Raw genomic sequence first — 57,124 nt, forward strand, 5'->3', positions numbered from 1 at the left:
GGACGTTTGCTCCGATTGTTTCGGTACTGGAAAACAAGTACGGCATGGACACGCTGTGGATCGACGGCTTCGCCGGCGGCAGCGTCAAGCTGGGCAAGGTGGCGCGCTGGATCGACACGAACATCGTCGATGGCACCGTCAACCTGGTCGCACGTGGGGCGGACGTAGCAGCCAATGTGCTGCGTCGTACCCAATCCGGTTTCCTCTATCACTACGCCTTCGCGATGATCATCGGCCTGATTGCCCTTCTGGGCCTGCTGATGCATTACCTGCGTTGATGACCTGTACGGAATAAGAAAACGTGTCGAACTGGCCCCTACTTAGTGTCCTCATCTGGCTGCCGATCATCGGTGGCGCCCTGGTCCTTGCCATCCGTGATGCGCAGACCGCCCGCTGGGCGTCGCTGGGTGTCGCGCTGCTGACCTTCGCCCTGAGCATCCCGTTGCTCACCGGTTATGACCCGGGTATCGACGCGCTCCAGTTCGTCGAAACCCGCGCCTGGATCCCGGCGTACGACATCGGCTACAACCTCGGCGTCGACGGCATCGCCATCGCGCTGATCGCGCTGACCACGCTGGTCAGCGTGTTGGCCTTGATCGGCGCATGGAGTGCCATCGACAAGCGCGTGAACCAGTACGTTGCCGCCTTCCTGATCCTGGAAGGCGTCACGGTCGGCATCTTCGCCGCCACCGATGCGATGCTGTTCTACGTGTTCTTCGAAGCGATGCTGATCCCGATGTTCCTGATCATCGGTGTCTGGGGCGGCCCGCGCCGCATCTATGCCGCGCTGAAGTTCTTCCTCTATACCTTCCTCGGCTCGGTGCTGATGCTGGTGGCGCTGGTCTACCTGTACCTGAAGGGCGGCAGCTTCCAGCTGGCCGACCTGTACGCACTGCAGCTCACCGCGACCGAGCAGACCTGGATCTTCTTCGCCTTCCTGATCGCCTTCGCGGTCAAGGTGCCGATGTTCCCGGTGCACACCTGGCTGCCCGATGCGCACGTGGAAGCGCCGACCGCCGGTTCGGTGATCCTGGCGGCCATCGCGCTGAAGATCGGTGGCTACGGCTTCCTGCGCTTCAACCTGCCGATCGTCCCGGACGCGTCGCAGGAATGGGCGTGGCTGGTCATCGCCCTGTCGCTGATCGCGGTGATCTACGTGGGTCTGGTCGCGCTGGTCCAGGACGACATGAAGAAGCTGATCGCCTATTCGTCGGTCGCCCACATGGGCTTCGTCACCTTGGGTACCTTCATCGCCCTGTGGCTGGTGCGTGAGGCCGGCAATGCCGACGCCGCCCGCCTGGGCCTGCAGGGTGCGATGGTGCAGATGATTTCGCACGGCTTCGTGTCCGGCGCGATGTTCTCGTGCGTGGGCGTGCTGTACGACCGCATGCACAGCCGCCGCATCGCCGATTACGGCGGCGTGGTGAACGTGATGCCGTGGTTCGCGACCTTCGCCATGCTGTTCTTCATGGCCAACGCCGGCCTGCCGGGTACCTCCGGGTTTGTCGGTGAATTCATGGTCATCCTGGCCGCCTTCCAGCGTAATCCGTGGATCGCACTGGGCGCTGCCACCACCCTGATCATCGGCGCGGCCTACACGCTGTGGCTGTACAAGCGCATCTTCTTCGGCGAAGTGGCCAATGCGCACGTCGCCGAACTGAAGGACATCAACGGCCGCGAATGGCTGGTGCTGGGGGTGTTCGCCATCGGCGTACTGGCCCTGGGCATCTACCCCAAGCCGCTGACCGACCTGATGGAGCCGTCGATCGCCAAGCTGGCGATGCAGATTGCTTCCAGCAAATTGCTCTGATCGGCCTGCCGAGCGAACTGATTCCAGGATTTGATAATGACCACCTCGCCGTTGCTGCCACTGACCGCCGCTGACCTGCCCCCGCTCGCTCCCGAGCTGGTGCTGGTTGCGAGCGCCTTCGCCCTGATGATCCTCGATCTGTTCGTCAGCAAGCAGAACAAGCTGATCACCCATCTGTTCTCGCTCGCCGCCCTGGCGGTGGTGCTGGTCATGCTGGCCACCGGAACGGGCGGGCAGGGCGAGGTCTTCCACGGCATGTTCGTGCGCGATACCGCGGCCGACGTGATGAAGGTGGTGATCGTGCTGTGCAGCGGGCTGAGCCTGGTGTACGGCTGGAGCTACCTGCGCGAGCGCAATCTGTTCCAGGGGGAGATCCCGGTGCTGGTGCTGTTCGCCACGGCCGGCATGATGATCCTGGTGTCCGCCGGCAGCCTGCTGATGGTCTACCTGGGCCTGGAACTGCTTGCGCTGTGCTCGTACGCACTGGTGGCCAGCAACCGTGACAACGGCCTGGCGTCCGAAGCGGCGATGAAGTACATCGTGCTGGGTTCGCTGGCATCGGGCCTGCTGCTGTACGGCATGTCGCTGATCTACGGCGCAACGGGCTCGCTGCACCTTGATGCGATCAATGCGGCCATCCCGCATTCCGACGAGAAGATGCTGCTGCTCACCGGTGCGGTCTTCATGATCGCCGGTGTGGCGTTCAAGCTGGGCGCGGCGCCGTTCCACATGTGGCTGCCTGACGTGTACCAGGGCGCTCCGGCGCCGGTCGCGCTGTTCATCAGTTCGGCCCCGAAGCTGGCGGCGTTCGGCATGGCCTACCGCCTGCTGGAAGTGGGCGTCGGTCCGCTCTCGGATGAGTGGAAGATCCTGATCGGTGGCTTGGCGGCCTTGTCGCTGGTGATCGGCAACCTGATGGCGGTCGCCCAGCACAACCTGAAGCGCATGCTGGCGTTCTCCACCGTGTCGCACATCGGTTTCCTGCTGATGGGCATCGCCGGTGGCGGCTCGCAGGGCTACGCGGCCGCGCTGTTCTATGCGCTCAGCTACGCGATCATGTCTACCGCCGCGTTCGGCGCGATCATCGCGATGTCCCGCAATGGCTTCGAGGCCGAGAACATCAACGATTACAAGGGTCTCAATGCCCGTAATCCGTGGATGGCGGCGCTGATCCTGTGCATCATGGCGTCGATGGCCGGTATTCCCCCGTTCCTCGGTTTCTGGACCAAGCTCGCGGTGCTGGGCGCGGCGGTCAACGGCGGCATGCTGTGGCTGGCGATCCTGGGTGTGCTGTGTGCCGTGATCGGTGCGTTCTACTACCTGCGGGTCATCAAGGTCATGTACTTCGATGAGCCGGTGGGCGAGCCGCTGCCGCGCAACACCGACCGCGTACTGGGTGTGGTGCTGGGCGTGAATGCGTTGGCACTGCTGGCATTGGGCCTGGCCTGGAACCCGATCATGGTGTGGTGCCAGCAGGCATTTGCACATATTTCTTAAAAAACGATACAAAACTGCGTTAATCGTGTAATATTCATCTCCTGAGTTGTGACTGCAGCGGTTCTGCCAGAACATCGTTGCAAGAGGCCTCCTTAGCGGGGCAGCAATTCAACCACTTCTGATGCGGGGTGGAGCAGTCTGGCAGCTCGTCGGGCTCATAACCCGAAGGTCGCAGGTTCAAATCCTGCCCCCGCTACCAAGACGAACAAGCGACTCCGGAAACGGGGTCGCTTTTTTCGTTATGGGGGGTTGGATGCGCTGGCCGCGCAGGCAGAAGCCAGGGCAACGGCAACGGCAACGGCAACGGCAAAAGCTGCAGGGCTGCTGGTTGGGCGGGACGGGGTGGGTTGGCGGGGGACGGCAAAAGCCGCTCCTGCGGGCCTCGTTTCGCGCCATCCATGGCGCGGGTCCACGTCATCGCATTCGCGCTGCCGCTCCCACGCTTTGCTTCGCAAACCGCGGGCCCCGTCTTACCAGCACCCACACCCCGCCGCTTCGCGGCCGCCCCTGACTCAGGGGCTCCCTCCACCCGACGGGTCAACGACGCCTGTGGTAGCGCCGACCCATGGTCGGTGGAATGTGTCCGCCAACGGCCCGCTGCGCTCGCCGACCATGGGTCGGCGCTACCGCTTTTCTCTTTTAGTACGCGGCGGGCGGCCACGGAACCTGTCAGAGGCCGGGCGGTGGGGCTGGGCGGGGGCGTTGAGCGCCATGGATGGCGCGAAACGAGGCACGCATGGATGCAGTCTTTGCCGTCCCCCGACCAGCCCCATCGCCCGGCCTAACCCCGGCGGTGGCTTTTCCGCCCGCCGCGAGGGGGTCTCACCCGTTCGACCTTCTCCAACGAGGGGAAAGTTCAACAGGGGTTGCGCGGTGCAGCAGAATGCTGCATAATTCCGCTTCTGGTGCGGGGTGGAGCAGTCTGGCAGCTCGTCGGGCTCATAACCCGAAGGTCGCAGGTTCAAATCCTGCCCCCGCTACCAACTAGGCATCAGACGAAAAAGCGATTCCGGAAACGGGGTCGCTTTTTTCGTTGGAGCCTTGCAGGGAAGGGCCTCCGCTAGCACAGACAGCATCCGCAGCTTGCACCAACCCGGTGCAAGGTCTATCATCAGCGGGCTGGCGGTATATCTGATGGTGGGCTCTGCAATGAGTGCGACCATCCCGCCACCGGCTTCGACCAGAAGCTGGGCTTCGCAGGGGATCGCGTCAGCGCGCCCTGCGGCCGGAATCCAATGACCGGATTTCACCGGACAAAGGGCCCAGCGGGCCCTTTTTCGTTTCCGGAACGGGCCCACTGCGGGTCCGGACACCATCCACATTCAACAACAAGGCAGGCTGTGAGCGACAAGGCAACCGAAATCGCGAATCTGCTCGGCCCCACCGTCGATGCGCTGGGCCTGGAACTGCTGGGCGTCGAGTATCTGCCCGCACCCGGCGGCGCCACGCTGCGTCTGTACATCGACGTGCTGATCGCCGAGCAGGACGAGCGCACCATCAACGTCGAGGACTGCGAGCGCGTCAGTCGCGAAGTGTCCGCGCAGATGGACGTCGAAGATCCGATCAGCGGAAATTACACGCTGGAGGTTTCATCGCCTGGCGTGGATCGTCCGCTGTTCAACCTGCAGCAGTTCGGCCAGCACCTGGGGCAGAACGTCAAGGTGCAGCTGAAGCTGCCGCAGGAGAATCGTCGCCGTCTGCAGGGCCGTATCGACTCGGTCGACGCAGAGCAGGGCACGATCAGTTTCACTGTCGACAAGACCACGCTGGTGGTGTCGGCCGACAACATCGACAAGGCACGCATCATGCCGGACTGGGTGGCGCTGGGGCTGGCCCCGAGCAAGCCGACCGGTCCTGCCAAGCAGCCGAAGCCGAACAAGAATCCATCCAACGAGCCTGCGGCCAAGAAGCCGCGCGCGGAGTGAGCCAATGAGCAAGGAACTTCTGCTGGTAGTTGACGCGGTCGCCAATGAAAAAGGCGTGCCGCGTGAAGTGATTTTCGACGCGATCGAAGCCGCTCTGGCGTCGGCCGCGAAGAAGCGCTACCCCGACGAGGAAGTGCTGGCGCGCGTGGTCATCGACCACAAGGACGGCACGTACGAAACCTTCCGCCGCTGGGAAGTGGTCGCCGACGACGTGGTCATGGAGTCTCCGGACCGCCAGATCCGCCTGATGGATGCCATCGACGAACAGGAAGGCGCCGAAGTCGGTGACTACGTCGAAGCACAGATCGAAAACCCGGACTTCGGCCGCATCGCCGCCCAGGCCGCCAAGCAGGTCATCGTGCAGCGTGTGCGCGAGGCCGAGCGGCAGCAGGTGGTGGATGCATGGAAGGATCGCGTCGGCGAGCTGATCACCGGTGTGGTCAAGCGTGCCGAGCGCGGCAATATCTTCGTCGACCTGGGCGGCAACGCCGAGGGCTTCATCCCGAAAGACAAAGGCATCCCGCGCGACGTGCTGCGTGCCGGTGACCGCGTGCGCGGCTATCTGGCTGAAGTGCGCTCCGAGCCGCGTGGCCCGCAGCTGTTCATCAGCCGCGCCGCGCCGGAGTTCATGATCGAGCTGTTCAAGCTGGAAGTGCCGGAAGTCGGCCAGGGCCTGGTGGAAATCATGGCCTGTGCACGTGATCCGGGCGACCGCGCCAAGATCGCCGTGCTGGCCCATGACACCCGTACCGATCCGATCGGTGCCTGCATCGGCATGCGCGGTTCGCGCGTGCAGGCCGTGTCCAACGAGCTCAATGGCGAGCGCGTGGACATCGTGCTGTGGAACGAGAATCCGGCCAACTTCGTCATCAATGCGATGGCGCCGGCCGAAGTGCAGTCGATCATCGTCGATGAAGACAAGCACTCCATGGATCTGGCCGTGGCGGAAGACCGCCTGGCCCAGGCCATCGGCAAGGGCGGACAGAACGTTCGCCTGGCCAGCCGCCTGACCGGGTGGCAGTTGAACGTGATGACCCAGGATCAGGTGACCGCCAAGTCCGAAGCCGAGCAGACCTCGGCCCGCCAGCTGTTCATGGACAAGCTGGAAGTGGACGAAGAGATCGCCAGCATCCTGGTGAGCGAAGGCTTCGGCACTGTCGAAGAAATCGCGTATGTACCCGTCGGCGAGCTGCTGGCGGTGGAAGGCTTCGACGAGGACATCGTCGAGGAACTGCGCGCACGAGCCCGTGACGCGCTGCTCAACGAGGCGCTGGCCGTTGAAGAAGGCCTGGAAGACGGCGTTCCCGCCGACGACCTGCTGGCCCTGGAAGGCATGGACGAGGTTACCGCCTACGCCCTGGCCAGCCATGGCGTGCGCACCGGTGAGGACCTGTCGGACCTGGCTGCCGACGAGGTGGTTGAATTCGGCATCGAGGGGCTGGACCAGGAGCGCGCCGCGGCGCTGATCCTGTCCGCCCGTGCCGAGGAAATCGCCCGATTGGAACGCGGCGAATGAGCCGGCAATGAACAGGGCCCTGAGCCGATCAGGGCGTAGAATCCGCGCTACCTCCAAAAACGGGGGGGCGCCCTCAAGATCATAGGATCCGAATGTCGCAGCAAACCACCATCCGCAAGCTTGCCGAACTGGTCAATACACCGGTTGAAAAACTGCTGGAACAGCTGGCGGGTGCCGGCATGAAGTTCAGCGGCCCAGAACAGGTCGTGACCAGCACCGAGAAGGTGAAGCTCCTGGGCTTCCTTCGCCGTGCCCATGGCAAGCCCGAGCAGGCCGTCGAAGAAGCCACCGAGGCCTCCAAGAAGATCACCCTGAACCGCCGCAAGCACCAGGAAGTGACGGTGAATGCGGGTCGCAGCAAGACCACCGTGAACGTGGAAGTGCGCCAGAAGCGCACCTACGACAAGGCGGCTGCGCGCATGACCCCGGATGAGGAGCGCGCCGACATCCTGCGCAAGCTGGAGGAATCCCGCCAGCGCAATCTTGATGAACAGGCAGCGCTGGCGGAGAAAGACCGCCTGCGCGATGAAGCCATCGTGCGCAAGCGCGAAGAAGAGGTCGCTGCCAAGGAGCGCGCCGAGGCAGACAAGAAGGCCGCTGAAGAAGCCGCCATCGCGGCCAAGGCGGCCGAAGCCGAAGCCGCCAGCCGTCCGGCTGCGCGACCGGCCGATGCCGCTGCGCCTGCCGCCCCGCGTGCTGCGCGTCCGCCGGCCGGTGGCCCGTCCGCGCCGCCGCGTGGCGCCGCACCGCCGCGTTCGGATGACCGCAACAACCGGGGTCCGGCACGTACCGACCGTCCGGGCGGCGATCGTTTCGCTGGCCAGATGCACCTGTCGGCCGCCGATCGCGCGCGTCGTGGCAACAGCAACAACAACAACAACCGTGGCCGTCCGGGCAGCCGCCCGCAGCCGGGCCGTCGTGACATGCGGGGCAGCCAGAACAGTGGTCCGCACGCGTTCGAGCGGCCGACCGCACCGGTCGTGCGTGAAGTGGCGATCGGTGACAGCATCACCGTGGCCGACCTGGCGCAGAAGCTCGCGCTGAAGGGCGGCGAAGTGGTCAAGGCGCTGTTCAAGATGGGCGTCATGGCGACCATCACCATGAGCATCGACCACGACACCGCGGCACTGGTGACCGAAGAGCTGGGCCATGTCGTGGTCCGCGCCGGCAATGACGACGTGGAAGAGGCGCTGCTCGCCGCTGCCGGTGAAGAGCGCGGCGAAGCCGTCTCGCGTCCGCCGGTGGTCACCATCATGGGTCACGTCGATCACGGCAAGACCTCGCTGCTGGATTACATCCGCCGCACCAAGGTCGCTACCGGCGAAGCGGGTGGCATCACCCAGCACATCGGTGCGTACCACGTGGAAACGCCGAAGGGCGTGATCAGCTTCCTGGATACCCCGGGCCATGCTGCCTTCACCTCGATGCGTGCCCGCGGCGCCAAGCTGACCGACATCGTGGTGCTGGTCGTGGCCGCCGATGACGGCGTCATGCCGCAGACCAAGGAAGCGATCCAGCACGCCCGTTCGGCGAACGTGCCGCTGATCGTGGCGATCAACAAGATCGACAAGTCCGGTGCCGATCCGATGCGTGTGAAGAACGAACTGCTCACCGAGCAGGTCGTGTCCGAAGACTTCGGTGGTGACATCCAGATGGTCGAGATTTCGGCCAAGGCCGGCTTGGGCATCGACGACCTGCTGGAAGCCATTTCCGTGCAGGCCGAACTGCTCGAGCTGAAGGCCGTGTCTGATGGTCGCGCCAGCGGCGTGGTCATCGAATCCTCGCTGGACAAGGGCCGTGGCCCGGTCGCGACGGTGCTGGTGCAGCAGGGCTCGCTGAAGAAGGGCGATTACCTGGTGTGCGGTATCCAGTACGGCCGCGTGCGTGCGCTGTTCGACGAAACCGGCAAGCAGCCGGACCAGGCCGGTCCGTCCATTCCGGTGCAGGTGCTGGGTCTGTCCGGCGTGCCGGAAGCGGGTGATGATTTCACCGTGGTCGACGACGAGCGTCTGGCCAAGGACGTTGCGCAGCAGCGCGAAACCAAGCGCCGCGAATCGCGCCTGGTGCAGTCTGCCGGCAGCCGCATGGAAGACATCATGGCGCAGCTGGGCAAGGGCGAGGGCCAGCAGGTCCTCAACCTGGTCATCAAGGCCGACGTGCAGGGTTCGGTGCAGGCGCTCAGCCAGGCGCTGGTCGGTCTGTCCAACGACGACATCCGCATCAACGTGATCCACTCCGGCGTGGGCGGCATCACCGAATCGGACGCCAACTCGGCGGTCGCTTCGAAGGCCACCGTCATCGGCTTCAACGTGCGTGCGGACGCTTCGGCCCGTCGCCTGATTGAATCCAACGGCGTCGACCTGCGTTACTTCTCGATCATCTATGACGTGATCGATCAGGTGAAGCAGGTGGCTTCCGGTCTGCTGGGCGTGGAGATCCGCGAAGAGATCATCGGTATCGCCGATGTGCGCGACGTCTTCCGCAGCTCGAAGTTCGGCGCAGTGGCCGGCTGCATGGTCGTGGAAGGCATCGTCAAGCGGAACAAGCCGATCCGCGTGCTCCGCGACAGTGTCGTGGTGTTCGAGGGCGAGCTGGAATCGCTGCGCCGCTTCAAGGAAAACGTCGACGAAGTCCGCAATGGTACCGAGTGCGGTATCGGCGTGAAGGCGTACAACGACGTCAAGCCGGGTGACCAGATCGAGTGCTTCGAGCGTATCGAAGTGCCGCGCACCCTGTAACGGCTGCAAGGGACCGGGCCGAAAGGCCCGGTCCTGCTTTCAGGCACCACCCGTTAGACTGCTGTCATTACTCCAAATACAAAGAGCCCTGCCGCGTGCCCAAGACTTTCCATCGAACCGACCGTGTCTCCGCCCAGATCCGCCGCGAGCTCGGCACCCTGGTGCACAACGCCGTGCGTGTACACGGGTTGCCCTCGGTGAGCGTGTCCGATGTGGAAATCACCCGCGACATGTCCCACGCCAAGATTTTCGTTACCGCGCTGATGGCGGAACGATCCGAAGAAGCAATGAAGGGCCTGAAGGAACTGGCCTGGCAGCTGCGCATGGACCTGGCGCGCGCGATGAAGCTGCGCCACGTGCCCGAACTGCACTTCCACTATGATGATTCAGTCGATCGCGGCGAACGCATCGACAACCTGCTGCGCGAGCTGCCCGATACGCTGGCGGCGGAAAAGAAGCGCGAAGGCAACGAAGAATAAGGACTCCGTCGCGTCGAGCGCTGCTCGGCGACTGCCCGTGGGCACGGATCCTGCCCGCCGAGCATGGCTCGGCGCTCCCAACGTTGGCGTTCCACAATGAAACCCCGTATTCAATTCCGTCGCCTCGACGGCATTCTGCTGCTCGACAAGCCGACCGGCATGAGCTCCAACGCAGCGCTGCAGAGTGCGCGCCGCCTGTTCCGGGCAGAGAAGGGCGGCCACACCGGCAGCCTGGATCCACTGGCTACCGGGCTGTTGCCGCTGTGCTTTGGCGAAGCGACCAAGATCGCCGGCCTGCTGCTGGGCTCGGCGAAGGCGTATGACGCCGACATCGTGCTGGGGCAGAGCACCGACACCGACGACGCCGAAGGCCAGGTACTGCTGCAACGGCCGGTGCCGTCCATCAGTGCCGATGCGCTGCAGGCTGCGCTGGCTCCCTTCCTGGGTCATATCCGCCAGCGCGCGCCGGTCTATTCGGCGTTGAAGCAGGGCGGCGAGCCGCTGTATCTCAAGGCGCGGCGTGGCGAGGTGATCGATGCGCCCGAGCGCGACGTCCATGTCCAGTCGATCACGGTGCTTGAGCAGCAGGCTGATCGCCTGCGCCTGCGCGTGACCTGTGGTTCCGGGACGTATATCCGCAGCATCGCCCGTGACCTTGGCGAGGCGCTGGGGTGTGGCGCGCACATCGGCGCGTTGCGACGCCTCTGGGTGGAACCCTTCCTCGATCCGGTGATGGTGACCCTGGACCAACTGCGTACGCTGGCCGACGCCGGCGATGAGGCGGGGATGGAAGCCCATCTGTTGCCCTTGGCGGCCGGCCTGGTTGCGTATCCGCCTGTACATCTGGATGAACAGCAGGCTGCGCGATTCTGCATGGGCCAGCGGCTGCGCGATACGTCATGGCCGACCGGGCTGGTCGTGGTGCATGACGCCGCCGGCGGCGTATGCGGCCTGGGCCAGGTAGACGAAACCGGCCTGTTGGCCTCGCAGCGACGCTTCAATCTGTGACATGCAACCGGGCGATTCAGCCCAGGTCCTTGTTCCGGGAGGTCGCTCCCGTTACAATTTTGCGGCCCTTTACAGGGCAGCCTGCGTCCTGCAGGTTCATCATCAGCCTACGGCGAGCCAAGCGGTGCGTGAACACGTTCCTGCTGGCCCCGCATCAAAAGAGAAAAAGCAATGTCGATCGACACCCAGAAGGTAATTGAAGACAACAAGCGCAGCGCCACCGACACCGGTTCCCCGGAAGTCCAGGTTGCCCTGCTGACCGCACGCATCGAACTGCTGACCGGCCACTTCAAGACCCACAAGAAGGATCACCACAGCCGTCGTGGCCTGCTGCAGATGGTCAACCGCCGCCGCAGCCTGCTCGACTATCTGAAGAAGAAAGACGTTGCCCGCTACAAGGGTCTGATCGAAAAGCTTGGCCTGCGTCGCTAAGCAAGAAATCCTCCGCGGCGCAGTGATGCGCCGCGGTTTTGTTTTGCAGCATCGTTTTTCATCGCATTCAGACCGGGACACCGGTCACCCGCAGGCGGCATGGGTCGCCGACGGTCCATTCGCAGACAGCATCCCCAAGGACACCCTCCGTGGCAAAAATCACCAAAACCTTCCAGTACGGCAAACATACCGTCACGCTTGAGACCGGCGAAATCGCGCGCCAGGCCGGCGGCGCGGTCATCGTCAAGTTCGACGACACCGTACTGCTGGTCTCCGCCGTTGCTGCAAAGAGCGCGCGTGAGGGCCAGGACTTCTTCCCGCTGACCGTTGATTATCAGGAGAGGTTCTACGCCGGTGGCCGTATTCCGGGTGGCTTCTTCAAGCGCGAAGGCCGCTCGACCGAGAAGGAAACCCTGATCTCGCGTCTGATCGATCGTCCGATCCGTCCGCTGTTCCCGGAAGACTACAAGAACGAAGTGCAGATCATCGCCACGGTCATGTCGCTGAACCCGGACATCGACGGTGACATCCCGGCCCTGATCGGCGCCTCCGCTGCGCTGGCCCTGGCTGGCACTCCGTTCAAGGGTCCGATCGCCGCTGCCAAGGTCGGTTACAAGAACGGTGAGTACATCCTCAACCCGACCGTGACCGAGCTGAAGGATTCGGAGCTGGAGCTGGTGGTTGCCGGTACCTCCAACGCCGTGCTGATGGTGGAATCCGAAGCCGCGCTGCTGTCGGAAGACGTGATGCTGGGTGCCGTGACCTTCGGTCACCGCGAAATGCAGAAGGTCATCCACATCATCAACGAGCTGGTCACCGAAGCCGGTACCAAGCCGTCGACGTGGGTTGCCCCGGCCAAGAACGATGCGCTGATCAGCGCCCTGCAGGAAGCCATCGGCCCGCGCCTGGGCGAAGCCTTCCAGGTGCGTGACAAGCTGCAGCGCCGTGACGCCATCTCGTCGATCAAGAAGGACGTGGTCGAGTCGCTGGCAGGCCGCGTGGCCGCTGAAGGCTGGAACCCGGCCGAACTGTCGAAGGAATTCGGCGAGCTGGAATACAGCACCATGCGCAACTCGGTGCTGGATACCAAGGTCCGCATCGACGGCCGTGCGCTGGACACCGTGCGCCCGGTTTCGGTGCGCACCAGCGTGTTGCCGCGTACCCACGGCTCGGCGCTGTTCACCCGCGGTGAGACGCAGGCCCTGGTCGCGATCACCTTGGGCACCGCTCGCGACGGTCAGGTCATCGACGCCGTGTCCGGTGAGTACAAGGACAACTTCCTGTTCCATTACAACTTCCCCCCCTATTCGGTGGGTGAGTGCGGCCGCATGATGGGCCCGAAGCGTCGCGAAATCGGTCATGGCCGTCTCGCCAAGCGCGGCGTGCTGGCAGTGATGCCGTCGCTGGAATCCTTCCCGTACACCATCCGCGTCGTGTCGGAAATCACCGAGTCGAACGGCTCCTCGTCGATGGCATCGGTCTGCGGTTCCTCGCTGGCCCTGATGGACGCCGGCGTGCCGGTCAAGTCGCCGGTTGCCGGTATCGCCATGGGGCTGGTCAAGGAAGGCGAGCGCTTCGTCGTCCTGTCCGACATCCTGGGCGATGAAGATCACCTGGGTGACATGGACTTCAAGGTCGCTGGTACCGCTGAGGGCATTTCCGCCCTGCAGATGGACATCAAGATCGAAGGCATCACCGAAGAGATCATGAAGCAGGCACTGCAGCAGGCCAAGGCCGGCCGTCTGCACATCCTGGGCGAGATGGCCAGTGGCCTGTCCGCGCCGCGTCAGGAGCTGTCGGACTACGCGCCGCGCCTGCTGACCATCAAGATCCACCCGGACAAGATCCGCGAAGTGATCGGCAAGGGTGGTTCCACCATCCAGGCCATCACCAAGGAAACCGGTACGCAGATCGACATCCAGGATGACGGCACGATCGTCATCGCTTCGGTCAACGCCATCGCTGCCCAGGCCGCGAAGGCACGCATCGAGCAGATCACCTCGGACGTCGAGCCGGGTCGCATCTACGAAGGCAAGGTCGCCAAGATCATGGACTTCGGTGCATTCGTCACCATCCTGCCGGGCAAGGATGGCCTGGTGCACGTGTCGCAGATTTCCAGCGACCGCGTCGAGAAGGTCGGCGATGTGCTGAAGGAAGGCGATGTGGTCAAGGTCAAGGTGCTGGAAGTGGACAAGCAGGGCCGTATCCGCCTGTCCATGAAGGCCGTCGAAGAAGGCGAGGGTGTGTCTGCCGAGTAATCGGCCGAACTCGATCGCGGTGGGTGGCGACCAGGAGTTGTCGCCCACGGCGCGTCGCGGCACTGCATCTGCTCCAGACAAACAACGCCCCGTCAGGGGCGTTGTTTGTTTTGGGCATTGCCTGTTCAGCTCGTCAGCCACGCTAGCAGGGATCGCGGCAAGTGAGGGCGGACGCGATCCAGTACCTCCACGGACGGTCCCCGTCGGGCCTGGTGGACCAATTGGAAGCCCAGCACACAACCGCTGACCATGCCGTCGACGTGATCTTTGCCGCGGCCAATGGCGCGCACTGACGACAGCCGATGCTGGTCAACAGCGCTTGTCACGGTGCGGTCATGACGCCCGGGCTCTCTCCCCAGCAACGTCTGTCGTCCACCGGGCTGGCTGCGCACCTCGATTCCACCCATTGCGGCCGATACGTGGCTCCGGACCTGATCAACGGTGAGAAATGCCGCGCCCAGGTCACGCGTTTGGACCTCGCCCTTCAACGTGCCCGTCTTCGTCTCACTGCCATCACTGTATCGGCAGCTGAATCCGGTCAGATACCTGGCATCCGGCCTGCCGTCACTCCATGCACTGATCTGGTCAAGGCTGCCCGCCGGTGCGGGCCAGGCAGGCAGTTCAGTTGGAGGCGTGGAGGCGGAATCCCACCACCCAATCACCGGAGTAAACACCTCTCTGGTGAGATAGACCTCTGTACGACCGGGGTGTTTCCTGCTGTCGAATGCATACCACGTGTCCCGCTGATCGAGTACGGTCAAGTAGAGCGAGGTTCTTTTCTCCAGCATGGCGCTCATCGGCTGGTTGCGGCGATCAGGCTCACTGCCGGTCGGATTATCGTCGCGGACTTTTTCCAGCGCCCTGCGCTGGCATAGGTCGGCATGGCGGGTATAAGACTCGATTCGTGTGGTTAATTCCTCTGCCACGAACTGCACGTATGCATCCTCGAATCCAACGGCTTTTCCTGTCAGGGCGATGTCCCGCAGCAGCGCCAGGTGCAGCGTCGCGCCAATGGCAAACAGGGGAAGCAACTCGAGCGCCTCTGCGGGAATCTGGAACCGCGGCAGCAGTGCAGTCATCAGACTGTTCGCTGCAATGCTCTGCGCCTGCACTGCCTTTGCATCACCTGAGGCTACCGTCCTGATGTACAGAGAGACGACGTCGCTCAGGCCGACCAGGTCGGCACGCACACTCGCAAAGAGTGACTCCGATACTTTCTGGTCGGTGTAGCGGCGCCATGCTGCTTCAGGCGATTCGCCAGCTGCCGGGATGACAAGGGCGCCGATGTAGGAAAGAAATCCGCCGACCGTAGGTATCAGATTGAGCGAGGCGAGGATGCCGTCGCGCAGCAGGCCATAGGCATCGTCTGACGAAACAGCACGCGGTGGCTGGGGGCGGTGCTGCAAGAGCAGGGCGTGTCCATCGGCTGGCAGTGCCAACGCGTTGGGAACGATCAACATGCCTGCGGTGGCAAGTGCAGTGGTCTGCATCCAGCGCCTTCTGCTGCATCCATCAGGCGAGGGGGCACCGGGTGCATTGCTGTCCGGCTTGAGCGGGATACGCATGGCAGGGTCCTTTCGAAGCGGCGACACCCTGTCGCCGAGTTCTCAGGATCCTCTCACTGTGCGGACACTGACCCCATCGGTGGACCAGGCCGATAGCCGTCAGGCTTGCCCGCTTGAAGTCGCCGCCGCCGCTCGCCCGACCACCCCTCTGCGTTGATTACGCGTCGGCCCAGACACTGTTCGGGTCGCCGTCACGCGCGCGCCGTGCGGTCGCGCGTGCAATCACCGCAAAACCAACGGCCATCGCCACAGCGACCGCGTCCACCCAGAACAGCGGCCAGTAGCCCTGGCCGGCGCTGGTCCACCACCAGTATCCGGTAAGCGCACCATGCGCTACCGGCACTGCAGCGGTCACGATCGCAGCCGCCCACAGCAGTTCACGTGCTGCCTGCGCAGGGCGCCGCAGCGCAGCCCACAGTACACAGGCTGCCCAACTGCCGAAGCACACCCAGCGGATGCCCGCGTCGACGCTGTGCGGAGCGAACCGTTCCAGTAGCTGTGCCGCGACGAAGGCCGCGGAGATAGCGACCACCAGGCCGATGCACACGCCGACGGTCGCCCGCGCCATGTTGACCTGCGCGCGCCCCTGCTCGACCTGCCGCCGCTTGCGCCGCGATTCGATCCACAACAGGTTGCCGGAGTAGAACAGGAAGGCGCCGCCCAGGCCCATCAGGAAATACAACCAGGCGACCAGTCCATTGCCGAACTCCCCGAAGTGCAGGGCATAGGCCGCGCTGAGGGTGGCGTGGTTCGCATCACGCTGGCCCGGCAGCTGGCTGGCCAGCAGTCTGCCACTGGCGACGTCGAAGGCCACCGCGCCTGCCGGCCCCAGTGTGCCCTCCGATTCACCGGTGATCTCGATCGTGGCCATCGCGTCGCCGGCATTTGCCAGCTTCAGATAGGCCGGTTCAAAGCCCTGTACACCTTGGTCGCGGGCGGCTTGCAATGAACGGGCATGCAGGTCGGCCAGGTCCACGCCTCGTCCGGGGGTGCCGCTGGGGGCACGGACGGGCGCGGTGTCCATCGCCGCCGGCACGGCCTGCAGCAGCTTGCCGTCGTAGACCAGCGGGTTGAGCAGGGCCATCTGGAGGAAGACCAGGCACAACAACGCCCCGGTCACCGCGAACATCAGGTGGAAGGGAAGGCTGAGCACACCGACCACATTGTGGGCGTCCTGCCAGAACTGCTTCAGGTTGCGGCCCGGCCGCAGCGCGAACAGATCGCCGGCCAGCTTGGGCAGGTGGATCACCAGTCCGCTGAGCAGGGCCACGCCATACAACAGGCTGACGATGCCCATCAGGTAGATGCCGGCCACCGGCAGGCCCAGCGTGTAATGCAGTTCATTGACCAGCTCAGCCAGGCCGGTCTGCGGCGGGGTGACACTGCCGTCGTAGTGATCCAGCCAGGCGTACTGCCAGATGCCTTTGGCGTCCTGCCAGTAGGCGATCGGCTGCGGGTGGTCGCCGCCGGGGAAGGTCATGCCCACGTGCGTGCGTGCAGCCGGATGGCGCTCCAGCACCCCGTCAAGCAATCGCTGGGTGTCTGTCAGCGTGGCGGGCGCCTGGGTCACGGCCTGCGGGGTCTGCCACAACGGCACGTCATGGTGGAATACCGTCAGGGCTCCGGCATAGAACGCCACGAACAGCGCGAAGCCTGCCACCAGGCCAACCCAGGTGTGCAGCGTGGTGAACGTACGCAGGGTCTGCGAGCTGAACTTCATGCGCGATTACTCACTGCACCGCGCCGGACAGGCGCAGCAGCCATAGAAGAAGGAAGGTGCCTGCCGCACTTGCGCCCAACAGCGCCCATGCGCGTGCCGCAGTGCGGAAGCTGAAGGCCCAGATCGCTGCAAGCATCCACAGCGGAATGAAGGCGATGAGGCTCGGCACCAGCGCGGCCTGCCAGTGCCCGGGGGGCAGCCAAGCGACCAGACCGGTCAGTCCGGCGGCGACCAGGAAGCCGGCGACGATGCCCGCCGATGCGCGGCCCCACATCAGCGCCGCGCCTTGGCGGGGTGAGCGTGCGGTCGGTGCCAAGCGGCCAGGGCGGGCAGCAGCATCGCCATGGCCATCCAGCTGCACAGCATCACCACCAGGCCTGCGCCGACACCCAGGTTGGCCATCCACAACCACAGCGAAGCCACCGCTGCGACCGTGCCGATCTCGCGGCCGAGCCGGCCGGCACGGTGCACGCGCGGCCACCGGCAGTGCCGGGAGGCGGCATAGAAGGCCATCGTGGAGAATATCGACGCTGCCAGGGCAAGCGAACAGAAACCCAACGAAGACAATCCGATGGTGGGAACCTGGATCATGCGGCGATCAAGCCCATGGCGCGCGTGGACGGACGATCAGAAGAGGGGGTCATGGGGGAGCCGGAAGGAAGGGCGGGGCCGATTGCCTGAGCATGGTAATCATTGCCATTTGCCGCCGCCAGCCTCGGCTATTCAGGCCGGACACCGTGTTGACCTTGGGCTTTGCGGCAGGCTGGTTTAAGATCAGCGTGGATACCCTGACTGGAACCAAGGTGGCCCGCGCCCAGCGCCGGCCGAGCGTGTGACATGAGCACTACCACCGCCCACCGCTGACCTGCCCCGACGGCCCACTTGCAGGCGCCTTCGTGGCGCTTTTTTATTATCCGGGCGCTGCCCGGATCCGCATTCCAGCCCCTGCGCGGGCCTTGCCAGAAAAAATATCCCGATGATCACGATCACCCTTCCCGACGGCAGCCGCCGCGAATTCGAACATCCCGTCAGCGTCATGGACGTCGCCCAGTCGATCGGCGCCGGCCTGGCCAAGGCCACCATCGCCGGCTCGGTGGATGGCGTGCTGGTCGATGCCAGCGACGTGATCGATCATGACGTGACCCTGCGCATCATCACCGCCAAGGACGAGGAGGGCGTGGAGATCATCCGCCACTCCAGCGCGCATCTGGTCGGCCACGCGGTGAAGCAGCTGTACCCCGATGCCAAGATGGTGATCGGCCCGGTCATTGCCGAAGGGTTCTATTACGACATCCAGTCCGAACGTCCGTTCACCCCGGATGACCTGGCCGCGATCGAAAAGCGCATGGGCGAGCTGATCGCGCAGGACTACGACGTGGTGAAAAAGGTGACCCCGCGCGCCGAAGTCGTGGAAATCTTCAAAGCGCGTGGCGAGGACTACAAGCTGCGCCTGATCGAAGACATGTCCGACGACATCCAGGCGATGGGCATGTATTACCACCAGGAATACGTGGACATGTGCCGTGGTCCGCACGTGCCGAACACGCGCTTCCTCAAAGCGTTCAAGCTGACCCGCATTTCGGGCGCGTACTGGCGCGGCGATGCGCAGAACGAGCAGCTGCAGCGCATCTACGGCACCGCGTGGGCCGACAAGAAGCAGCTGGATGCCTATATCAAGCGCATCGAAGAAGCGGAAATGCGCGACCACCGCCGCATCGGCAAGCAGCAGGACCTGTTCCACCTGCAGGAAGAGGCGCCGGGCCTGGTGTTCTGGCACCCGAAGGGCTGGGCGTTGTGGCAGGTGGTGGAGCAGTACATGCGCAAGGTCTACCGCAACAGCGGCTATGGCGAGGTGCGCTGCCCGCAGATCCTGGACGTGTCGCTGTGGAAGCAGTCCGGCCATTGGGACAACTACAAAGAGAACATGTTCTTCACCGAATCGGAGAAGCGCACCTACGCCGTCAAGCCGATGAACTGCCCGGGCCACATCCAGGTGTTCAACCAGGGCCTGCACAGCTACCGCGACCTGCCGATCCGCTACGGTGAGTTCGGCTCCTGCCACCGCAACGAGCCCTCCGGTGCGCTGCACGGCATCCTGCGCGTGCGCGGTTTCACCCAGGACGACGGCCATGTGTTCTGCACCGAATCGCAGATCGAAGACGAAGTGACGGCATTCCACCAGCAGGCGCTGGCGGTGTACCAGCACTTCGGTTTCGAGGACATCCAGATCAAGATCGCACTGCGCCCGGAATCGCGCCTGGGCGACGACGCCACGTGGGACAAGGCCGAAGGCGCGCTGCGCTCGGCGCTGTCCAGTTGTGGCGTGGAATGGCAGGAGCTGCCGGGCGAGGGCGCCTTCTACGGGCCGAAGATCGAGTACCACCTGAAGGATGCGATCGGCCGTACCTGGCAGCTGGGCACCATGCAGGTCGATTTCATGATGCCGGGACGCCTCGGGGCCGAGTATGTGGACGAGAACAGCCAGAAGAAGCACCCCGTCATGCTGCACCGGGCAATCGTGGGGTCGATGGAGCGTTTCATCGGCATCCTGATCGAGCACCATGCCGGCCAGTTCCCGGCATGGCTGGCGCCGACGCAGGTGGTGGTGGCCAACATCACCGATGCGCAGGCTGAATACGTAAGCGAGGTGCGCAAATCCCTTGCGGATCAAGGCTTCCGCGTTACCGCCGATTTGCGTAACGAGAAGATCGGTTATAAGATTCGCGAGCACACGCTTCAGCGCGTGCCGTACCTCCTGGTCATTGGTGACCGTGAGAAGGAAAACGGCGCGGTCGCGGTGCGTACGCGCTCCGGCGAGGATCTGGGCAGCATGAGTCTCCAGGCCTTCGTTGAGCGGCTGCAGGCCGAAGGCGCGTAATCAAAAGGTCCGACCCGTGCGCAACGGCGCGCGGGTCGGTTCAACACCCTTGGGAGATCGCAATATCAGTACCCCTGACAACAAACAGAATCGCAGGAATCAGGAAATCCGTGTCCCGCGCGTCCGCGTGATCGGTAGTGACGGTGAGATGATCGGCGTGCTGACGCGCGACGAAGCACTGTCCATGGCCGAAGACGAGGGCCTGGACCTCGTCGAGATCCAGCCGCAGGCCGATCCGCCGGTGTGCAAGATCATGGACTTCGGCAAGTTCAAGTTCGAAGCCCAGAAGAAGGCCAGCGAGGCCAAGAAGAAGAGCAAGCAGGTCGAGATCAAGGAAGTGAAGTTCCGTCCGGTCACGGATGAGGGCGACTACCAGATCAAGCTGCGCAAGATGCGCGGTTTCCTCGAAGAGGGCGACAAGATCAAGGTCAACATCCGCTTCCGTGGCCGCGAAATGAGCCATCAGGAACTGGGTCGTGAAATCGCCAGTCGGATCGAGACCGATCTGGGCGAGGACATCGTGATCGAATCCCGTCCGCGCCTGGAAGGCCGTCAGATGGTGATGATGATTGCTCCGAAGAAGAAGACATAAAGCCTGACGGGCTGCCCTGCGGGGCGCCTGGCGGCTGAATCGTCACGGTGGAAAGGCGCTCATGGCGCCTTTCTGCTTTTCCGGGGATGACGAGCAGACAGGCATCTGCTTTGCCCGCTTTTCTTTTTTTCTGCGCGGCCGGCGGATTGCGGAATTCGTCAGCGGGCCGGGCGGGGCAGGTTGCACGGGGCCCTTGGAGCCCCGGACGGGCGGAAAGGAGCTTACATGGACGTACTTGCAGCGTGCCCCGTGCAGCCTGCCCCGTCCGGCCCAGCCCCAGGAACCGCGTTGCATGCGTCGGCGCGAGGGGGTGTCACCCGTTCGCTGACATCAATCGCGTTGCCCGAGGCCCATTTCCCCTGTATGATTGCCGGCTCGACCCATCAGGAGGGGTCGTACGCGGATCATGGCAGGACGGAAAGAGTGGCCACGGCCACCGCCAGATCAGTCAGAAACCAGGGTCATATCCCATCAAGGACATTGCAATGCCCAAGATCAAGACCAACCGGGCGGCGGCCAAGCGTTTCCGCAAGACCGCCTCGGGCAAGTACAAGTGCGGCCACGCAAACCGTAGCCATATCCTCACGAAGAAAGCGACCAAGCGGAAGCGTAACCTGCGGCAGACGAATCACGTCCGCGCAGAAGACGCCGGCCGTCTGGACCGCATGCTCCCTTACCTCTGAGGAACTGACACATGGCACGAGTAAAGCGTGGCGTACAGGCGCGTCGCCGCCACAAGAAAATCCTGACTCTGGCGAAGGGCTACTACAATGCCCGTCGTAAGGTCTTCCGCGTTGCCAAGCAGGCCGTCATCAAGGCCCAGCAGTACGCGTACATCGGTCGTAAGCAGAAGAAGCGTAATTTCCGCTCGCTGTGGATCGTCCGCATCAACGCAGCAGCCCGCATCAACGGCCTGAGCTACAGCCGTTTCATGAATGGTCTGCTGAAGGCGGGCATCACCCTTGACCGTAAGGTCCTGGCTGATATCGCCGTGCACGACGAGGCAGCTTTTGCCGCGTTGGCTGAAAAGGCCAAGGGCGCACTGGCGGCATAAGTCCCCATCCCCGCCGTTGCCGTTCGCGCGCAAAGGTGGTGGTTGAGGCAATGCATGGGGAAGGGCGCAAGTCCTTCCCCATTCTTTTTTGTGCGGTGGCCAGCGCAATGCGCGGCGGCCGGACGGCGGTGGCGACGGGGGTCGGCCCTTCGCGCATCGCGAGGGCACATCCGACCCGAGGTTTCGGCACCCCATGAGTGACATCCAATCCCTGACCCACCAGGCACTGGCCGATGTGGCTGCCGCGCAGAGTCCCGAGGCGCTGGAGCAGTTGCGCGTCTCCCTGCTGGGCAAGAGTGGCAGCATCACCGCGCAGCTCAAGCAGCTCGGCGCCTTGCCGGCCGACGAGCGCAAGGCCGCCGGTGAAGCCATCAACCTCGCGCGTGACGCACTGGGCGCTGCGCTGGCTGCGCGCAGGACCGTGCTGGAAGACGCTGCGCTGGACGCGCGCCTGTCCGCCGAAGCCATCGACATCACCCTGCCGGGCCGTCGCAGTGGTCGCGGTGGCCTGCACCCGGTGACCCGCACGCTGGAACGCATCACCGAGATCTTCGCGCGGCTGGGGTACGAGCTGTCCGAAGGGCCGGAGATCGAAGACGACTGGCACAACTTCGAGGCGCTGAACTTCCCGCCGCATCACCCGGCGCGCGCCATGCACGACACCTTCTATTTCGGTGATGGCCGCCTGCTGCGCACGCATACCTCCGGTGTGCAGGTGCGCTACATGGGCGACCACGCACCGCCGCTGCGGATGATCGCGGCCGGCAAGGTCTATCGCAGCGACAGCGACCAGACCCATTCGCCGATGTTCCACCAGGTGGAAGGCCTGCTGGTGGACGAGCATTCCAACTTCGCCGACCTCAAGGGCACGCTGTCCGAGTTCGTGCGCGCCTTCTTCGAGCGTGACTTCGAGATGCGCTTCCGCCCGAGCTATTTCCCCTTCGTGGAGCCGGGTGCGGAAGTCGACATCGCCTGGCAGCAGCCCGATGGCAGCACGCGCTGGCTGGAAGTGCTGGGCTGCGGCATGGTGCACCCGAACGTGCTGCGCAGTGTCGGGATTGATCCGGAGCGCTATACCGGTTTCGCCTTCGGCCTCGGCGTGGAGCGATTCGCGATGCTGCGCTATGGCGTCAACGACCTGCGCGCGTTCTTCGAGAACGATGTGCGCTTCCTGAAGCAGTTCGCGTAATCCCGATCCGTAGCGCCGAGCCATGCTCGGCGGCTGTTGCTCGGTTGCTCCATTCAACCAGGTTGAACCTCATGAAATTCTCCGAAAACTGGCTGCGCAGCCACGTCCCGACCGCCGCATCGCGCGATGAGCTCAGCGCGGTATTGACGGCCATCGGCCTGGAAGTGGAAGCGGTCGACGCGCTGGGTGCGGGCCTGGACCACGTGGTCGTGGCCCGCATCGTCGAGGCCGTGCGCCATCCCGAAGCCGACCGGCTGCAGATCTGCCAGGTCGATGCGGGGCAGGGCAGCCTGCTGCAGATCGTCTGCGGCGCGCCGAACGCGCGCCCTGGCCTGGTCGCGCCGCTGGCGCTGGTCGGTGCGCAGATCGGCAGCCTGAAGATCAGTGCCGCCACACTGCGCGGCGTCGACTCCAATGGCATGCTGTGCTCGGCCAAGGAACTGGGCCTGGACAGCGATGCATCCGGCCTGTTCGAACTGCCTGATGACGCACCGATCGGCCAAGGCCTGGTCGAGTACCTGGGCCTGCCCGACGCCAGCATCGAGATCAAGCTGACCCCGAACCGTGCCGACTGCTTCAGCGTGCGCGGCATTGCCTTCGATGTGGCTGCTGCCACCCGCAGCGACGTAGTGCCGTTTGCCGCTGATGCGGTACCGGCCACTGCCACGCGCGAGCTGTCGATCTCGCTGGATGCCGGCGCCGAAGCGCCGCGTTATCTGGGTCGTGTCATCGAAGGCGTCAACGCGGCCGCCAAGACCCCGCTGTGGATGGCCGAGCGCCTGCGTCGCAGCGGTGTGCGGCCGGTGTCGCTGCTGGTCGACATCACCCAGTACGTGATGCTGGAACTGGGCCAGCCGATGCATGCCTATGACCTGGGCACGTTGCAGGGCAGCATCGCCGTGCGTCGCTCGCGTGCCGGCGAATCCCTGAAGCTGCTCGACGGCCGCGATGCCGCGCTGGATGACAGCTTTCTGGTGGTCACCGATGCAGACCGTCCGGTCGGCCTGGCCGGCCTGATGGGCGGCTTCGACACGCGCGTCACCGACGCCACCACCGACGTATTCTTGGAAGCCGCGCACTTCGCGCCGGCCGCCATCATGGGCCGCGGCCGCAAGCTGGGCCTGCATACCGATGCCGGGCACCGCTTCGAACGCGGCGTGGACCCGGCGTTGCCGCGCACCGCCATCGAGCATGCCACCGCGCTGGTGCTGGAGCTGGCCGGTGGCACGGCCGCCCCGGTGACCGAAGCGGTGCGTGCGTCCGACCTGCCGTCGCCGGCGGTGATCGGCCTGCGCCGTGCGCGCATCACCCGCGTGCTTGGTATCACCATCGCCGATGCGGAAGTCGAACGTATCCTGCGCGCGCTGGGCATGGAGGTCGCCGCCGCAGCCGATGGCTGGCAGGTCACTTCGCCGAGCCGCCGCTTCGACGTGGCCATCGAAGAAGACCTGATCGAAGAGCTGGCGCGCATCCATGGCTACGAGCAGATCCCGACCACGTTGCCCGGTGGCGCCGCGCGTGTGGCGATGCCCAGCGAGACCCGTCTGGAAGAGCTGAGCGTGCGTCGCCAGTTGCTGGCGCGCGAACTGCAGGAAACCATCAATTTCGCGTTTGTCGATGCGCAGTTGCTGCAGCAGTGGCAGCTCAATGACAGTCTGGTGCCGCTGGCCAATCCGCTGTCGGCCGAGCTGGCGATCATGCGTCCGGCGCTGCTGCCGGGTCTGGTCGCCACGTTGGGCCGCAACGTGGCGCGTCAGGCCGGTCGCGTACGGCTGTTCGAGATCGGCCGCGCGTTCGCCGCGCAGGCCGGCGAGGGCGCTCCCGCACCTCTGGAAACGCAGCGCGTGGCCGTTGCGGTGTGCGGCGACGCCGATGCCGAGCAGTGGGGCGTGGCGGCGCGCAAGGTCGATTTCCATGACCTGAAGGGCGATCTGGAAGCGCTGGCCGCTGCCAGCGGGGCTGAGCTGACCTTCAAGCCGTCCGCGCAGCCCTTCGGTCACCCGGCGCGATCGGCCGACGTGTACCGCGGTGAGGTGCGGCTGGGGTGGATCGGACAGATCCATCCGCGTCTGGCCAAGGCGATGGAGGTCGACGTGGACGTGTACGGTCTGGAGCTGGATCTGGCGCCCTTGGCGGCCCGTGAACTGCCGCGTGCCGGCGAGCTGTCGCGCTTCCCGGCGATGCGTCGCGACCTGGCCGTGCTGGCCCCCGACGCCGTCGACTGGGCCGATCTGGCGGCCTCCGTGCGACGGGCCGCCGGCCCCTTGCTGCGCGAGCTCAACCTGTTTGATCGATACGTCGGACAGGGGGTAGAGCCGGGCTTCAAGAGTCTCGCTATGGGCTTGATTTTGCAGGACAAGTCGCGCACTCTGACGGACCGCGACGTGGACGCGGTGGTGGCCGAGGTGGTCACCGCCATCGAGCGTGAACACCACGCCCGGATCCGCGGTTGAGCGGGCAGCACCCAGGGGTAAGCAGGCGATGGCACTGACCAAGGCCGAAATGGCCGAAAAACTGTTCGACGAAGTGGGCTTGAACAAACGTGAAGCCAAGGAATTCGTCGATGCGTTCTTCGATGTGCTGCGTGACGCCTTGCAACAGGGACGTCAGGTAAAGCTGTCCGGCTTCGGCAATTTCGATCTGCGGCGCAAGAACCAGCGCCCCGGTCGCAATCCGAAAACCGGTGAGGAAATTCCGATTTCCGCCCGCACGGTAGTCACCTTCCGTCCAGGCCAGAAGCTCAAGGAAAGGGTGGAAGCGTATGCTGGATCCGGGCAGTAACCGAGAACTTCCGCCGATACCGGCCAAGCGTTACTTCACCATTGGTGAGGTCAGCGAGCTGTGTGACGTCAAGCCGCATGTGCTGCGCTACTGGGAGACGGAATTTCCCAGCCTGGAGCCGGCCAAGCGACGCGGCAACCGCCGGTATTACCAGCGCCATGACGTGCTGATGATCCGGCAGATCCGCAGCCTGCTGTACGAACAGGGCTACACGATTGGCGGCGCGCGGCTGCGCCTGGATGGCGCCGATGCGCGCGGCGAAGCCGCGTTGAGCCAGCAGATCATCAAGCAGGTACGCGTGGAACTGGAAGAAGTGCTGCAACTGCTTCGCCGCTGATTCCTTTTTCGCGCTGATCCGCTATACTTCACGGCCCGCATCAACGGCGGGGCAACATCGCAGATATTCGGGGCGTAGCGCAGCCTGGTAGCGCATCTGCCTGGGGGGCAGAGGGTCGTCGGTTCGAATCCGGCCGTCCCGACCACTGTTGATGTAAACGAAGAGGCTCGTGCAGCAATGCGCGGGCCTTTTTCGTTTTCGGAGTTTCTACTGCCGCTGCGCTCGCCGAGCATGGCTCGGCGCTACCGGACCGACCGCCTGTGCGTGTAGCGCCGAGCCATGCTCGGCGGACTCCGTCCGGCACCGCGATGTTGGACACAGGCCGCGCTTCGCGCTCGCCGAGCATGGCTCGGCGCTACCGGCCCGACCGCCTGTGCGTGTAGCGCCGAGCCCTGCTCGGCGGACTCCGTCCGGCACCGCGATGTTGGACACAGGCCGCGCTTCGCGCTCGCCGAGCCTGGCTCGGCGCTACCCGGTGATCAGCGGGGGCGTTACCCGCCGATGCCCACCATCGTCGCCAGCTCATCAGCCGACAGGGGGGCGGCAAACAGGAATCCCTGCAGCTGGTCGCAGTGCAGGTCGGTCAGCACATCCCGCTGCGCTGCGGTTTCCACGCCTTCGGCCACGGTCGTGTAACCCAGGCCCTTGGCGAGCTCGATGATCGCCTTCGCCTTCAGACGCGCACCCGGATCATCCGCCAGGTGATCCACCAGCGATTTGTCCATCTTGATCGTGGAAATGGGCAGCCGTGAGAGATACCCGAAGTTGCTGTAGCCGCTACCGAAGTCATCAATTGCAATTCGCACGCCCACGCCCGCCAGGCGCGCCAACTGCTCGCCCGCCACGGTGTTGGCTCGCAGCCATTCTCCTTCGGTAATCTCAATTTCCAACAGCGAAGGCGCGAGGTCACGTGCAGCCAGTTTCTGCAGCAGGCGCTCGGCCATGCCCTCGGTGGAAAGATCCGACGCGGCCAGGTTGACCGACAGCGACAGCGACAGGCCGGCCAGCTGCCACGTCGCCAGCTGGTCCAGCGCTGCATCGACGACCCAGCCGCTGACTGCCGGCATCAGCGCCGTACGCTCGAAGACGGGAATGAACTCGGCCGGCCCTACCGGCCCCAGGCGGGGATGGTTCCAGCGGATCAGCGCTTCGGCCGAAACGATCTTCTGCGTGATCGCCTCCACGCGTGGCTGGAACAGCAGGTAGAACTCCTCGCGCCGCAGGCCGCGCTCCGCATCCGCTGCCAGGCGGTAACCACGCCGCAGCAGCTCATCGCGGCGCTCGGAGTACCAGCAGAAATCCAGGCGCCCGGTGATGGCCGCCTGCAGGCTGACCAGCAGCTTGCGCAGCACATCGTTGCTGCTGTCCTTGGCCGGATCGAACGTGCAGATGCCGGCATGGAACTGCGGTGACATGGGCACGGCGGCGGCCATCACCGGGCGGGTGATGCGCTGCTTCAGTTCCAGCAACAGCGTCTCTACATCCTCCGCCAACGGCTGATCGACCAGAAAAACAAAGCGGCTGGTGCCGACGTGGTAGATATCGGCGATGTCCTCCAAGGCGACGCGCAGGCGAACGCCGGAGCGGTGGATCATCGCCTCCAGCGGCGGCATGCCCAGTGCCTGGCCTGCTTCTTCCAACCGCGGTACATCCAGCACGTCCAGCAGCACGGCGTGCACAGGGCCCCGCGCACGCGATACCAGGCCGTCGTAATCAATATGGAACTGGTGCCGGTTGGGCAGGCCGCTGACCGGATCCTGCCGCCCGGACAGGCGCCGCAGCTCCAACTGGCTCATGGCCATGGCGGCGAGGGTCTTGAGGTGCTGGCGGTCGTCTTCGCTCAGCTCGCGCGGCTCGCGCGCCATCACGCAGATCGCGCCGATCGGCACCCCGTTCTTGGCCACCAGCGGGGCACCGGCATAGAAGCGCAGGTGCGGCGGACCGCACACCAGGCCGTTACCCGCGAAACGGGGATCCGCGCGCAGGTCCGGCACCACCAGGACGTCGGCAGCGGTGATGGTGTAGGAGCAGACAGACGAGCGGATATCGGTTCCGGGAATGTCCAGTCCGACTTTGGAGATGAAGCGCTGGGAGTCCGTACCCACGATCGAAACGAACGCGACCGGCGCATTGAACGCGAATGCGGCGAGCTGCGTGATGCGGTCCAGCGATGCGCCCGCTGCCGCATCCAGCACCTGCAGGGCACCCACGGCGGCCATCCGTTCCTGGGTTTTCAGTTCCTCTGACATCGGCGTCATGGGTGGTGCAAGGCTCTTGGACTGCAATGAACGATTCGATAGTGCCGCACTGAGGGCAGAAGCGGCAGATGCAGGCGCACATCATCGGCAAGCCGGGTAAATCGTTCAGTGCACAGACGTGGTGCAGAGGCAGATCGCATGTTCCGCTGCAGTATCCCGCCACCCCCCGTCACGTCCCGGTGCCATGCGCACAGCGTGCACCCTGCGACATCAACGCCGCGTCACGCCGATAGTCCGGATCAGAAAGTGCTGCGTATTCAGGGGCTTCACCGGACAGGTGTTATTGACGTGAGGTAAGGTACCGCGTTGCCTGCGCTCACCTGTGTCGTTTGAAACGCCGTGTGACGTGGGCCGAAAGGACCATCTGTTTTTCATCCGAGGGCATGATCCACCCATGAGCAATTCCCCCATCCCCCTGGCGCCCGGTGCTCTCCGGCGCTCGGTATCCAATACCCTGAAAGGCTCTGCCGGCAATCTGGTCGAGTGGTACGACGTTTACGTCTACTCGGTGTTTGCCAAGTATTTCGAATCCCAGTTCTTCTCGGCCGACGACAAGAACTCCAACATGTACATCTGGGGCATCTTTGCCGCGACCTTCCTGATGCGCCCGATCGGCGCGTGGTACTTCGGTCGTTTCGCCGACCGTTACGGCCGCCGGCTTGCGCTCACCGTGTCGGTCAGCGTGATGGCCGCCTGTTCGTTCCTGATCGCCATCGCGCCTACGGCGGCCTCCATCGGCATCTGGGCGGCGGTGATCCTGTTGTTTGCCCGCCTGCTGCAGGGCTTCGCCACCGGCGGCGAATACGGCGCCAGTGCGACATACATGTCCGAGGCGGCCGTTCCCGGCTGGCGCGGTTTCCTGTCCTCGTTCCATTACGTGACCCTGGTCGGCGGCCACGTGCTCGCACAGGCGGTGCTGCTGGTGATGCTGCTGTCCTGGGACGCGACGCACGTGTCTGAATGGGGCTGGCGTGTGGCCTTCGGTATCGGCGGCATCGGCGCGCTGGTCGTGTTCTGGCTGCGACGCACCATGGACGAATCGCTGAGCGCGGAATCGATCGAAGCGGCGAAGGACGGCAAGGCGAAGGCCACGGGCTCCATGCGTGAGCTGTTCGTCAACCAGTGGCGTCCGCTGCTGTTGTGCTTCCTGATCACGGCCGGCGGTACCGTGGCGTTCTACACCTACACCATCAATGGCCCGAAGATGATCCAGACCGCTTTCGCCGGCGATGACGTGATCACCGGTACGCTGATCAACCTGGGCGTCCTGACGTTCCTGATGCTGCTGCAGCCACTGGGCGGGCTGTTGTCCGACCGGATCGGCCGCAAGAGCCTGCTGGTGTTCTTCGGCATCGGTGGCGTGCTCTACACCTGGTACCTGATCACGGCACTTCCGCAGCAGACCTCGGCCCTGTCGGCGTTCCTGATCCTGGCCACCGGCTTTGTCATCCTGACCGGTTACACCTCGATCAACGCCGTGGTGAAGGCCGAGTTGTTCCCGGCACACATCCGTGCGCTGGGCGTCGGACTGGGCTATGCCCTGGCCAACTCGTTGTTCGGTGGCACCGCGCCGCTGCTGTACCAGGGCGCGCTCGCGACGGGCCGCGTGGATGAATTCATCATCTACATCACGGCGGTCATTGCCGTGTCGTTGGTGGTCTATATCTTCTTCCTGAAGAACAAGGGCCCGAACTGGCTGGATGGCACACGCAGCTGACTGCGCTGAGCCAGCAGTGATGAAATGAGAAGGGCCCGTGCAGCGATGCGCGGGCCCTTTTTCGTGGTGCGGAGCGGACAGGTGTGGCTCGTCGATGCTGACGCGCTCTGCACGCGGCGTGCACCTTGCGGATGCTGCCACTCACGCACTCTGGGAATGTCCTTCACCTGATCGGAGCCACATGAATACTCCCGGCAAGCCCAAGCCCTCGTGGCGTCAGGGCCGCTACCTCTGGGTCGCCTTTGCAGTCGTACTGGTGATCGTGTTCATCACCATGTTCAATCCCTGGTAACGCGCTGTCCCCTTCAGTCGAAGTAGACCGCCAGCCCCACACCTGCCTGCAGATCCGGGCTGTCAGCGTCCAGACCGGCATCGAGTGACGCATCCAGCTGGATGCGTTCGCTCCACAGGAAGGTGACACCGCCGCCCGCGACCGATTCATTGGGCTCGCCCCGCGTATGGGTGAAACCCGCTTCAATGAAAGCTGACCAGCGCGGCCCCAAGGCCAGCGATAGGCTGGGTGACCACACCGTTGAGCGCTGTCCGTCGCCACGACTATGGCTGACATACAGATCGCTGGTCAGATCCTCAGTGAAATCATGTTCCCAGCTGCCGGCGAGCGCGTACTGCCTGCCCTCACTGAACGCGGCATTCCCCCGTGCCAGCGTCGCAGACGCCAGCACGGCAAAGCGGTCGTTCTCGGTGCGCAGGGGGGCGAGCCACTTCAGTGCGACCTGGGTATCGCCGGTGCCGCGCTCACGAAGACTCGGTTCCGTCGGTGTACGCATGCGCTCGCGTTGCCAGGGTGACCCCGACAGTTGCAGTTCCAGCCGCGGCGCCAGGCCCGTGCGCAGGGTGACCTCGCTGTCGAACTGTTCGCTGCGGACGCCGTCGCGAGCGGTGTCGCGCGTGTAGGACGGCAGGCCCAGTTCCAGTGCCATGGCGCCACGCGGCACGATACCGGTCCCCAGCCCGAGACCCGGACGATCGAACGCGGGGACGTCCTCATCGTCTGCCTGTTGCGCGGCGGCGGTGCCGCTCAGCAGCAGGCCCAGCAAGGAGGCGACGAACAGGGGAGTGCGCATGGGATGTCCTGCAGAAACGGTGCGCGGATGATGCGACCGCCGCGATACCCGGGTCAATCGATCAGGCGGGCAAAGCGGGGCTGCGGACCCTCTGCGCCGGCGATCGTTTCGACGAACATGTCGTACGGGCGTACCCACAGACCGCCTTCGCCGTACAGGGCGCGATACAACACCATCGGCTGCAGCGACTCGCTGCTGCGCACGACGTCGACCACCTCATAGAGGCCGCCCTTGAAATGACGATAGCGCCCCGGTGTCAGGTGAGGCAGGGCGGGGAGGTCGGACATGGCGGCACCGGTCAACGGGGAAGAACCTGGATTGTTCAACGGCCCGGTCGCCACGTCCACTGCGGTTGCAGCGCGGGTCAGAACACGGTGGCGCGCAGCAGCTCTTCGACCAGGACCAGGTAGCTGGCGACGAAGTAGAACTTGATCAATGACGGACGTTGAGCGAAGTAGGTGCGCATGTGGAAGGGGCCCCCTGTGGTGTACGCAGTGTGAAATAAAACACCGGTACGTGACAAGCATCACGTAGCGTTCACGGTGAACGGACTCAGGGATGTGATTTCCCGGCAGGGCGGGCCTTTCAGACCGGACCGATGGGGTCAGGGACGCCCGGCGCCTAGCATCTGCTCAACGGCTGGGCTGTCGTCATCAGCCTTGACCCGACCCACACTTACCTGCCAGGAGCTCCCCCATGGTCATCGTCGTAGAAAAGGTCGAACGCCGCTGGCGTGTCGTCCACCCCCAGCATCCCTTGCACCGGGATTTCGCCAGCGGCAGCGATGCATTCGACGTGGCGGCTGCACTGGCCCGCTCCTGCCACCGCGAGGGTGGCCAGGATGTCGTGGTGCGTGTCGAAGCGTTCCAGGCGGGCGTGGAGGCGCTGCGTATCAGTGGCAGTGGCCGCGCCTGAAAATCAGAAAACCCTGATGGAGTCCGAGACAGACATCCCCTAGTCTCGGTGGCTGGCGGGGGCCATTGGTGCCAGGCACAGGTCAGGACGGCGAGGGCAGCGCGAAGGCTTCCCTCCCGGGCCGTATGTCGTGGCATCCCGTTTGCTCATGGAGAGAGACCGACATGTTGATCCGCGTCCAGAACGAGCAGCGCCACTGGCGCGTGCTCCATCCCCAGAAGACTGAAACCGTTTCGTTCCACGAAGGCACCGCCGCGTTCGACTTCGCAGATGCGCTTGCGCGTGAACTGCATGCGCGCACCGGCCAGGCCTGCGCGGTACGCGTGGAAACCCCCGACAGTTACGTTGACACCGTCCGCTACGGCTGAAATCGCAGTACAGCGCGAGGCAGGTGTGGCCCAAGGCTGAACAGGGCGTAGGGGTAGTACAACGGAGGCTGACCGGTTCCGCCCGCGGAGGCTTTGCGTCGGGCTGAACTTGCGCCATGCTCGGCCTACCGATCGATCAGGACGCTTCACATGACCCAGGAACTGTCTTCCTCACGCCGCCCCTTGGGCTCCTTGTGGGCGATCTGCCTGCCGCTGCTGGTCGGTGCCGGCATCGCCGGCACGGCACACGCGCAGTATCGTGACAACGATCGCTACGCGGAGGATCGGTACGGCAACAGCAACACCACCATCCGCTGCGAATCGGTGAAAAACCGCAACAAGGAATGCCGACTCGACGGCCGTGCACGGCTGGTACGCCAGCTGTCCGGCGCGGCCTGCGTTGAAGGGCGGAGCTGGGGCCAGTCGCGCGGCGGCGTGTGGGTCAGCAATGGGTGCCGTGCAGAGTTCGTCGGCGAGCGGGGACGTCCCTCACGCCCGGGCCACGGCGGCGGCAACTGGGGCGGCGGCAATGGCAACGGTAATGGCTGGGGCTCGGCAGGGCAGGTGATCGACTGCGACTCGAATGATCGTCGCCAGCGCCGCTGCAACGTCACCATCCGGCAGGACGCGCGCCTGATCAAGCAGAAATCCGGCACGGCCTGCATCGAAGGGCAAAGCTGGGGCTGGGATCGCAACGGTGTGTGGGTCAGCAACGGCTGCCGCGGCCAGTTCCAGGTCCGCTGAGCTAGCGGATACAGGGGCCCGCCGAGCATGGCTCGGCGCTACGGACGGCCTGACGATCCATCGGAATGCGTGTAGCGCCGAGCCATGCTCGGCGGGAGCCACGCGACACGCCACCGACCCGGGGTCGGCGCTACCCGATCAGCCTGCCGCGCTCAGCGGCGTACTGCCCGCCGCCAACGTCGGCCAGCGCTTCAGCACCGCCGCCCGGATCCCGGCGGCATCGATGCCGGCTTCGCCCAGCAGATCTTCGCGGCTGGCGTGATGCTGGAAGGCATCCGGCAGCCCGAGGTGCAGGAACGGCTTCAGCACCTCTTCCGTGCTGAGCAGCTCAGCCACGGCGGACCCGGCACCACCGGCCACCACGTTGTCTTCGATGGTCACGAAGCCCTCGTGGCGGGCAGCCAGCTGCAGCAGCAGATCGCGGTCCAGCGGCTTGATGAAGCGCATGTTGACCACCGTCAGGCCCAGTGCGCGGCCGACGGCCTCGGCATCGTTGACCGTGCTGCCGAAGGCCAGCAGCGCGATCCGGCTGCCCTCCACGCGGACCTCGCCCTTGCCGATCGGCAGGGTGGACAGATCGGTGCCGGCGGCCACGCCGGTGCCACTGCCACGCGGGTAACGCACGGCGGCAGGACCCGCGTGCTGCAGGCCCGTACTCAGCATCTGCCGGCATTCGGCTTCGTTGGACGGCGCCATCACCACCATGTTCGGCACGCAGCGCAGGAAGCTCAGGTCCAGGTTGCCGGCATGCGTGGCACCGTCCGGACCCACTACGCCGGCGCGATCAATGGCGAACAGCACGTCGAGGTTCTGGATCGCCACGTCATGCACCAGTTGGTCATAGGCGCGCTGCAGGAAGGTGGAATAGATCGCCACCACCGGCTTGGCGCCCTGCGTGGCCATGCCGGCTGCCAGTGTCACCGCGTGTTGTTCGGCGATCGCTACGTCGTTGTAGCGGTCGGGATACTCACGGCTGAAACGCACCAGGCCGGAGCCCTCGCGCATGGCCGGGGTGATGGCGTGCAGGCGCGGCTCTGCGGCGGCGGCGTCGCACAGCCAGTCGCCGAAGACATCGGTGTAGGTGGGCTTCTTCGTGCCGCCCTTGGCCACCAGGCCCTTGACCGGATCGAACGGCCCCACTGCGTGGTAACCGATCTGGTCACCCTCGGCCGGCTCGTAGCCCTTGCCCTTGGTGGTCAGCACGTGCAGCAGCTTGGGGCCCTTCAGCGTGCGCAGGGTCTTCAGCGTGGACAGCAGCGCTGGCATGTCATGGCCATCGATGGGGCCGGTGTAATGGAAGCCCATCTCTTCGAACATCGTGGACGGCACGAACATGCCTTTCCAGTGTTCTTCCCAGCGTTTGACGAAGCGCGCGGGATTATTGCGTTTGTCGCCGAGGATCTTCTTGCCGCCTTCGCGCAGGGCATTGAGCGTGCGGCTGCCCGTTGCGCGGCCCAGTACTTTGGTCAGTCCGCCCACGGCTTCGGAGATCGACATGTTGTTGTCGTTGAGGATCACCAGCAGGTTCGGCTCCGGTTCCATGCCGCCGGCGTGCATCAGGGCCTCGAAGGCCATGCCTGCCGTCATTGCGCCATCGCCGATCACAGCCACTACGCGGCGATCATCGCCTTCACGCTGGCGGGCGATCGCCATGCCCAGCGCGGCCGAAATCGAGGTCGACGAATGGCCGACGCCAAAGGTGTCGTACTCGCTCTCTTCGCGCTTGGGGAACGGAGCGACGCCGTCTTTCTGCTTTACCGTATGGATCTCATCGCGCCGTCCGGTCAGGATCTTGTGCGGATAGGTCTGGTGGCCCACGTCCCATACCAACTGGTCGTGCGGCGTCTGATAGAGGTAATGCAGGGCGACAGTGAGTTCGATCACGCCCAGGCCGGCAGCGAAATGCCCCCCGCTGCGGCCTACCGATTCGATCAGATAGGCGCGCAGTTCGTCGGCGACCGCCCTCAGTTCGGGTTCTTCGAACGTGCGCAGTTCATCCGGTGTCTGGATGCGCGAGAGACGGGGATAGCGGGCAGAGTCGATCATCATGTTCGTACTTGTGCTGACCGTCTATTTTCGCGCTCATTCCAAGGTGGAGCAAGCAGACTCCGACATCCGTGATCGCCCGGTGAGTGCTGATGGCTGCCGGATCACGCCGAGAGCTTGGATTTCTTCGGCAGCTGCGCTTTCAGGAAGGCCATCTGATCGGCCAGGATATTTCGGTTGGACAGGATCAGGTGTTCGATCCAGCTCGGCCGGAAAGGCACGGCCAGCAAGGGCATGCCCGCTTGCTGCGGGGTCCGGTTGCTCTTGCGCGAGTTGCAGTGGAAGCACGCGGTGACCACGTTTTCCCAGACATCCAGGCCTCCCTTGGACAGCGGCATCACATGATCGCGGGTGAGAACCGGACGTGAATGCTGTTGCCCGCAGTACAGGCAAAGATGGGCGTCACGCGCGAACAGCGCGGCATTGGTGAGGTTGGGCGTGGGAGCGGGCGACCGCGAACGCGCGTGCCCGCGGGTGGCGATGATGGGGTGCAGGTCCATCCCGCTGCGCAGGCCGCTGAGCCGGTTGACGCCGCCGTGAATGTGCAGGCAGGGGTCGCCCAGCGTCCACGACACCGCACCGCGGGCATACAGGCACGACGCGTCCTGCCAGTTGATCCAGTCCAGGACCCGGCCGTGGGCATCAAGGGAAAGCAGGCGGACGGTGCCGGGGCGATGCAGTGCGCTGGCGAGCGGCGATGACCCGGCCTCCGGAGCGGATGAGGCAGCTCCGGTAGTGATCAGACCCAGGCGTGTAGTGTCTGTCTCCATCGGAATAACAGCTTATACCCGAAAGATGACGCTTTGTGTAACAGCCCCCCGCACGGTCATGATCGCCGCTGCGCTCGCCGAGCATGGCTCGGCGCTACCGGGTAGTGGCGGCCGCTGGCCGTCAGCCGAAGCGCGCGTCGTCCATCGCCATCAGCGTGTCGGCGCCGGCCTGGATCGCGGCGGCGTGTGCCAGGGTGCGTGGCAGCACGCGCGCGAAGTAGAAACGTGCCGTTTCGCGCTTGGCCTGCTTGAACGCATCGCTCTGTGCGCTGGCATCAGCGGCGGCCACGCTGCGGGCCCACCAGTACGCCAGCACCACATACCCGGAGTAGAACAGGTAGTCGTGGCTGGCTGCGCCGAGTTCGTCGGGATTGCCGGCCGCACGCTGCAGGACGTCCATCGTCAATGCGCCCCACTCACTGGCCTTCGCGCGCAGCGGTGCGATGAACTCCGCCAACGCGTCGTCCCCTTGGTGCGCCTGCGCGAAGGTGTCGATCTCCGCCAGGAACAGTTTCAGGCCTGCGCCTTGGCTGGAGGCGGTCTTGCGGCCGATCAGGTCCAGGGCCTGGATGCCGGTCGTGCCTTCATACAGCGTGGTGATGCGGGCATCGCGGGCCAACTGCTCCATGCCGTGTTCGCGGATATAGCCGTGGCCGCCGAAGCACTGCAGGGCGTTGTAGGTATTCTCGATGCCCCATTCGGTCTGGCATGCCTTCGAAATGGGCGTCAGGAAGCTCACCAGCGTGTCGGCACGCTCGCGCTCGGCGGGGTCCTGCGCGCCGTGGGCGATGTCGATCAACGTGCCGGCATGCAGCGCTAGCAGGCGGCTGCCTTCCAGCAGCGACTTGATGGTCAGCAGCATGCGGCGCACATCGGGGTGCACGATGATCGGATCAGCCGGCTTGTCCGGGAACTTCGCGCCGCTCAGCGAGCGCGACTGCAGCCGCTCACGCGAATACGTCAGCGCGTTCTGATAAGCGCGCTCGGACAGGCCGATGCCCTGCAGGCCCACACCCAGGCGCGCGGTGTTCATCATGGTGAACATTGCCTGCAGGCCCTTGTGCGGCTGGCCGACGAGATACCCCTCGGCGCCGTCGAAGTTCATCACGCAGGTGACCGAGCCCTTGATGCCCATCTTGTGTTCTATCGAGCCACACCGCAGCGCGTTGCGTTCGCCGACCTGGCCCTCGCGATCGACCTTGAACTTGGGCGTCACGAACAACGAAATGCCCTTCGCGCCGGCCGGTGCGCCGGGCAGCTTGGCCAGCACCAGATGCACGATGTTGTCGGTCAGGTCGTGCTCGCCGGCGGTGATGAAGATCTTGGTGCCGGTGATCGCGTAGCTGCCATCCGGATTCGGCTCGGCCTTGGTCTTCAGCAGGCCCAGGTCGGTGCCGCAGTGGGGTTCGGTCAGGCACATGGTGCCGGTCCAGCGGCCTTCGATCAGCGGCTTCAGGAACGCTTCGTGCTGCCACGCTTCGCCATGGTGCTTCAGCGCCTCGATCGCACCGTGCGACAGCAGCGGGAAATTGCCCCAGGCCAGGTTGGCCGCGTTGATCATTTCATTGAGCGGGACCCCCAGCGTGTGCGGCAGACCTTGTCCGCCAACGTCGGGCGACGCGGTCAGGCCTGTCCACCCGCCCTCGACGAACTGGTCGTAGGCCTGCTTGAAGCCGGGCGGCGTGGTGACTTCACCGCTTGCCTGGTCGAGCACGCAGCCCACCTCGTCGCCGACGCTGTTCAAGGGCGCCAGCACCGAGCCACTGAAGCGGCCTGCCTCTTCGAGTACGGCATCCACCACGTCGGCGGTGGCATCACTGAAGCCCAGGCGGGCGAACAGTGCCTCCACCTTGAGCACGTCATGCAGGGCGAAGCGCAGGTCGGAAAGCGGGGCGGTATAGCTGCTCATCGTGAAGCGTCTCGATCAGGGGCGGGGGGCAGGGAAGGTGGAAATCAGCGCAGCACGCCGGGCAGGCCCGGTGCGGGGTTGAGAGTGCTGCGGTTGTTGATCTGGAACGTGCGCTGCTTTTTCTCTTCCGGCGTGGCTGAGACCGATCCTTCCAGCGTGTAGGAAAGGGTGTGGTTGCCGGCCAGTGCATCGGCCACCATCAGGCGCGCCTGTGCAGCGGGCTGCACCTGCAGTTCGATCACGTCGGCCGATGTGCCGCCGATGGACACGCCGGGCTTGGTGCTTAGCGTCCCGGCGTCGGCGTCGCCAACCGAAAGCTTCAGTGCCACGTCATCGAAGCGCATCGGCATCGAGCTGAAGTTCTGCAGGCGCAGCGCGATCTTCCAGCTCCCGTCGGCATTGACGGTGAGCTGCTGCAGGCGCGTGGCGGGTTCGGAAACGCGCTTCACCACGCCCTCGCCGCAGGCGGTCAGGGCGAGCAGGGAAAGCAGAATCAGGGCAGTACGGAAGCGGCGGAACATGGGCGCAGGTCCTCGCGGAAGAGAGTGCGTGGGAAGGAAGATACTACGGCGTATGGTGCCGTGCACAGGGCTTCGGCTGAACGCCAATCCTAATCGGTACGCACGACGACGGGGCTCGCGCTCTCTGCAGTGCCGCAAGCGGGATCCGGCTCCTGGATCATCGTGGCGAGCCCGTTATTCGATGGGCGCCAACACCCGCAGTGGCGCCAGGTCGTAGCCCATCGATTCGGCACGTGCCTTCAGGGCGTCCAACTGCGCCCGCGGCATGCTTGGCGAGCGCGACAGGATCCACAGGTATTTGCGATCCGGCTCGCCGACCACCGCCCACTGGTAGTCCGGGTCCAGCGCGATCACCCAGTAATCCGCCCATACCAGCGGGACCCACGACAGCCAGTCCGGCGCAAAGCGCACCTGCAGCTGTCCGGGCTCGCCGGTGACCGGGCGCGCCACGCCCTCGGCCTGGAGCCGGCTGCCATCTTCCACGCGGCAGCCGTTGAGCACGCTGATGCGCCCGTCGCTGCGCAGGCTGTAGGTCGCGGTGATGTCACCCACGCACTTTTTCTGGAACGACACGGGCAGGTGCGCGATCTCATGCCACTGGCCGGCGTAGCGGTCGATATCCAGCGCTGCAACCGAGCGCACCGGCTCGGCAGCGTATGCGCTCACGGTGAGGCACAGCAGCACAGCGGATGCCAGCAGGCGGGGCAGGGCATGACGATTTTTCATGGTGGGGGCCCAAGGTCGTAGGGGTCGATCTTAGCCATGCCGGCAGCTCCACCGATGTGAAGTGCGCGATCCGCCTCCGCCCCGGATGTGCCATGCTCCGGCCGTCGCTACCGACAAAGGGAATGCCGTAATGAGCAAGGGTATGAACCAGAAGAAAGACCAGAAGAAGAAGCCGGCGAAGACGGCCAAGGAAAAGAAGGCGGAAAAGACCGAAAAGAAGGCAACCCGCAGCTTCGCGCCGACCTGATCCGCACGAACTGCCGGCAGGTGCGGGCGCTGCGCTCAGGCGGGAGCGCTCTCGCCTTGTCGCAGGGTCAGTACCTGCACACCCTCGCGTGTCACCGCCACGGTGTGTTCGAACTGCGCTGACAGTCTGCCGTCGCGCGTATGCACGGGCCATGCGTCCGGGCGGTGCCGGATCGCGGCCTTGCCCTGGTTGAGCATCGGTTCGATGGTGAACACCATTCCCTCTTCCAGTTCCACGCCGGTGCCGGCATGGCCGTAATGCAGGATCTGGGGTTCCTCGTGCATCTCCGTACCGATGCCGTGACCGCAGTATTCCTTGACCACGCTGTATCCCATTTCGCGCGCGAAGCGGGCGATGGCGTGGCCAATGTCGCCGGTGTGTGCACCCGGCCGCACCGCCGCGATGCCTTTCCACATCGCCAGGTACGTCGCGCGCACCAGGCGACGCGCCGGATAGGCAACTTCGCCCACCAGATACGTCGTGCTGGAATCGGCGATGTAGCCATTTTTTTCCAGGGTGATATCGAGATTGACGATCTGCCCGCTGCGCAGCACGTCATCTGCTGAAGGCATGCCGTGGCAGACGATGTCGTCAATGGACGCATTGAGCACGAACGGGAAATCGTACTGCCCCTTGCTGGCCGGTCGCGCCTGCAGGTCGTCGACGATCATCCGTTCGACCAGATCATTTAGCTCCATCGTGCTGCGGCCCTCGAGCGACAGCCGGTCCAGGCGATCGAACACCTGCGCGAGCAGGGCGCCGGACGTGGCCATCAAGGCGATTTCCTGCGCACTCTTGATCATGTGCGCGGTTCACTGAGTCGCTTCGGCTGTACGCCGGCAGCGCGCAGCTCGCTGGCGACGATGTCCTGGAAGCTCGTCTCCGGATGCATTTCGCACAGCATGCCCACCTTGATCCAGAAGTTGGCCTGCGCATTGATCGAGCGGTGGCTGACCGTGCACGCGCGACGCAGCTGATCGTGCAGTTCGTCGTCGATGTTGACGATGCCCATGGAAGTACCTGGTTACGGAATATACGAATCGTATATGTATCGTATATCGCAAGCAACGGGCAAAAAAAAAGGGCCTGCATGTACGCAGACCCTTCGAAACTAATGGTGGCCGAGGACGGAATCGAACCGCCGACACGGGGATTTTCAATCCCCTGCTCTACCAACTGAGCTACTCGGCCACTTGTTTCGTTGCAGCGATGTCGCTGCCGAGGAGGCGCATATTACGGACGTCGAAGCAGTTCGGCAAGCCTTTTGCAGAAAAAACTTCACATTCGTGTCTGCGCGCTGCGGATGCGCATGCAAGTGGTTGATCCTGCGTTGCTGCAACCCGCCTTCTGCGTGTGCGATGCGCTGCGTGGAAAACTGTCGCGACGCGTGCGTGGGCAATGCTGCTGTGTCAGGCACCGCACGCGTGCAGATGCACAGCACGCCATGGAACGCTGTTTTCGTGTCGCACTCTGCTGCGGCCGAGGGGCGTAACGTCGGTGGTCTCCTTTCAGAAAATGGATATGACCGATGAGCGTTTCTGTCAGCAGTACCGACCGCATCGTGCTTGCTTCGCGGCCGAACGGGGCGCCGGTGGCGGCCAACTTCCGTCGTGAGCAGGCCGCACTTCCTCCGCTGCAACCGGGGCAGGTGCTGTTGCGCAATCACTATCTCTCATTGGACCCGTACATGCGCGGTCGGATGGAAGAGGGACCGTCGTATGCACCGCCGGTTGCGCTGGATGCCGTGATGGAGGGACGCACGGTAAGCGAGGTGGTGGCGTCGGCCGACGATGCGCTGACGGTCGGCACGCTGGTGATCGCGCCCGGTGGCTGGCAGACCCATGCCGTGGTGGATGCCGCATCGATCAGCCGCCGCTTGAATCCCGCGGGATTGCCGCTGAGCACCGCGCTGGGCGTGCATGGCATGCCGGGTTTCACCGCTTACGCGGGGCTGCAGGAAATCGGCCGTGTGCAGCCCGGCGAAACCCTGGTGGTTGCCGCCGCCAGTGGGCCGGTGGGCGCTACGGTGGTGCAGTTGGCCAAGCAGCAGGGCGCGCGCGTGGTGGGCATCGCCGGTGGCGAGGCCAAGCGCGCGTATGTGGAAACACTGGGCGCGGATGTGGCACTGGACCACCGTGCGGATGACTTCGCCGAGCAGCTCCGCCACGCTGCGCCTGACGGCATCGATGTCTACTTCGAGAACGTCGGCGGCAAAGTGTTCGATGCGGTGCTGCCGCTGCTCAACGACTTCGCCCGCGTGCCCGTGTGCGGCACCATCGCCACCTACAACACACGCGGTGTGCAGGTGCCGGGGCCGGATCGGCTGCCCGGCTTTTTCAGCCAGGTCCTGCGCCAGCGCTTGAACGTGCGCGGCTTCATCCAGTCCGACTTCAACGATCTGTTCCCGCGCTTTGAACAGGACATGGCGCAGTGGCTGCGCGAAGGCCGCATCCAGTACCGCGAAGACATCGTGCAGGGGCTGGATGCGGCTCCGGATGCCTTCTTCGGACTGCTGCAGGGACGCAACTTCGGCAAGCTGGTGGTGAAGCTGGATTGATCAGCCGCCGCGATCAGGGGGCGAAGCGGGCCTGGCGCGGGTCACTCAGGCGCACGTGCGTCTGGTAGTAGTACTTGTCGCTGGGCACGCCATCGCGGCTGAAGACGATCTTCTCGCGACGGGCGGTGCCCTGTACCAGCAGGCGGCGGTTGACCAGCCGGTCCAGCGGCAGATTGTCCAGCCGTGCCCGCAGCGCATCGGCCTGCTCGGGCGCCAGCCACACGGTCAGATTGGCCTGGTGGCGATAGTCCGTTTCGCTGTTGAGGTACAACCCGTGGTCGGTCAGGTCGACAGCGCGCACGTTGATCACGAAGGTGCCACTGATGCCGCGCTGCGGATCATCGTTGGCGGCGTGCACCGCTTCGGCAGGGGTGATCCAGCCTGCCATCGCTGGCGGCCGTGGCGGCGCAACGCTGCCGTGATGGGCACAGCTGGCGCACAGCAGCAGGGCAGGGAGCAGCAGGGTGATGCGCATGGGACGTCCGTGTTCGATGGCAGGCGCCCAGTGTGACGCGGTCATGCGGCCGCGCCAAGCGACGCTGCACGGCGCCATCGCGTCGTCGTGATGTGCGGCTCACGAGCACGTCGCTAGCGTGGTCGGCAGGCGGGGGCATCGTGCCGCCGCAGCAGCACAGGGCAGCACTCATGGTGGATGACAAGCAGAACCAGGACGACAAGGCCGGCGTGCAGGAAAGCCAGCAGGACCAGCGCCACGACGACGTGGCCAAGCAGCGGCCGGGCCAGCAGGACGAGAAAGTGCGTGACGCGCACTCGAAGAAACCGGAGCGCAAGGATGGTGGCGGCGAGCCAGCCTGATCCGTGCCGGCCGCGACAACAAAAAACCCCGGGATCGCTCCCGGGGTTTTTCGTTGTAATCATGGTGGAGCCAAGGAGGATCGAACTCCTGACCTCGTCGATGCGAACGACGCGCTCTCCCAGCTGAGCTATGGCCCCATGGCGTGGTCGAGTCTATCCAACTGCTGAATACTTGCCAAGCATCCGCGCTTCACCCGGAAGGGCGCACATCGTGGTGATGTAACCGGTTACACGGCTATTTCGATTCCGATCAACGGCTTGCAGATAAATCGCGGGGTTCCTTGGATCGATCCAAGGCTAAAGAGGACCGAATTGGTGCCGATAGAAGTGTGACGTGCAACACGCGCCTTCCCCTTCCAACCAAAGTGCCTCTCGATGACGACTTCTGCCGCCACCGGTTCCACGATGTCCATTTCCAGCCGCCTGGCGCTTCTGCTCGCCGCGATCACGGCCACGGCCTTCATCCTGCTCGCCCTGCTGATCTACCGGCAGACAGCAGCCAGCTACCAGCAGCGGGTAGAGGCCGGACTCACCACATCGGCCAGCCTGATGCGCGACTCCGTGGCGCTGTATGACCGCAGCCTGGGTGAGAGCACACGCCATATGGCCGAGTTGTTCCGCAGTGCGTTGCCGCCCGGCGATCCGACGGTCGACGCCGAGCAGCGTGTCGAGGTGGCCGGCCAGTCCGCGCCGCAGCTGCGCTTCGGCGCTACGCCGCTGGCCCTGGATGACGCATCGGTGGACCGCTTTGCCTCCTCCACCGGCGGCGTCGCCACCATCTTCGTGCGCGAAGGGGATGACTTCATCCGCGTGGCGACCTCGCTGCGCAATGCGGCGGGCGAGCGTGTGCTGGGCACCAAGCTGGACCACGCCCATCTGGCCTACCCGAAGATCATGGCCGGTGAGTCCTTCAGCGGCCCGGCGCATCTGTTCGGCACCGATTACATGACGTATTACATGCCGATGAAGGACGCCGCAGGCGAGGTCGTCGGCATCGCCTTCGTCGGCCAGGACCAGTCGGCCGGCCTTGCCGCCCTCAAATCCAGCCTGCGCGAATCTACCCTGGGCCGCGAAGGCTACTTCATGGCGGTCGACACCCGCCCGGGCGAAAGCTTCGGCAAGGTGATCGCTGCGGCTGCCGGAGAAGGCACCGCACTCAGCGAGCGGGTGGCTGTGGAGGACCGCCCCGTGCTGCAGGCCCTGCTGGAAGGCCGCGAGGCCTCGGCGACGCTGCGCCTGCGCACCGCCGATGGTGCCGGCACGCGCGACTATTTCGTTTCCGCGCAGGCGCATGGGCCGTGGCGCTGGATGGTGCTGGGGCTGGAGCCGGTATCGGTCCTGCAGGACGTGCTGCGCACGCTGCTGCTGCAGATCGCCGGCATTTCCGCACTGGCCCTGCTGGCGGTGATCGCGGCCACCGTGCTGGCCATGCGCCGCCTGCTGGGACGCCCGCTGCAGGAGGCCGAACAGGTCGCTGTCGATGTGTCCGCCGGGCGTCTGGACCGCCACATCCCGCAACGCCGTGCCGACGAGGTCGGACGCCTGCTGGCGTCGATGCGGCGCATGCAGTCCACCCTGCGCGCCGTCTCCGCCGCGCAGGACCAGATGGCGCAGCAGCATACCGACGGCACCATCAGCTATCGCATCGATGCCGCCCCGTTCGAGGGCGCCTTCCGCAGCATGGTGGAAGGCACCAATGCACTGGTGGATTCCCATGTACGCACCAAGCTGGACATGGTCGAGCTGGTGCAGCAGTACGCGGCCGGTGACCTGTCTGCGTCGATGGCCGAACTGCCGGGTGAAAAAGCAAAGATCAGTACGGCCGTCAACGGCGTGCGTTCACGGCTGCTGTCCATCAACGGTGAGATCAAGCGCCTGGTCGCGGCCGCGGCGGCCGGTGACTTCAGTGCGCGCGGTGATGCGCAGGCGTTCGAGAATGATTTCCGCGAGATGGTGGAAGGCCTCAACACGCTCATGACCACCGCCGACCACAACCTGTCGGCGCTGTCGGACCTGCTGCGCAACCTGGCACGTGGCGACCTGCGCAGCCGCATCGAAGGCGATTTCCAGGGCGTGTTCGCCGAGATGCGCGACGATGCCAATGCCACGGTGGACAGCCTGGGCGGCATCATTGCCGGCATCCAGCGCTCGGCCGACGGCGTATCGGCGGCGGCGGCGGAAACCGCAGCCGCCAGCGAAGACCTGTCGCGGCGTACCGAACAGCAGGCCGCGAACCTGGAGGAGTCGGCCGCGTCGATGGAAGAAATGACGGCGGCCGTGCGGCAGAGCGCCGATCATGCCGCGCGCGCGGACCGGTTGGCGCTGCAGGCATCGGCCGTAGCGACCCAGGGCGGGCAGGCGGTATCGCAGGTGGAGCAGACGATGGCGCTGATCGAGGCGTCGTCGCGGCGGATCGCCGATATCACCACGGTGATCGACGGCATCGCGTTCCAGACCAACATCCTGGCACTCAACGCAGCGGTGGAGGCCGCCCGCGCCGGCGAAGAGGGACGGGGCTTCGCCGTGGTGGCCAGCGAGGTGCGCACCCTGGCACAGCGTTCGGCGCAGGCCGCGCGCGAGATCAAGGGCTTGATCGATGATTCAGTGGAGCAGGTGGGCACGGGCACCACGCTTGCCGCGCAGGCCGGGCAGACGCTGCAACAGGTAGTCGCCGCAGTGGATGAGTTGGGTGGTGTGATCGGCGGCATCGCCGCCGCCTCGCGCGAGCAGGCCGCGGGCATCGAACTGGTCAACCAGAGCATCGTGCAGATGGACGGGGTGACCCAGCAGAATGCCGCGCTGGTGGAGGAAACCTCCGCTTCCGCGCAGGCGATGACGGCGCAGGCGCAGGCCCTTCGCGAGGCGACCGCACGTTTCATGCTGGCGCGCGGGAGCATGGCGGCGGCGTAGTTCCGGCACGACAGGCAGCGCCGCGCCCTGCGCGGCGCCTTCAGGGGGGACGGGCTTGCCACCAAATTGAAACGCAATCGCCATACTGTGCGCCTGCGCGCTTTGATTTCCTCATCCGCCCGGCTCGCGCAGGCCGCACGGACGCTCACTCGAATCCTCTCCATGCACCCCAATTACCGATCCTTCCGTCGCCACCCGCTGGCGCTGGCCTGCGCTGCATTGTCACTGGGCATGGCGGCACCGTCTTTCGCCCAGCAGGCCGGCGGGGCCCCCAGCGCCACGGCGCTGGACGCCATCACCGTGACCGCCGAGCGCCGCGAGCAGAACCTGCAGGAGGTGCCCGTATCGGTGGGCGTAGTGCAGGGCGAGAAGCTGCGCGACTACACCGCCGGTGGCGATGACACCCTGCTGGCGCTGTCCGGCCGCGTGCCGAGCTTCTATGCCGAAACCACCACGGGCCGCATCTTCCCGCGCTTCTACATCCGTGGCCTGGGCAACATCGACTTCTACCTGGGTGCCTCGCAGCCGGTATCCATCATCCAGGATGACGTGGTCCTGGAGCACGTGGTGCTGAAGTCCAATCCGGTTTACGACGTGGACCAGATCGAGGTGCTGCGCGGCCCGCAGGGCACCTTGTTCGGCCGCAACACCACCGCCGGCATCGTCAAGTTCGACACCATCAAGCCCAGCCAGGATCCGAGCGGGCGCGTCAATGCCAGCTACGGCACCCACAACAGCGTGGCCGTCGATGCCGGCTTCGGGGCGCCGATCAACGACATCGCGGCGTTCCGCGTGTCGGCGCTTTACCAGCACCGCGATGACTACGTCGACAACACCTACGCCGGCTCCAGTGCGGATGGCACGGTAGCGCCGCGCAAGAACGCGATGGGGGGCTTCGACGATCGCAACGTGCGCGCGCAGCTGCTGCTGACCCCGACCGACGCGTTCTCGGTGCTGGCCTCGGCCCATGCGCGTGATTACGAAGGCACCTCCACGCTGTTCCTGCGCAATGCGATCAGCAAGGGCTCCAACCAGCCCACCGCGCCGCGCGATCGGGTGGCGTACGACGAGGCCGCCAACAATCCGCAGGCGTACAAGACGTACGGCGGATCGGTGAAGGCCACCTACGATTTCGGCAATGTCGAGCTGACCTCTATCACCGCCTACGAAACCACCTCCGGCTACAGCCGTGGCGACACCGATGGCGGTGCGGCGGCCAACTTCCCGGTCAACGGCGTGCCCAACGGCTTTGGCCAGTCGATGGGCCAGGTGCGCGACCTGGACCAGTGGACCCAGGAAGTACGGCTGGCCAGCGTCGGCGAGGACCGCCTCAAGTGGCAGGTCGGTGCGTTCTACTTCGATGGCCGTGACACCACCGATTTCTACCAGCGGGCGTGGTTCCTGCAGGGTGCGGCGCGCAACCCGAACAACTGGGTGCGCCTGCGCAATACCAATACGTCCTTCGCGGGTTTCGGCCAGCTCAGCTATGCCGCTACCGACAAGCTGACCCTCACCGCCGGCCTGCGCCAGACCCGTGACGAAAAGCGCACACGTCTGTTGAAGACCGCCGATACGGCGGCAGGGCTGGTCACCTATCGTGGCCGCACCGACGTGGAAATGAGCGACACCACGCCCAGCTGGGACCTCAGTGCGATGTACCAGATCAACGACCAGGTGGGTGTCTACGCCAAGGTCGCGCGGGGCTTCCGGGGCCCGACGATCCAGGGTCGCTCGGCGGTGTTCAACTCGGACTTCACTACCGCCGAGTCGGAAACAATCCTGTCCTGGGAAGCCGGCGTGAAAAGCAGCCTGTGGGACAACCGCCTGCGCCTGAACGCTACGGCCTTCACCTACGCGGTCAACGATATCCAGCTCAACGGCAACGATTCGGACGGCAACGGCGTGCTGTTCAACGCCGACAAGGCGCGCGCCTACGGCCTGGAGGCGGACATGGAGCTGCGCCCGATCCCGAACCTGACCCTGAGTGCCGGCCTGAGCCTGCTGCACAGCGAGATCCAGGACGACCGCGTGTATGCACAGGTCTGCGCCCTGAACGGCGTGGTGGTGTGCACGGTGGCCGACCCGACGATCAACGTGGGGGCCAACACGTTCGCGCAGATCAACGGCAATCCGCTGCCGAACGCGCCGAAGTACGGGATCAATCTCGCCGCGCGCTACGACATCCCCCTCAACGACGCCGACACGCTGTTCGTATCGACGGACTGGAACAAGCAGGGCTACACCAGCTTCGTGCTGTATGACTCGGCGGAGTTCAATTCCAAGGGCGACTTCGAAGGCGGCCTGAAGCTGGGCTACTCCGGCAACTACGGCGCGTACGAAGTGGCGCTGTTCGCGCGCAACATCACCAACGAGAAGAACCTCAAGGGTGTGATCGAGAACTACATGGCTGCGGTGTACAACGAGCCGCGCACCGTCGGCGTGTCGTTGAACATGAACTGGTAACGGATAACCGGCAGTGACGGCCGCTGGCCGTCACTGCCACTGCTTGACGGCCAGCGGCCGTCACTACCGGGTTCGTCAGGGCAGCAACGGCTGCAGCTTCGGCTCCAGCACCTGCTGGCGCCAACCGGCCAACGGGGCAGGCCAGGTGCGGCGTTCCAGGTAGCTTTCCAGGTGCTTGCGCGATGCCAGCACGCCGTCCGGCAGGTCCAGTTCGCGGCTGCATTCGGCAACGGCATCCTGCAGATTCTTCAGCGCCTGTTTGTTGGTGTCGGTGGCCGGCAGGATCCGTGGTGCCTCCGCTTCATCTGCCAGCGGGGTATTCAGTGCCTGCCATACCGCACCGGCCAGCTTGCGCGGCGCCTTCGGGAACTGGTCGAACAGCCGGCCCAGCGCCGCTTCGTCGACAGGCGGGACGCGTGCCAGCGTGGCCGCCAGCTCGTTGTCCAGGATCCAGCTGCGCGGGCGATCGCTTGCGCGGGCCTGCACGTCACGCCAACGCAGCAGGCGCAGCAGCCGATGCTGGGCAGCCACATCGAGGAACTGCGCAGAGCGCATGCCCAGGTGCGGCCAGAGGTCTTCGTCGTTGGCCACGCTGGCCAGCAGGCGCTCGCCGTCGTCAGCCAGCCACTGCAGGCGACCCTGTGCCTCCAGCTTGGCGCTGATGGCATCGTGCAGGGCGAACAGGTGCTCCACATCGTCGGCGGCGTACTGCAGCTGGGAGTCCGACAGCGGGCGGCGCATCCAGTCCGAGCGGGTCTCGCCCTTCGCCAACGCCACGCCGGTGATTTCCTGCACCAGCTTCTGGTAGCCCATGCCACCGCCGATGCCCGCCAGTGAGGCGCCGATCTGGGTATCGAACAGGGGTCGGGGCAGGGCACCACAGGTGTGCTTGAACGCCACCAGGTCTTCGCTGGCGCTGTGCATCACTTTCACGATGGAGGTATCGGTGAGCCACGGCGCAAGGGCCTCGGCCATGCCGGGGGCGAGCGGATCGATCAGCAGGATCTCTTCGCCGACCGCCATCTGCACCAGGGCCAGTTGGGGCCAGAAGGTGCGTTCGCGGATGAACTCGGTATCCAGGCCGATGCGGGTGGGGCGCTGCGCATGGCGCGCCTGCAGGTCTGCGGGGGTGGTGATCCAGATTGCCACGGGGCGTTCGACTTCTCGCGTTTGCTCAGGCAGGGGAGAATAGCCTAACGTCGGCCGTCACCCCCGGCATGAAGGAGATGGTTTTGCGTTTGCCGCGCCTGCCCCTGCTGTTGACCGCCCTGTGGCTGCTGGGCGCGACCGGCTGCGGAGAGCCACCACCGCCCCCGGCGCAGACGCCGCCGGGCAAGGCCGCACCGCCCGCGCCGGCGCCGGATGCGCAGGAGGCCAGCAGCGGCACGGTCACCATAGGGGGCGAGGACGAGGCCGAGACGGTGCAGCGTTGGACGCCGCCGTCGGTACAGATCGATGCCGCCGATCGCGCTGCGGCTCGCCGGGCCGCCGATGCGGCGCTGCGTGAGGGGCGTCTGTACGAATCCGCCGAGGATGCCATCCCGATCTGGCTGGCGCTGCTGCAACAGGATCCGGACGACCGTCGTGCGCGGCAGGGACTGCAGCGTGCACGTGGTGCGTTGCTCGCGCAGGCCGATGCGCTGTTGGCGCAGCCGCTGCAGCAGCGCATGGCCCTGGCCGAAGCCACCCAGCTGGCGCTGGTCCTGATGACCATCGCGCCCGATGATGAAAAGGTGCGCGCGCTGCAGCAGCGTGTAGAGCGTGCCCAGCGTGTCGTGGCCTTCAACCGCGCGGGCGAGGATGACCTGCGGGCCGGGCAGATCGGCGAAGACGGCGACGGCGCGATCGTCAATTTCCGCGAGGCACTGGCCTTGGACAAAGACAATGGACGCGCCCGCCAGGGTCTCGCCGCAGCGGAGAGCGGGCTGATCGGCCGTGCCGAGCGTGCCGCCCGGTCAGCGGACTTTGCTGCTGCTGGGCGCTGGCTGGCCGAGGCGAGCAAGGTCCATGACGCGTCCCCCACCATTTCCGACGCCTTCGAGCGGATCGAGGCGATCCGCGCCGCCACGCTGGCCACGCTGCGCGACCAGGGCCTGCGTGACCTGGTCACCCCGCAGGGCCTGAAGCCGGCACGGGAGAAGCTGGAAGCCGCGATGCGCATCGCGCTGCCCGGTGACCCGGCGGTGGCGCTGCTGCGCGAGCGCATTGAACTGGCCACCCACTACGGGAGCTTCCGCCCGGGGCAGGTGTTCAGCGACGCGCTGCGGGATGGGGGGCGCGGGCCGCAGATGACCGTCGTGCCGCATGGCGGCTTCCAGATGGGCGCCGGGCCGACCGAGCCTGGTGCCACCGATGCCGAACGCCCGTCGCATTACGTCCGCTTCGAGCGCGGCTTTGCGATGGCGATCACGGAGGTCACGGTGGACGATTTTGCGCGCTTCGTGAAATCGGCCAATGCACGTCCGCGCGCAACCCGGCGCGGCCATTCCATCGTCTATGACGAGCGCAGTGGCAACTTCATCCGCCGCAGCGGCGTGGACTGGCAGTCCGATTACGATGGCGGCCGCGCGTTGGCCAACCAACCGGTGATGCACGTCAGCGTGCGCGACGCAGAAGCCTATGCGAGCTGGCTGAGCGAACAGACCGGCCGCTCGTATCGCCTGCCCAGCGAAGCCGAGTTCGAGTATGCAATGCGTGCGGGCAACGCCGGGCGCTATCCCTGGGGCGATGGCGGGAAGCCGCCGGAGGACTCGGGCAACTTCACCGGCAGCCTGGACGTGTCGCCGTCCGGTCGACGCTGGGCGAATGCGTTCATCGGGTACGGCGACGGGTACTGGGGCGCGGCGCCGGTGGCAATGTTCAAGCCCAACGCCTGGGGCCTGCATGACATGGCAGGCAACCTGAGCGAGTGGGTGGCCGACTGCTGGCACGCCAGTTACCGCCGCGCGCCCGCCGATGGCGCGGCCTGGTACAACCCGGGCTGCCGGGCGCGCGTCATACGCGGCGGCAACTGGGCGAACTCGCCTGAACAGACCCGTGCGGCATGGCGGCAGTCCCAGGATTCGGACACCACCAGCGCGCGTATCGGCTTCCGCCTGGTGCGCGGCATCTGAGCTAGGATGGCGGCGTTCCCGCCCGTTCCGGCGGGTCTTGGCCAGGACGCTCGGTGATGCGCAACGATCCCTTTTCCCGATCCCCGCAGCAGCGTCCGCGTCGCGGCCTGTTCGGCAACATCCGCTGGTGGGTGCTGCTGGCCTTCGCCGGTTACGCGGCGTTCTACTGGTTTTCCAACCGCACGGTGGATCCGTACACCGGCGAATCGGTGCTGATCGACAGCGCGCTGGATGCCGATCAGGAAAAGGCCCTCGGTCTGCAGGCCTACCAGCAGATCCTCGCGCAGGAGCGGCCGCTGGATCCCAACGCGCCGATGTCGCGCGACGTGCGTGACATCGCCCAGCGCCTGATCGCCAAGGTCGACGTGGTGGAAACGGCGCTGGCGCAGGAACACGGCCTGCAGCCGGGTCATTTTTCGCGCGGGTTTGATTGGGAAGTGAACGTCATCGAGTCCGAGCAGGCCAATGCGTTCTGTCTGCCCGGCGGCAAGATGGCGGTCTACACCGGGCTGGTACCGGTCGCGCAGACGCGCGATGCCATGGCGGTGGTGATGGGCCATGAGATCGCCCATGCATTGCTGCGCCATGGCGCACAGCGCATGGCGCAGCAGAAGCTGACCCAGATCGGGCAGATGGCCGGCGCAGCCAGCGGCATGGACCCGCAGCAACAGCAGATGGTGATGGCGGCGATGGGCTACGGTTACCTGCTGCCGTATGCGCGTGGCCATGAAACACAGGCCGACGAAGTGGGCCTGATGCTGGCGGCGGCCGCGTGTTTCGACCCGCGCGAAGCCGTGCCGCTGTGGGAACGGATGGGGCAGGCCAGCGGCGGCCAGTCGCAACCGGAGTTTTCCTCCACCCACCCCAATCCCGGCACCCGTATCCAGAACCTGCAGGCGCTGATGCCCAAGGCGATGGAATACCGGCAGACGTTCTGCGAACAGAAATGACCAGGTAGTGACGGCCGCTGGCCGTCAATCCTTGCCGTCGATCTGGACTCAGCGCTCGACGGCGGTCACCTGCACATCCAGCACGCCGTCGCCCACGCGCGCCTGCAGCGCGTCGCCGGCCTGCACCTGCTCCACGCTGCGTACCAGCGTGCCATCGTCATGGCGGGTCAGAATGCTGTAGCCACGCGCAACAGTCGCCAGCGGGCTGACCGCCTCCATTGAACGCGCAAGTCCCCGCAGGCGCAGCGCGTCGCGCTGCAGTTGGCGCTGCATTGCCGCATCCGGACGCCCGCGCAGTGCGAGCAGTCTCTGGCGCAGGGCATCAAGCTGGCGCTGCGGGTGATGACCGCGCAGCACCGCGGATGCGTGGCGCAGACGCGCCGTGCGCTGGTGCCGCTGCTGCGCTGCTACCGCCTGCAGGCGCCGCCCCAGGTCGGCGTGGCGACGTTGCAGCAACTGCAGGCGGGCCTGTGGACTGCATGCATTCAACCGCAGCATCAGCCGGTCCGCGCGCTGCATGGCCTGCGTCATCGTCTGCCGGTGCAGCTGCTGCAGGCGCGCGGCATCACGGCGCAGGCGTCGCGCCAGGTCCTGCTGGTCAGGAACCAGCAGCTCGGCCGCCACCGACGGCGTGGGCGCGCGCAGATCGGCGGCGAAGTCGGTCAGGCTGAAGTCGGTTTCGTGGCCGACCGCCGACACGACCGGCGTGGTGCTGGCGGCCACCGCACGGGCCAGCGCCTCGTCATTGAACGCCCACAGGTCTTCCAGCGATCCGCCACCGCGGGTCAACAGGATCACGTCGTAGCGGCCACTGGCATCGGCTGCCTGCAGAAGGCGGGTGATCTGCGCTGCTGCCGTCGCGCCCTGCACCAGGCTGGGCAGTACATCCACCTGCAGCAGCGGGAAGCGGCGGGCGAGCACGCTGACCACGTCACGCACCGCCGCTCCGGTGGGCGAGGTGATCACCGCCAGCCGGCCGACGTGTGCGGGCAACGCGCGCTTGCGGTCGCTGGCGAACAGCCCTTCGGCTTCCAGCCGCGCCTGCAGTTCCTCGAACGCACGGCGCAGGGCCCCTTCGCCAGCTTCCTCCATGTGATCGAGCACCATCTGGTACTCGCCGCGCGCGTCGTACAACGTCACCCGGCCACGCACCAGTACGCGCATGCCCTCGCGCGGCACGAAGCGCAGCGCGCTGGCTTTCATGCGGAACATCGCCGCGCGCAGCTGCGCCCGCGCATCCTTCAGCGTGAAGTACATATGGCCTGATGACGGCCGCGCCACGCTGCCCAGTTCGGCCTCCACCCAGATGGCCGGGAAGCTGCCTTCCAGCAGGTCGCGCGCCAGCGTATTGAGCTGGCTGGGAGTAAGCACATCGATGCTGCGTTGTTGCATGGGAATCACGGACCAGCGTGGATCAGGCGCTCATGGTCGCACGTCACCCCGTGTGGATCATCCCGCGCCGTGCTGGGCCAGCGCCCAGTGCACGTGTTCGCGCACCATCTCGGACGGGTCGGCTGCGCGCGTGCGCAGGCTGTCCACCACCGGCGCGGAGGTGGGCGCATTGCCCAGCGCGACGGCGATGTTGCGCAGCCAGCGCTGGTGGCCGCTGCGACGGATCGGGCTGCCTTCGGTACGCTGCAGGAACTCCGCTTCGTCCCAGGCAAACAGGTCGTCCAACCGCGCCTGGTCGAGATTGTTGCGGGCACGGAAATCGGCTTCGTCGGTACGTTTGGCGAACTTGTTCCAGGGGCAGACCAGTTGGCAATCGTCACAGCCGTAAATGCGATTGCCGATCAGCGGACGCATGTCCTCTGGTATCGCACCGTCATGCTCGATGGTCAGGTAGGAGATGCAGCGGCGCGCGTCCAGCCGCTGCGGCGCGATGATCGCCTGGGTGGGGCAGACCTCGATGCAACGGGTGCAGGTGCCGCAGTGCGCACTCGCAGGCGTATCGATGGGCAGCGGCAGGTCGATGTAGATCTCGCCCAGGAAAAACCACGAGCCGCCGTTACGGTCGATCAGGCAGGTGTGCTTGCCGATCCAGCCCAGCCCCGCATTGCGGCCCAGGGCGCGTTCCAGCACGGGCGCCGAATCCACGAAGACGCGGAATCCCAGCGGGGCGACCTCATCGCTGATCTGCGTTGCCAGCTTCTGCAGCCGGTTGCGCATCAGCTTGTGGTAATCACGCCCCAGTGCATAGCGCGCCACATAGGCGCGGCCCGGGTCGGCCAGGGTCGCCCAGGCTTCGGTGTCATCTTTGTGGCTGTAATCCATGCCCAGCGAGATCACCCGGACGGTGCCCGGCAGCAACTCGGCAGGGCGCGCGCGCAGGGTGCCGTGGCGGGCCATCCAGTCCATCGTGCCGTACAGGCCCTGGCCCAGCCAGTCCGCCAGATGCGCTTCGTCTTCGGCCAGATCGACGCCCGCGATGCCACAGCGCTGGAAGCCATGCGCGCGGGCGAGGGCGCGGATGCGCTGTACGGCCAGGTGGGGATCGACGGGGGCAGGGGCGGGGGACATGGGGGCAAGTATAGAATCCCTGCATGCATGAGCTTTCCGATCTGTTCGATTCCGCTGCGGCCCGTTCATTGGACGCGCGCGCTTCCGCCATGGCGGGCGACGATGGCCAGACGCTGATGGCGGCTGCTGGACACGCCGCCTGGCAATGCCTGATGCAGCAGTGGCCGGAAGCGCGGCACGTCTGCGTGGTGGTCGGCGCAGGCAACAACGGCGGCGATGGCCTGGTGCTGGCCCTGCACGCGCTGCAGGCCGGGCACCACGTCACGGTGGTGGGGCTGAGCGGAAAGCCGCCAGCGACCGCCCTGGCTGCGTGGGCGGCGTCCGCGTTCTTCGAAGCAGGCGGTGTGATCAACGCGTTTTCCGGCTCGTTACCCATGTCCGACGTGCTGGTGGATGCGTTGTTCGGCATCGGCCTGCAGAACGCGCCGCGCGCCGATGCCGCCGGGCTGATCGAGGGGATGAACGCTCATCCGGCCCCGGTATTCGCGCTGGACGTGCCCAGTGGCGTGGACGCCGACCGCGGCAGCGCGCCCGGTGCAGCGGTGCGCGCGACGCTGACGCTGCAGTTCATCGTGGCCCACCGTGGGCTTTATACAGGGGACGGACTCGAGCACGCCGGCGAACGCAGGCTGGCGTCGTTGTCGGTGCCCGACAGCGTGCGTGCCAGCGTGCCGGCGGCTGCGGCGCTCTGGCACCGGGACCGGGCGGCCGCGTTGCTGCCCCCACGTCGCGTCAACGCCCACAAAGGCAGTTCGGGCCACGTGCTGTGCGTGGGCGGGAATCACGGCAGCGGTGGCGCGCTCCTGCTGACCGCGCATGCAGCGCTGCGAGCGGGTGCGGGCCTGGCCAGCCTGGCCACGCGGGCCGAGCACGTGGCGGCGGCCCTGGCCCGCCTGCCCGAAGCGATGTGTCACGCCGTGGACAGCGATGCGGCACTGCAGGACGTGTTGCAACGTGCGAGCGTCGTCGCGATCGGCCCCGGCCTTGGCCAGGACGACTGGGCGCGCGCCCTGTGGCGTGGCGTGCGTGACAGCGGCAAGCCGCTGATCGTGGACGCCGATGCACTGAACCTGCTCGCGCAGGATCCGCAGCCCCTGCCGCAGGCCGTGCTGACCCCGCACCCCGGTGAGGCGGCACGCCTGCTGCACTCGACGACGGCGGTGGTACAGGCCGATCGCTTCGCCGCCGCCGCTGCGTTGGCCGACCGCTTCCACGCTGTCGTGGTGCTGAAGGGAGCAGGCAGCCTAGTCGCCGCGCCCGGCCGGTGCCCTGCGGTGATTGCCGCCGGCAACCCCGGCATGGCCGTGGGCGGCATGGGAGACCTGCTCACCGGCATCATCGCTGCCCTGCGTGCGCAAGGCCTGGACCCCTTTCCTGCGGCGGCGGGCGGCGCCCTCCTGCATGGCCTGGCCGGCGATGTCGCGGCACGCGACGGCGCGCGGGGCCTGCTCCCCACTGATCTGCTGGCGCCCCTGCGCCGGCTCTGCAACCCGGAACCGCGTGATGTTTGAACTGTATCTTCCCGACCCTGACCACACCGACCTGCTCGGTGCGGCGCTGGCCACCACGCGCCCAGCCCACGCGCTGTTGGAACTGCAGGGCGACCTGGGAGCGGGCAAGTCCACCACGGCCCGCGCCCTGCTGCGCGCGCTGGGCGTCACCGGCGCCATTCGCAGCCCGACCTATACGCTGGTGGAGCGCTACACATTGGCCGACGGCCGCGAGGCGTGGCACATGGATCTGTACCGGATCGGTGGCGCCGGCGAACTGGATTTCCTGGGCCTGGACGACGACGCCGCATCGCTGTGGCTGGTGGAATGGCCCGAACGCGGTGCAGGCTCGCTGCCACCCACCGATCTGCGCGTCGAACTGCGCATTGAAGGGGCCGGGCGGCATGCCCGTCTCATTCCGCTGAGCGATTCAGGTGAAGGCTGGGTGACGCGTTTGCGCCAGCAGGATCAGTTGCGTGTCCTTTCTGTCGATTAACCAGAACAAACCGATGAAAGTTACGGATTATTAAGGGAAAAGGTTTGCATTTCGTTCAGCGCAGTGATTGAATCCTGAGCATGCGATCTGGACCCCTCTCTCTTGCCGTCTGTGCCGCCATCGGTTTCGCTTTGGCGAACGCAGCCGCGTGGGCGGGCGAGATTCATCAGGTTCGGCTGGACACCGGCTCTACCGGCACGCGCGCCGAGATCGCGCTGGCGGGCAAGGGCGGCTACAAGACCATCGCCCTGTCCGCGCCGAACCGGCTCGTGGTCGACTTTCCGGATTCCAGCGCGGTGCGGGGGTTGAAGCTGCCTGCCGCGCAGGGCGTGGTCACTGCCGTGCGTACGGGCCAGCCCGTGCCGGGCACGTTCCGTGTGGTGTTTGATCTGGCCGACAACGTGGCACCGTTCAAGCCGCAGATGGTCCAGCAGGGCAACGAGTCGAAGCTGGTCATCGAATGGCCAGGCGACGCGCCGGGCAGCACGTCTGCGCCTGTGGCGTCGGCTGCGCCGACCCCGGCACCGGCACCGGCCCCTGCGGCCACGGTTCCCGTTGCAGGCACCGTCACCCCGGCACAGTCGCGCAGCGATGCCGCCCGGGCCACGGCCCTGTTGACCGCGCAGGTACAGCAGCAGGCGAGCGCCACGGCGGCCGTCTCCGCCGCACCGGCGCCGGTACCCACTGCCGCGACCGCCAACGTGGTCGCGGCTGGCACCACCGC

Annotated in this window: 49 protein-coding genes and 5 tRNA genes (2 of these 54 only partly in view); 34 read left to right on the forward strand and 20 right to left on the reverse strand. The window is 65.6% G+C overall.

Annotated elements, in window-relative coordinates; genetic code table 11:
* The 12 genes from nuoL to pnp form a co-directional block, all read left to right on the forward strand.
* Positions 1 to 278, forward strand: partial view of an NADH-quinone oxidoreductase subunit L gene (gene nuoL, locus IFT58_RS09050; RefSeq protein ID WP_192094518.1) — the 3' end only. It extends 1,942 nt beyond the left edge of the window; only the last 278 of its 2,220 coding nucleotides appear in the window; its start codon lies beyond the left edge, outside the window; the stop codon is at positions 276 to 278.
* A gap of 23 nt (positions 279 to 301) precedes the next feature.
* Entirely contained in the window at positions 302 to 1,810 is a 1,509-nt protein-coding gene (locus tag IFT58_RS09055) for an NADH-quinone oxidoreductase subunit M (RefSeq protein WP_188326761.1), read from the forward strand.
* A gap of 36 nt (positions 1,811 to 1,846) precedes the next feature.
* On the forward strand, positions 1,847 to 3,307 hold the full coding sequence (nuoN, locus tag IFT58_RS09060) for an NADH-quinone oxidoreductase subunit NuoN (protein ID WP_188326762.1): 1,461 nt from the start codon (positions 1,847 to 1,849) through the stop codon (positions 3,305 to 3,307).
* Between the two features lie 122 nt (positions 3,308 to 3,429).
* Positions 3,430 to 3,506: transfer RNA gene (locus tag IFT58_RS09065), tRNA-Met, on the forward strand.
* Between the two features lie 707 nt (positions 3,507 to 4,213).
* Positions 4,214 to 4,290: transfer RNA gene (locus IFT58_RS09070), tRNA-Met, on the forward strand.
* Between the two features lie 357 nt (positions 4,291 to 4,647).
* Positions 4,648 to 5,232, forward strand: a complete 585-nt coding sequence (gene rimP / locus IFT58_RS09075; RefSeq protein ID WP_192094519.1) for a ribosome maturation factor RimP — start codon at positions 4,648 to 4,650, stop codon at positions 5,230 to 5,232.
* Between the two features lie 4 nt (positions 5,233 to 5,236).
* Positions 5,237 to 6,748: a transcription termination factor NusA gene (gene nusA / locus IFT58_RS09080; protein ID WP_188326764.1), complete on the forward strand. Its 1,512-nt coding sequence runs from the start codon at positions 5,237 to 5,239 to the stop codon at positions 6,746 to 6,748.
* Between the two features lie 92 nt (positions 6,749 to 6,840).
* Positions 6,841 to 9,486: a translation initiation factor IF-2 gene (infB, locus tag IFT58_RS09085; protein WP_192082591.1), complete on the forward strand. Its 2,646-nt coding sequence runs from the start codon at positions 6,841 to 6,843 to the stop codon at positions 9,484 to 9,486.
* 95 nt (positions 9,487 to 9,581) lie between these two features.
* Entirely contained in the window at positions 9,582 to 9,965 is a 384-nt protein-coding gene (rbfA, locus tag IFT58_RS09090; protein ID WP_188326766.1) for a 30S ribosome-binding factor RbfA, read from the forward strand.
* Positions 9,966 to 10,061: 96 nt separating this feature from the next.
* A complete protein-coding gene (truB, locus tag IFT58_RS09095) occupies positions 10,062 to 10,973 on the forward strand; it encodes a tRNA pseudouridine(55) synthase TruB (protein WP_192094520.1) in 912 nt (303 codons plus the stop codon).
* 171 nt (positions 10,974 to 11,144) lie between these two features.
* A complete protein-coding gene (gene rpsO, locus IFT58_RS09100; RefSeq protein ID WP_188326768.1) occupies positions 11,145 to 11,405 on the forward strand; it encodes a 30S ribosomal protein S15 in 261 nt (86 codons plus the stop codon).
* A 149-nt stretch (positions 11,406 to 11,554) separates the two neighbouring features.
* On the forward strand, positions 11,555 to 13,663 hold the full coding sequence (gene pnp, locus IFT58_RS09105; RefSeq protein WP_192082595.1) for a polyribonucleotide nucleotidyltransferase: 2,109 nt from the start codon (positions 11,555 to 11,557) through the stop codon (positions 13,661 to 13,663).
* 125 nt (positions 13,664 to 13,788) lie between these two features.
* On the opposite strand, the gene IFT58_RS09110 is transcribed toward pnp, so the two are convergent.
* From IFT58_RS09110 to IFT58_RS09125, 4 genes are all read right to left on the reverse strand, one after another.
* Complete coding sequence (locus IFT58_RS09110) at positions 13,789 to 15,228, reverse strand: insecticidal delta-endotoxin Cry8Ea1 family protein (RefSeq protein WP_192094521.1); 1,440 nt, start codon at positions 15,226 to 15,228, stop codon at positions 13,789 to 13,791.
* Positions 15,229 to 15,385: 157 nt separating this feature from the next.
* On the reverse strand, positions 15,386 to 16,948 hold the full coding sequence (locus IFT58_RS09115; RefSeq protein WP_192094522.1) for a PepSY-associated TM helix domain-containing protein: 1,563 nt from the start codon (positions 16,946 to 16,948) through the stop codon (positions 15,386 to 15,388).
* 10 nt (positions 16,949 to 16,958) lie between these two features.
* Positions 16,959 to 17,222, reverse strand: a complete 264-nt coding sequence (locus IFT58_RS09120) for a hypothetical protein (RefSeq protein WP_192094523.1) — start codon at positions 17,220 to 17,222, stop codon at positions 16,959 to 16,961.
* A complete protein-coding gene (locus IFT58_RS09125) occupies positions 17,222 to 17,539 on the reverse strand; it encodes a hypothetical protein (RefSeq protein ID WP_188326772.1) in 318 nt (105 codons plus the stop codon). Before IFT58_RS09125 ends, IFT58_RS09120 begins: the two co-directional genes overlap by 1 nt.
* A 385-nt stretch (positions 17,540 to 17,924) precedes the next feature.
* On the opposite strand from IFT58_RS09125, the gene thrS reads away from it, so the two are divergent.
* The 9 genes from thrS (at position 17,925) to IFT58_RS09170 (ending at position 25,924) form a co-directional block, all read left to right on the forward strand.
* Positions 17,925 to 19,826, forward strand: a complete 1,902-nt coding sequence (thrS, locus tag IFT58_RS09130) for a threonine--tRNA ligase (protein ID WP_192094524.1) — start codon at positions 17,925 to 17,927, stop codon at positions 19,824 to 19,826.
* A gap of 64 nt (positions 19,827 to 19,890) precedes the next feature.
* Positions 19,891 to 20,418, forward strand: a complete 528-nt coding sequence (gene infC / locus IFT58_RS09135) for a translation initiation factor IF-3 (RefSeq protein WP_342029549.1) — start codon at positions 19,891 to 19,893, stop codon at positions 20,416 to 20,418.
* 485 nt (positions 20,419 to 20,903) lie between these two features.
* The gene (rpmI, locus tag IFT58_RS09140) at positions 20,904 to 21,101 is read left to right on the forward strand and encodes a 50S ribosomal protein L35 (protein WP_002811096.1); all 198 of its coding nucleotides are present in this window, start codon (positions 20,904 to 20,906) and stop codon (positions 21,099 to 21,101) included.
* A gap of 11 nt (positions 21,102 to 21,112) precedes the next feature.
* Positions 21,113 to 21,472: a 50S ribosomal protein L20 gene (rplT, locus tag IFT58_RS09145; RefSeq protein WP_166924555.1), complete on the forward strand. Its 360-nt coding sequence runs from the start codon at positions 21,113 to 21,115 to the stop codon at positions 21,470 to 21,472.
* A gap of 193 nt (positions 21,473 to 21,665) precedes the next feature.
* Positions 21,666 to 22,661, forward strand: a complete 996-nt coding sequence (locus IFT58_RS09150; RefSeq protein WP_188326775.1) for a phenylalanine--tRNA ligase subunit alpha — start codon at positions 21,666 to 21,668, stop codon at positions 22,659 to 22,661.
* 71 nt (positions 22,662 to 22,732) lie between these two features.
* Positions 22,733 to 25,114 carry a phenylalanine--tRNA ligase subunit beta gene (gene pheT, locus IFT58_RS09155; protein WP_192094525.1) on the forward strand — a complete coding sequence of 794 codons (2,382 nt, stop codon included), beginning with the start codon at positions 22,733 to 22,735 and terminating at the stop codon, positions 25,112 to 25,114.
* Between the two features lie 28 nt (positions 25,115 to 25,142).
* Positions 25,143 to 25,442, forward strand: a complete 300-nt coding sequence (locus IFT58_RS09160) for an integration host factor subunit alpha (RefSeq protein ID WP_188326777.1) — start codon at positions 25,143 to 25,145, stop codon at positions 25,440 to 25,442.
* On the forward strand, positions 25,423 to 25,779 hold the full coding sequence (locus tag IFT58_RS09165; RefSeq protein WP_042612987.1) for a MerR family transcriptional regulator: 357 nt from the start codon (positions 25,423 to 25,425) through the stop codon (positions 25,777 to 25,779). Before IFT58_RS09160 ends, IFT58_RS09165 begins: the two co-directional genes overlap by 20 nt.
* Positions 25,780 to 25,847: 68 nt before the next feature.
* A tRNA-Pro gene (locus IFT58_RS09170) sits at positions 25,848 to 25,924 on the forward strand.
* A gap of 346 nt (positions 25,925 to 26,270) precedes the next feature.
* On the opposite strand, the gene IFT58_RS09175 is transcribed toward IFT58_RS09170, so the two are convergent.
* Positions 26,271 to 28,037 (reverse strand): sensor domain-containing phosphodiesterase, encoded by a 1,767-nt coding sequence (locus IFT58_RS09175; RefSeq protein WP_249405205.1) that lies wholly within the window; start codon positions 28,035 to 28,037, stop codon positions 26,271 to 26,273.
* A gap of 394 nt (positions 28,038 to 28,431) precedes the next feature.
* Here IFT58_RS09175 and IFT58_RS09180 point away from each other — a divergent pair, with 394 nt between their 5' ends.
* Complete coding sequence (locus tag IFT58_RS09180) at positions 28,432 to 29,754, forward strand: MFS transporter (RefSeq protein ID WP_188326778.1); 1,323 nt, start codon at positions 28,432 to 28,434, stop codon at positions 29,752 to 29,754.
* A gap of 305 nt (positions 29,755 to 30,059) precedes the next feature.
* On the opposite strand, the gene IFT58_RS09185 is transcribed toward IFT58_RS09180, so the two are convergent.
* Both IFT58_RS09185 and IFT58_RS09190 read right to left on the reverse strand, forming a co-directional pair.
* Positions 30,060 to 30,839 (reverse strand): transporter, encoded by a 780-nt coding sequence (locus IFT58_RS09185; RefSeq protein ID WP_192094526.1) that lies wholly within the window; start codon positions 30,837 to 30,839, stop codon positions 30,060 to 30,062.
* A 53-nt stretch (positions 30,840 to 30,892) separates the two neighbouring features.
* Entirely contained in the window at positions 30,893 to 31,126 is a 234-nt protein-coding gene (locus IFT58_RS09190; RefSeq protein WP_192082606.1) for a DUF1653 domain-containing protein, read from the reverse strand.
* A 409-nt stretch (positions 31,127 to 31,535) separates the two neighbouring features.
* Between IFT58_RS09190 and IFT58_RS09195 the strand changes: the two genes are divergently transcribed.
* The 3 genes from IFT58_RS09195 (at position 31,536) to IFT58_RS09205 (ending at position 32,866) form a co-directional block, all read left to right on the forward strand.
* Positions 31,536 to 31,754 carry a hypothetical protein gene (locus IFT58_RS09195; protein WP_192094527.1) on the forward strand — a complete coding sequence of 73 codons (219 nt, stop codon included), beginning with the start codon at positions 31,536 to 31,538 and terminating at the stop codon, positions 31,752 to 31,754.
* A 164-nt stretch (positions 31,755 to 31,918) separates the two neighbouring features.
* Positions 31,919 to 32,122, forward strand: coding sequence for a hypothetical protein (locus tag IFT58_RS09200; protein WP_192082609.1), 204 nt, complete (start codon positions 31,919 to 31,921; stop codon positions 32,120 to 32,122).
* A gap of 150 nt (positions 32,123 to 32,272) precedes the next feature.
* Entirely contained in the window at positions 32,273 to 32,866 is a 594-nt protein-coding gene (locus tag IFT58_RS09205; RefSeq protein ID WP_192094528.1) for a DUF3011 domain-containing protein, read from the forward strand.
* Between the two features lie 138 nt (positions 32,867 to 33,004).
* Here the strand turns inward: IFT58_RS09205 and dxs are convergent, their stop codons facing one another.
* The 8 genes from dxs to IFT58_RS09245 form a co-directional block, all read right to left on the reverse strand.
* A complete protein-coding gene (gene dxs, locus IFT58_RS09210; protein WP_192082652.1) occupies positions 33,005 to 34,912 on the reverse strand; it encodes a 1-deoxy-D-xylulose-5-phosphate synthase in 1,908 nt (635 codons plus the stop codon).
* A 104-nt stretch (positions 34,913 to 35,016) separates the two neighbouring features.
* The gene (locus tag IFT58_RS09215) at positions 35,017 to 35,682 is read right to left on the reverse strand and encodes an HNH endonuclease (protein ID WP_188326784.1); all 666 of its coding nucleotides are present in this window, start codon (positions 35,680 to 35,682) and stop codon (positions 35,017 to 35,019) included.
* 121 nt (positions 35,683 to 35,803) lie between these two features.
* Entirely contained in the window at positions 35,804 to 37,591 is a 1,788-nt protein-coding gene (locus IFT58_RS09220) for an acyl-CoA dehydrogenase C-terminal domain-containing protein (protein ID WP_192094529.1), read from the reverse strand.
* 44 nt (positions 37,592 to 37,635) lie between these two features.
* Positions 37,636 to 38,112, reverse strand: a complete 477-nt coding sequence (locus IFT58_RS09225; protein ID WP_192094530.1) for an LEA type 2 family protein — start codon at positions 38,110 to 38,112, stop codon at positions 37,636 to 37,638.
* Positions 38,113 to 38,286: 174 nt separating this feature from the next.
* Positions 38,287 to 38,838 (reverse strand): lipocalin family protein, encoded by a 552-nt coding sequence (locus tag IFT58_RS09230; RefSeq protein ID WP_192094531.1) that lies wholly within the window; start codon positions 38,836 to 38,838, stop codon positions 38,287 to 38,289.
* Between the two features lie 282 nt (positions 38,839 to 39,120).
* The gene (gene map, locus IFT58_RS09235) at positions 39,121 to 39,888 is read right to left on the reverse strand and encodes a type I methionyl aminopeptidase (RefSeq protein ID WP_192094532.1); all 768 of its coding nucleotides are present in this window, start codon (positions 39,886 to 39,888) and stop codon (positions 39,121 to 39,123) included.
* Positions 39,885 to 40,097 carry a ParD-like family protein gene (locus tag IFT58_RS09240; RefSeq protein WP_192082620.1) on the reverse strand — a complete coding sequence of 71 codons (213 nt, stop codon included), beginning with the start codon at positions 40,095 to 40,097 and terminating at the stop codon, positions 39,885 to 39,887. Before IFT58_RS09240 ends, map begins: the two co-directional genes overlap by 4 nt.
* 103 nt (positions 40,098 to 40,200) lie before the next feature.
* A tRNA-Phe gene (locus IFT58_RS09245) sits at positions 40,201 to 40,276 on the reverse strand.
* 337 nt (positions 40,277 to 40,613) lie between these two features.
* Between IFT58_RS09245 and IFT58_RS09250 the strand changes: the two genes are divergently transcribed.
* Entirely contained in the window at positions 40,614 to 41,642 is a 1,029-nt protein-coding gene (locus IFT58_RS09250) for an NADP-dependent oxidoreductase (RefSeq protein ID WP_192094533.1), read from the forward strand.
* A 13-nt stretch (positions 41,643 to 41,655) separates the two neighbouring features.
* Here IFT58_RS09250 and IFT58_RS09255 read toward each other — a convergent pair whose 3' ends face one another.
* Positions 41,656 to 42,117, reverse strand: a complete 462-nt coding sequence (locus tag IFT58_RS09255; RefSeq protein WP_192082623.1) for a hypothetical protein — start codon at positions 42,115 to 42,117, stop codon at positions 41,656 to 41,658.
* Between the two features lie 170 nt (positions 42,118 to 42,287).
* On the opposite strand from IFT58_RS09255, the gene IFT58_RS09260 reads away from it, so the two are divergent.
* On the forward strand, positions 42,288 to 42,458 hold the full coding sequence (locus tag IFT58_RS09260) for a hypothetical protein (RefSeq protein ID WP_188326792.1): 171 nt from the start codon (positions 42,288 to 42,290) through the stop codon (positions 42,456 to 42,458).
* A 62-nt stretch (positions 42,459 to 42,520) separates the two neighbouring features.
* On the opposite strand, the gene IFT58_RS09265 is transcribed toward IFT58_RS09260, so the two are convergent.
* Positions 42,521 to 42,596: transfer RNA gene (locus IFT58_RS09265), tRNA-Ala, on the reverse strand.
* 237 nt (positions 42,597 to 42,833) lie between these two features.
* On the opposite strand from IFT58_RS09265, the gene IFT58_RS18790 reads away from it, so the two are divergent.
* Both IFT58_RS18790 and IFT58_RS09275 read left to right on the forward strand, forming a co-directional pair.
* Complete coding sequence (locus tag IFT58_RS18790; RefSeq protein WP_249405206.1) at positions 42,834 to 45,368, forward strand: Cache 3/Cache 2 fusion domain-containing protein; 2,535 nt, start codon at positions 42,834 to 42,836, stop codon at positions 45,366 to 45,368.
* A gap of 162 nt (positions 45,369 to 45,530) precedes the next feature.
* Positions 45,531 to 47,831 (forward strand): TonB-dependent receptor, encoded by a 2,301-nt coding sequence (locus IFT58_RS09275; protein WP_192094534.1) that lies wholly within the window; start codon positions 45,531 to 45,533, stop codon positions 47,829 to 47,831.
* Between the two features lie 75 nt (positions 47,832 to 47,906).
* Here IFT58_RS09275 and rnd read toward each other — a convergent pair whose 3' ends face one another.
* Complete coding sequence (gene rnd / locus IFT58_RS09280; protein ID WP_192094535.1) at positions 47,907 to 48,980, reverse strand: ribonuclease D; 1,074 nt, start codon at positions 48,978 to 48,980, stop codon at positions 47,907 to 47,909.
* Between the two features lie 245 nt (positions 48,981 to 49,225).
* On the opposite strand from rnd, the gene IFT58_RS09285 reads away from it, so the two are divergent.
* Together IFT58_RS09285 and IFT58_RS09290 are read left to right on the forward strand one after the other, a co-directional pair.
* Positions 49,226 to 50,944 (forward strand): formylglycine-generating enzyme family protein, encoded by a 1,719-nt coding sequence (locus IFT58_RS09285; protein WP_342029550.1) that lies wholly within the window; start codon positions 49,226 to 49,228, stop codon positions 50,942 to 50,944.
* A gap of 56 nt (positions 50,945 to 51,000) precedes the next feature.
* Positions 51,001 to 51,894, forward strand: coding sequence for a M48 family metallopeptidase (locus tag IFT58_RS09290; protein ID WP_192082630.1), 894 nt, complete (start codon positions 51,001 to 51,003; stop codon positions 51,892 to 51,894).
* 48 nt (positions 51,895 to 51,942) lie between these two features.
* On the opposite strand, the gene xseA is transcribed toward IFT58_RS09290, so the two are convergent.
* A complete protein-coding gene (gene xseA / locus IFT58_RS09295; protein WP_192094536.1) occupies positions 51,943 to 53,286 on the reverse strand; it encodes an exodeoxyribonuclease VII large subunit in 1,344 nt (447 codons plus the stop codon).
* Between the two features lie 57 nt (positions 53,287 to 53,343).
* A complete protein-coding gene (gene queG, locus IFT58_RS09300) occupies positions 53,344 to 54,414 on the reverse strand; it encodes a tRNA epoxyqueuosine(34) reductase QueG (RefSeq protein ID WP_192094537.1) in 1,071 nt (356 codons plus the stop codon).
* Between the two features lie 23 nt (positions 54,415 to 54,437).
* Here queG and IFT58_RS09305 point away from each other — a divergent pair, with 23 nt between their 5' ends.
* The 3 genes from IFT58_RS09305 to IFT58_RS09315 form a co-directional block, all read left to right on the forward strand.
* Entirely contained in the window at positions 54,438 to 55,925 is a 1,488-nt protein-coding gene (locus IFT58_RS09305) for an NAD(P)H-hydrate dehydratase (protein ID WP_192094538.1), read from the forward strand.
* Positions 55,918 to 56,400, forward strand: a complete 483-nt coding sequence (gene tsaE / locus IFT58_RS09310) for a tRNA (adenosine(37)-N6)-threonylcarbamoyltransferase complex ATPase subunit type 1 TsaE (protein ID WP_192094539.1) — start codon at positions 55,918 to 55,920, stop codon at positions 56,398 to 56,400. Before IFT58_RS09305 ends, tsaE begins: the two co-directional genes overlap by 8 nt.
* Before the next feature lie 80 nt (positions 56,401 to 56,480).
* Positions 56,481 to 57,124, forward strand: partial view of an N-acetylmuramoyl-L-alanine amidase gene (locus IFT58_RS09315; RefSeq protein ID WP_192094540.1) — the beginning only. 982 nt of this gene lie beyond the right edge of the window; the window shows 644 of its 1,626 coding nt (coding positions 1-644); it begins with the start codon at positions 56,481 to 56,483; its stop codon lies beyond the right edge, outside the window.

Origin of the sequence: Stenotrophomonas sp. CFBP 13718, from assembly GCF_014842145.1 — a bacterium.
Classification (GTDB): domain Bacteria; phylum Pseudomonadota; class Gammaproteobacteria; order Xanthomonadales; family Xanthomonadaceae; genus Stenotrophomonas.

What these genes read in the sequence shown, in the direction of transcription:
- nuoN (WP_188326762.1), top strand. Translation starts at nt 1,847, where the DNA reads ATGACCACCTCGCCGTTGCTGCCACTGACCGCCGCTGACCTGCCCCCG.
- nusA (WP_188326764.1), top strand. Translation starts at nt 5,237, where the DNA reads ATGAGCAAGGAACTTCTGCTGGTAGTTGACGCGGTCGCCAATGAAAAA.
- infB (WP_192082591.1), top strand. Translation starts at nt 6,841, where the DNA reads ATGTCGCAGCAAACCACCATCCGCAAGCTTGCCGAACTGGTCAATACA.
- truB (WP_192094520.1), top strand. Translation starts at nt 10,062, where the DNA reads ATGAAACCCCGTATTCAATTCCGTCGCCTCGACGGCATTCTGCTGCTC.
- rpsO (WP_188326768.1), top strand. Translation starts at nt 11,145, where the DNA reads ATGTCGATCGACACCCAGAAGGTAATTGAAGACAACAAGCGCAGCGCC.
- IFT58_RS09110 (WP_192094521.1), bottom strand. Translation starts at nt 15,228, where the DNA reads ATGCGTATCCCGCTCAAGCCGGACAGCAATGCACCCGGTGCCCCCTCG.
- IFT58_RS09115 (WP_192094522.1), bottom strand. Translation starts at nt 16,948, where the DNA reads ATGAAGTTCAGCTCGCAGACCCTGCGTACGTTCACCACGCTGCACACC.
- IFT58_RS09120 (WP_192094523.1), bottom strand. Translation starts at nt 17,222, where the DNA reads ATGTGGGGCCGCGCATCGGCGGGCATCGTCGCCGGCTTCCTGGTCGCC.
- IFT58_RS09125 (WP_188326772.1), bottom strand. Translation starts at nt 17,539, where the DNA reads ATGATCCAGGTTCCCACCATCGGATTGTCTTCGTTGGGTTTCTGTTCG.
- thrS (WP_192094524.1), top strand. Translation starts at nt 17,925, where the DNA reads ATGATCACGATCACCCTTCCCGACGGCAGCCGCCGCGAATTCGAACAT.
- rpmI (WP_002811096.1), top strand. Translation starts at nt 20,904, where the DNA reads ATGCCCAAGATCAAGACCAACCGGGCGGCGGCCAAGCGTTTCCGCAAG.
- rplT (WP_166924555.1), top strand. Translation starts at nt 21,113, where the DNA reads ATGGCACGAGTAAAGCGTGGCGTACAGGCGCGTCGCCGCCACAAGAAA.
- IFT58_RS09150 (WP_188326775.1), top strand. Translation starts at nt 21,666, where the DNA reads ATGAGTGACATCCAATCCCTGACCCACCAGGCACTGGCCGATGTGGCT.
- pheT (WP_192094525.1), top strand. Translation starts at nt 22,733, where the DNA reads ATGAAATTCTCCGAAAACTGGCTGCGCAGCCACGTCCCGACCGCCGCA.
- IFT58_RS09160 (WP_188326777.1), top strand. Translation starts at nt 25,143, where the DNA reads ATGGCACTGACCAAGGCCGAAATGGCCGAAAAACTGTTCGACGAAGTG.
- IFT58_RS09165 (WP_042612987.1), top strand. Translation starts at nt 25,423, where the DNA reads ATGCTGGATCCGGGCAGTAACCGAGAACTTCCGCCGATACCGGCCAAG.
- IFT58_RS09175 (WP_249405205.1), bottom strand. Translation starts at nt 28,037, where the DNA reads ATGACGCCGATGTCAGAGGAACTGAAAACCCAGGAACGGATGGCCGCC.
- IFT58_RS09180 (WP_188326778.1), top strand. Translation starts at nt 28,432, where the DNA reads ATGAGCAATTCCCCCATCCCCCTGGCGCCCGGTGCTCTCCGGCGCTCG.
- IFT58_RS09185 (WP_192094526.1), bottom strand. Translation starts at nt 30,839, where the DNA reads ATGCGCACTCCCCTGTTCGTCGCCTCCTTGCTGGGCCTGCTGCTGAGC.
- IFT58_RS09190 (WP_192082606.1), bottom strand. Translation starts at nt 31,126, where the DNA reads ATGTCCGACCTCCCCGCCCTGCCTCACCTGACACCGGGGCGCTATCGT.
- IFT58_RS09195 (WP_192094527.1), top strand. Translation starts at nt 31,536, where the DNA reads ATGGTCATCGTCGTAGAAAAGGTCGAACGCCGCTGGCGTGTCGTCCAC.
- IFT58_RS09200 (WP_192082609.1), top strand. Translation starts at nt 31,919, where the DNA reads ATGTTGATCCGCGTCCAGAACGAGCAGCGCCACTGGCGCGTGCTCCAT.
- IFT58_RS09205 (WP_192094528.1), top strand. Translation starts at nt 32,273, where the DNA reads ATGACCCAGGAACTGTCTTCCTCACGCCGCCCCTTGGGCTCCTTGTGG.
- dxs (WP_192082652.1), bottom strand. Translation starts at nt 34,912, where the DNA reads ATGATCGACTCTGCCCGCTATCCCCGTCTCTCGCGCATCCAGACACCG.
- IFT58_RS09215 (WP_188326784.1), bottom strand. Translation starts at nt 35,682, where the DNA reads ATGGAGACAGACACTACACGCCTGGGTCTGATCACTACCGGAGCTGCC.
- IFT58_RS09220 (WP_192094529.1), bottom strand. Translation starts at nt 37,591, where the DNA reads ATGAGCAGCTATACCGCCCCGCTTTCCGACCTGCGCTTCGCCCTGCAT.
- IFT58_RS09225 (WP_192094530.1), bottom strand. Translation starts at nt 38,112, where the DNA reads ATGTTCCGCCGCTTCCGTACTGCCCTGATTCTGCTTTCCCTGCTCGCC.
- IFT58_RS09230 (WP_192094531.1), bottom strand. Translation starts at nt 38,838, where the DNA reads ATGAAAAATCGTCATGCCCTGCCCCGCCTGCTGGCATCCGCTGTGCTG.
- map (WP_192094532.1), bottom strand. Translation starts at nt 39,888, where the DNA reads ATGATCAAGAGTGCGCAGGAAATCGCCTTGATGGCCACGTCCGGCGCC.
- IFT58_RS09240 (WP_192082620.1), bottom strand. Translation starts at nt 40,097, where the DNA reads ATGGGCATCGTCAACATCGACGACGAACTGCACGATCAGCTGCGTCGC.
- IFT58_RS09250 (WP_192094533.1), top strand. Translation starts at nt 40,614, where the DNA reads ATGAGCGTTTCTGTCAGCAGTACCGACCGCATCGTGCTTGCTTCGCGG.
- IFT58_RS09255 (WP_192082623.1), bottom strand. Translation starts at nt 42,117, where the DNA reads ATGCGCATCACCCTGCTGCTCCCTGCCCTGCTGCTGTGCGCCAGCTGT.
- IFT58_RS09260 (WP_188326792.1), top strand. Translation starts at nt 42,288, where the DNA reads ATGGTGGATGACAAGCAGAACCAGGACGACAAGGCCGGCGTGCAGGAA.
- IFT58_RS18790 (WP_249405206.1), top strand. Translation starts at nt 42,834, where the DNA reads ATGACGACTTCTGCCGCCACCGGTTCCACGATGTCCATTTCCAGCCGC.
- IFT58_RS09275 (WP_192094534.1), top strand. Translation starts at nt 45,531, where the DNA reads ATGCACCCCAATTACCGATCCTTCCGTCGCCACCCGCTGGCGCTGGCC.
- IFT58_RS09290 (WP_192082630.1), top strand. Translation starts at nt 51,001, where the DNA reads ATGCGCAACGATCCCTTTTCCCGATCCCCGCAGCAGCGTCCGCGTCGC.
- xseA (WP_192094536.1), bottom strand. Translation starts at nt 53,286, where the DNA reads ATGCAACAACGCAGCATCGATGTGCTTACTCCCAGCCAGCTCAATACG.
- queG (WP_192094537.1), bottom strand. Translation starts at nt 54,414, where the DNA reads ATGTCCCCCGCCCCTGCCCCCGTCGATCCCCACCTGGCCGTACAGCGC.
- IFT58_RS09305 (WP_192094538.1), top strand. Translation starts at nt 54,438, where the DNA reads ATGCATGAGCTTTCCGATCTGTTCGATTCCGCTGCGGCCCGTTCATTG.
- tsaE (WP_192094539.1), top strand. Translation starts at nt 55,918, where the DNA reads ATGTTTGAACTGTATCTTCCCGACCCTGACCACACCGACCTGCTCGGT.